Here is a 55802-nt window from a genome sequence, read left to right as displayed (position 1 = left end):
TCGTCGAAGAAGTTGACGTCGAGCACTATGCGTCAATCCCTCTCAGGGTTGTAAGGCTTTGGGGTCTGATACGGGGGTCCTGGGGCCGGCGGGGGGACCATCACTGGTCCCCCTGCCGGACTCCCGTCAGACCTCTTCGACGCTGCTCGGCTCGCGCCGGGACAGGTCGATGCCGAGCTCCTCCGCTGCGCGGAAGACGTCCTCGTCGGTGTCGCGCATCTCGATGGACATGCCGTCCGAGGACAGCACCTCCACGTTGAGGCACAGGGACTGCATCTCCTTGATGAGCACCTTGAAGGACTCGGGGATGCCGGGCTCAGGGATGTTCTCGCCCTTGACGATGGCCTCGTAGACCTTCACGCGGCCGGTCACGTCGTCGGACTTGATCGTCAGCAGCTCCTGGAGGGCGTACGCGGCGCCGTATGCCTCCAGCGCCCACACCTCCATCTCACCGAAGCGCTGGCCACCGAACTGGGCCTTACCACCCAGCGGCTGCTGGGTGATCATCGAGTACGGGCCGGTCGAACGCGCGTGGAGCTTGTCGTCGACCAGGTGGTGGAGCTTGAGGATGTACATGTACCCGACGGAGATCGGGTCCGGGAACGGCTCGCCGGAGCGGCCGTCGAACAGCCTCGCCTTACCGGTCGGGAGCACCATGCGCTCGCCGTCGCGGTTCGGGATGGTGTGGTTCAGCAGACCCGCGAGCTCGTCCTCACGCGCACCGTCGAAGACGGGGGTGGCAACGTTGGTGCCCGGGGCGACCTGGTCGGCGCCGATGGCCTGGAGGCGCTGCGCCCACTCGTCCGCGAGGCCGGAGACGTCCCAGCCGCGGCTGGCGAGCCAGCCGAGGTGGATCTCCAGGACCTGTCCCGGGTTCATTCGGGACGGGACACCCAGCGGGTTGAGGATGATGTCGACCGGGGTGCCGTCCTCAAGGAACGGCATGTCCTCGATCGGGAGGATCTTCGAGATGACGCCCTTGTTGCCGTGACGGCCGGCGAGCTTGTCACCGTCGGTGATCTTGCGCTTCTGGGCGACGTAGACGCGGACCAGCTGGTTCACGCCCGGGGGAAGCTCGTCGCCCTCCTCGCGGTCGAAGACGCGGACGCCGATGATCTTGCCGATCTCGCCGTGCGGCACCTTCAGCGAGGTGTCACGGACCTCACGCGCCTTCTCACCGAAGATCGCGCGGAGCAGACGCTCCTCCGGGGTCAGCTCGGTCTCACCCTTGGGCGTGACCTTGCCGACGAGGATGTCGCCGGCGACGACCTCGGCACCGATGCGGATGATGCCGCGCTCGTCGAGGTCCGCGAGGACCTCCTCGGAGACGTTCGGGATGTCCCGGGTGATCTCCTCGGGGCCGAGCTTCGTGTCACGGGCGTCGACCTCGTGCTCCTCGATGTGGATCGAGGAGAGGACGTCGTCCTGCACGAGGCGCTGCGACAGGATGATCGCGTCCTCGTAGTTGTGGCCCTCCCACGGCATGAACGCCACGAGGAGGTTCTTGCCGAGCGCCATCTCGCCGTCTTCGGTGGCGGGACCGTCGGCGAGGACCTGGCCCTCGATGACGCGGTCGCCCTCGTCCACGACGACCTTCTGGTTCACAGAGGTGCCCTGGTTGGAGCGGGAGAACTTGTGCAGGCGGTACGTGATGTACGTGCCGTCGTCGTTGGCGACCGTGACGTAGTCGGCCGACAGCTCCTGGACGACACCGTCCTTCTCGGCCTTGAGCACGTCGCCGGCGTCGGTGGCGCAGCGGTACTCCATGCCGGTGCCGACGAGCGGGGCCTCGGACTTGATCAGCGGCACCGCCTGACGCATCATGTTCGCGCCCATGAGGGCACGGTTGGCGTCGTCGTGCTCGAGGAACGGGATCATGGCGGTCGCGACCGACACCATCTGGCGCGGCGAGACGTCCATGTAGTCCACCTCGGACGGCAGGACGTAGTCGACCTCGCCGCCACGCTTACGCACCAGGACGCGGTTCTCGGTGAGCTGCATGTCGTCGTTGAGCGCGGCGTTGGCCTGCGCGATGACGAAGCGGTCCTCCTCGTCGGCGGTGACGTAGTCGACCTCGTCGGTGACCTGACCGTCGACGACCTTGCGGTACGGCGTCTCGATGAAGCCGAACGCGTTGACGCGGCCGTACGAGGCGAGCGAACCGATCAGACCGATGTTCGGGCCTTCGGGGGTCTCGATCGGGCACATGCGTCCGTAGTGGGACGGGTGCACGTCTCGGACCTCGAAGCCGGCCCGCTCACGGGACAGACCACCGGGACCCAGCGCCGAGAGACGACGCTTGTGCGTCAGACCCGACAGCGGGTTGTTCTGGTCCATGAACTGCGACAGCTGGCTGGTGCCGAAGAACTCCTTGATGGAGGCGACGACCGGCCGGATGTTGATCAGGGTCTGCGGCGTGATCGCCTCGACGTCCTGGGTGGTCATGCGCTCACGCACGACGCGCTCCATACGAGCCAGACCCGTGCGGACCTGGTTCTGGATGAGCTCGCCGACGTTGCGCAGACGACGGTTGCCGAAGTGGTCGATGTCGTCGGTCTCGACGACGATCTCGTTGCCGTTCTCGCCGATCGTCTCGGTCTCGCCCGCGTGGAGCTTGACCAGGTACTTGATCGTGGCGATGACGTCGTCGGTGGTGAGCACGCCGGCGTCCAGCGGCTCGTCGGCGCCGAGCTTCTTGTTCACCTTGTAGCGGCCGACCTTCGCGAGGTCGTAGCGCTTCGGGTTGAAGTAGAGGTTCTCGAGCAGCGTCTGAGCGGCCTCACGGGTCGGCGGCTCGCCCGGGCGCAGCTTGCGGTAGATGTCGAGCAGCGCGTCGTCCTGGCCCTGGGTGTGGTCCTTCTCCAGGGTGGCGCGCATGGACTCGTACTCGCCGAACTCCTGGAGGATCTGCTCGGTGGTCCAGCCGAGAGCCTTGAGGAGGACGGTGACGGACTGCTTGCGCTTGCGGTCGATGCGGACACCGACCAGGTCGCGCTTGTCGATCTCCATCTCCAGCCAGGCACCCCGGGACGGGATGATCTTGGCGGAGAAGATGTCCTTGTCGGACGTCTTGTCGATGGAGGAGTCGAAGTAGACGCCCGGCGAGCGGACGAGCTGCGACACGACGACACGCTCGGTGCCGTTGATGACGAAGGTGCCCTTGTTGGTCATGAGCGGGAAGTCGCCCATGAAGACCGTCTGGGACTTGATCTCGCCGGTCTCGTTGTTCGTGAACTCGGCGGTGACGAAGAGCGGGGCGCCGTACGTGAAGTCACGGTCCTTGCACTCGTCGATCGAGTTCTTCGGCGGCTCGAAGCGGTGGTCGCGGAAGGTCAGCGACATCGACCCGGAGAAGTCCTCGATCGGGGAGATCTCCTCGAAGATCTCCTCCAGACCGGACTTCCTGGGGACGTCCTGGCCCGACTCAAGGGCAGCCTCGACGCGAGCCTTCCATGCGGCGTTGCCGAGCAGCCAGTCAAAGCTCTCGGTCTGCAGCGCGAGGAGGTTCGGAACCTCGAGGGGCTCCCTGATCTTTGCAAAAGAGATGCGCAGCGGGGCGGTGCTTGCGCCGTTGTTCGTATTGGTCGAGGCGTTGCGCGAGGCGGCCAAGAGGGGGTCCTTCCGAGGGCTCGGACTCACTACGCGCGTACCGGTCCCCTGCATCGCTTCACGGCAGACGTTTCCTGAGATGGCCGAAAGGCCAGGTCAGACGGGGTCGGTCCGAGTAGCGGATGCGAAGGTATGCCCCTGGTGACGGGCAGGAGGCAGCTAACAGGCAGCGCAAAGGGTCAGTGTAGCCACTTGGCTCACTGATGTCCAGGGCGACCTCTTCGCGACCCTCGTTGCTCTCAACTCCGCGGTACCTCGCGCCGTGCGGCGCACCTCGATACTGCCCGTTCAGTCGTCGATCCATGCCTCGGAAACGGATCGTTGTGACGACGCGTCCTGAGAATTGCGCGCTGCGTGCGGTTCGTCAAGACCCGCCGGTCCGCGGGGCGCACGGCGAAGATCACCATACTCCGCCGGCGGCGGCCCTCAGGCCCCCCGCCACGCCCTTCCCGGGAACGCCGAAAGGCGACCACCCATAGGGGTGATCGCCTTTCGATGCCCCCGCGTTACACGGGGGCAGGAGTCAGCTACAGCGACTCGAAACGGTCTTACTTGACCGTGACGGAGGCGCCGGCGGCCTTGAGGGACTCGGCAGCCTTCTCGGCGGCCTCCTTCGCGACCTTCTCGAGGACCGGCTTCGGGGTGCCGTCGACGAGGTCCTTGGCCTCCTTGAGGCCCAGGGAGGTGAGCTCACGCACGACCTTGATGACCTGGATCTTCTTGTCGCCGGCACCCTCGAGGATGACGTCGAACTCGTCCTGCTCGGCCTCGGCCTCGGCCGGGCCACCGGTGGCGGCCGGGCCGGCAACGGCGACGGCAGCGGCGGCGGTGACGTCGAACTTCTCCTCGAAGGCCTTCACGAACTCGGAGAGCTCGATGAGGGTCATCTCCTCGAACTGGGCGAGGAGGTCGTCCTGAGAGAGCTTCGCCATGATGGGCGATCCTTCCACTAATTCGGCAGGTGCCGATGTGTCTATAGAGGCGGGCGTAACGGCCCGCTACGACCCGCGCACTAGGCGGCGCGGATCAATGCGCGAGCCGAATTACTCGGCACCGCCCTGCTCGGCGAGCTTGACGCGAAGCGCTTCCGCGGTGCGGACGAACTTCGACGGCAGCGCCTGGAAGAGCGAGGCAGCCTGAGACTGCTTGCCCTTGAAGGCACCGGCCAGCTTGCTGAGCAGAACCTCGCGGGACTCGAGGTCCGCAAGCTTCTTGATGTCGTCGGCGGAGAGAGCCTTACCGTCAAGGACACCAGCCTTGATGATGAGGTTCGGGTTCTCCTTGGCGAAGTCACGCAGGGCCTTCGCCGACTCCACCGGGTCACCGGTGACGAAGGCGACCGCGGTCGGACCAGCGAAGTGCTCGTCCAGTGCGGTGATCCCGGCCTCGTTGGCCGCAATCTTGGTCAGCGTGTTCTTCACCACGGCGTACTGGGCGTTCTCACCGAGAGAGCGACGCAGCGTCTTGAGCTGCGCGACGGTGAGACCCCGGTACTCGGTCAGCACGGCGGCGTTGGAGCTCTGGAACGCGTCCTTGAGCTCGGCCACCGATGCAGCCTTGTTGGGCGTCGGCATAGTGCGTCGGCCTCCTTCCGGGTGATGAGGACCGCTCAGAAGGGGGCTGGACAAAACAAAACGCCCCGGCGCAGGCGCACGGGGCTGAGCTCGACCGGACGAGTCCGGGAACTTTCCACAGTCACCTGCGCGGGTCGTCCGTTGTCAGCGGATCCTTCGGCCACCGCACCCGGTAGGGGCACAGCAACGACCAGCGGTCTTTGGCTTCTGTGGAAGCGTACGTGATGGCCGGGTCGAGGAGCAAATCAGCCCTGGCCGAGGCGCTCCAGGAGATCCAGGAGGCCGACGGTGTCCCTGGCGGGCGGGGCCTGGAAGGAGGCCTTGGCACCGTAGTCGGAGTACTTCGTGGTGAGTGAGGTCATGCCTCCGTCGGCCTCGGTGTGGACGATCGTCTTCACCGGGTAGCCGTCCGCACCGATCCAGACCTGCACGAGCGCGGCCCCGGGGATCTCGCCCTCGTACACCTCCGCCTTGACGTCGCCGCCCTTCACGGGGCCGACGTGCTTGACCGTCGACGAACCGGCGAGGAGGCCGAGCTCCTTGGGCAGGTCCATGTTCACGGCGGCCAGGCCGCCGGTCAGCTGGAGCGTCAGCTCGTCCCCGGCGGCGGCGCCCCCGGCCTCCACCTTCAGCCAGCGCTTGGCGCCCGTCTGGGCGGACAGGCCCGCCCCCAGGTCCACGTAGGTGGCCCCGTCGGCCGCGACCACGCGCGTCTCCACGGGAGCACCGGGAATGTCGGCCAGATACGACGAGTCGAAGACCTTCAGGTCTGCGGCCGCGGGGCCCCATGCCTGGACACCGGTGAACGTGCTGCCGCCGGGCGCCTTGTCACTGTCCACGTTGAGGCGCATCTCGACCCTGGCGCTCTTCGCCGCCGTGGTCTTGGCGTACGCGGCCCGGACGGCCTTCGCGGCCTCCTCCGGGCTCTGTGTCTGCGGCTGTGCCGTGGCGGAGGCGCCTGCGGCCTCCGTCCCGCCGTCGCCGTCCTGACACCCCGCGGCACCCGCCACGACGGCCGCGGCCACCAGAACCACGGCGGCGCGCTTCCACGCGGACCTGCTCATACGTCTTCCCCACCCTTGATCGACGTCCGACGTCCCCCGGACGGTAACAAGAAGCCGGCCCCGCACCTCCGGGGAGGTGCGGGGCCGGCTCGACCACTCAGTGAACCGGTGAGGTTCAGACCGCGGCCGGGTCCTCCTCGACGAGGAGGTTACGGGTGCGGTTGGAGTCCAGCGGGATGCCGGGGCCCATCGTCGTGGTGAGGGTCGCCTTCTTGATGTAGCGGCCCTTGGCGGCGGACGGCTTCAGACGGAGGATCTCCTCCAGCGCCGCGGCGTAGTTCTCGACCAGCTTCGTCTCGTCGAAGGAGACCTTGCCGATGATGAAGTGCAGGTTCGAGTGCTTGTCGACGCGGAACTCGATCTTGCCGCCCTTGATGTCGTTGACAGCCTTCGCGACATCGGGGGTGACGGTGCCGACCTTGGGGTTCGGCATGAGACCACGCGGGCCGAGGACGCGGCCGAGGCGGCCGACCTTGCCCATGAGGTCCGGGGTGGCCACCACGGCGTCGAACTCGTTCAGGCGGTTGCCCTTGGAGATCTCGTCGATGAGCTCGTCGGAGCCGACGATGTCGGCGCCAGCGGCGATCGCGGCCTCGGCACGGTCACCGGTCGCGAAGACCAGGACCCGGGCGGTCTTGCCGGTGCCGTGCGGAAGGTTCACGGTGCCACGGACCATCTGGTCGGCCTTGCGCGGGTCGACGCCCAGGCGGAAGGCGACCTCGACGGTGCCGTCGAACTTCGTGGTGGCGGTGTCCTTGGCGAGACGGACGGCCTCGAGGGGCGCGTAGTTCCGCTCGCGGTCGATCTTGGCGTCCGCGGAGCGGAGAGCCTTGCTGCGCTTCACTGCTTCTCCTGTTGGTTCAGGTATGGAGTCGTGGTGCGGGCCGCGCAGGCCCTACCACTGAGGTCACGAAGGGGGTGATCAGCCCTCGACCGTGATGCCCATGGAGCGGGCGGTGCCGGCGATGATCTTGGACGCGGCGTCCAGGTCGTTGGCGTTGAGGTCGGGGAGCTTGACCGTGGCGATCTCGCGGACCTGGGCGGCCGTGAGCTTGGCGACCTTGGTCTTGTGCGGCTCGCCGGAGCCCTTCTCCACACCCGCGGCCTTGAGGATCAGCTTGGCGGCCGGCGGAGTCTTCGTGATGAAGGTGAAGGTGCGGTCTTCGTAGACCGTGATCTCCACCGGCACGACCATGCCACGCTGCGACTCGGTCGCGGCGTTGTAGGCCTTGCAGAACTCCATGATGTTGACGCCGTGCTGACCGAGCGCGGGGCCGACCGGCGGGGCCGGGTTGGCCGCACCGGCGTTGATCTGGAGCTTGATAAGCCCCGTGACCTTCTTCTTCTTGGGAGGCATTGCTCTCTCCGGGTCCTAGTGAGAGTGTTCAGCCCGCCATCCGGTCATCCGGATGGAGGCATACCGCACAACGATAACGGGTATAGACGTGCGGCTAAAAACCGAGCAGGTCAGAGCGGCTGCGAGAGCCACTCTGACCTGGTCGGAAGACGGTGAGATCAGTTCTTCTGGATCTGGTCGAAGCTCAGCTCGACCGGGGTCTCGCGACCGAAGATCTCGACGAGGCCCTTGACCTTCTTCGAGTCGGGGTTGATCTCGTTGATCGTGGCCTGGAGGGTCGCGAACGGGCCGTCGGTGACGGTGACCGAGTCGCCGACCTCGAAGTCCAGGACCTGGACCTCCAGCTTGCGGGCGGGAGCAGGCTTGCCCTCGGCCTCGGCGGCCTCGCGGGCGGCCTTCTCCTCGGCCTCCGGGGCGAGCATCTTGACGATCTCGTCCAGGGTCAGCGGGTACGGGTCGTAGGCGTTGCCCACGAAGCCGGTGACGCCGGGGGTGTTGCGGACGACGCCCCAGGACTCGTTCGTCAGGTCCATGCGGACGAGGACGTAGCCGGGAAGCTTGTTCTGCTTGACGTTCTTCCGCTCGCCGCCCTTGATCTGGACGATCTCTTCCTCGGGGACCTCGGCCTGGTAGATGAAGTCCTCGACGTTGAGCGAGACGGCACGCTGCTCGAGGTTGGCCTTCACGCGCTTCTCGTAGCCCGCGTAGGTGTGGATGACGTACCACTCGCCGGGGAGGGTGCGGAGCTCCTCGCGGAGCGCGGCGACCGGGTCGACCGGGGCGGCCGGCTCGGCCTCCTCCTCGGTCTCTTCCTCGGCGTCCTCGTCCTCGTCGTCCTCGTCGGCCTCGTCCTCGTCGATCTCGTCGACCTCGACGTCCTCGTCCGCAGCGTCCTCAGCAGCGTCGACCTCGACGTCCTCGACGTCCTCGTCGGCGGCCTCGACGGTGTCCAGCTCGTCCTCGACGGACTCGGACTCGAAGGCGTCGTTCAGGTTCGCGTCAGACACGGTGGCTGCTTCTTCCTGCGATACAGATGGGTGGAACAAAAAGTCAGCCGAAGACGTACTTGACTGCTTCCTGGAAGCCATAGTCAATCACGGTGACAAGGCCGATCATGATGACGACGAAGACAATCACCACGGAGGTGTACGACGTCAGCTGGTTCCGCGTGGGCCAGACGACCTTGCGGAGCTCGGCGATGATCTGGCGGTAGAAGAGCGCGAGACGGCCCAGGGGGCCCTTCTTTCCGCGCTTCCCGCCCTTGCGGGACTTCTTCTTCGACTCTGCGGTCTCGTCGTCGGCATCAGGCATGTCGATGGAGCCTACGGCGTCCGTCACGATCTCTCACCTGATTCCGGGTCGGCCGTGCCGCGCCCGGGTGGAGCCGCACGGCGGTGCAATGAAGTACGTACATGCGCACAACACCTGGCGGTGTGTGTAGCAGGGCCGGAGGGACTTGAACCCCCAACCGCCGGTTTTGGAGACCGGTGCTCTACCAATTGAGCTACGACCCTTTGTCGGTGTCCCCCAACGTACCGCATCGTGAGATGTGGTTGCTGCGGGCCAACGAGGAGTGAGCATACGTGGTCATGGGGCCCTACGTCGAACAGAAAGCGCGCCGACCTGCCGTCGGATGCGCGTACGACCGGGAATGACCGTTCCTGTCCGGTCCGTGAAACCTGAGTGCCGGGGCCGGAGAGGGTCTGGGACGATGGGCCGCATGAGCGCTGCTACCCCTCCCACCGAGCGTCGGGTCTCCGCCCGGATCGGTGCGATCTCCGAGTCCGCCACCCTCGCCGTCGACGCCAAGGCCAAGGCCCTCAAGGCCGCCGGGCGCCCGGTGATCGGTTTCGGCGCGGGTGAGCCCGACTTCCCGACCCCGGACTACATCGTCGACGCGGCCGTCGAGGCCTGCAAGAACCCCAAGTACCACCGCTACACGCCGGCCGGCGGTCTGCCCGAGCTGAAGGCCGCGATCGCCGCCAAGACGCTGCGCGACTCCGGTTACGAGGTCGACGCCTCCCAGGTCCTGGTGACCAACGGCGGCAAGCAGGCGATCTACGAGGCCTTCGCCGCGATCCTCGACCCGGGTGACGAGGTCATCGTCCCGGCGCCGTACTGGACGACGTACCCCGAGTCGATCCGTCTCGCGGGCGGTGTCCCGGTGGACGTCGTCGCCGACGAGACCACCGGCTACCGGGTCTCGGTGGAGCAGCTGGAGGCGGCCCGCACGGAGAAGACCAAGGTCGTCCTCTTCGTGTCGCCCTCGAACCCGACCGGCGCGGTGTACAGCGAGGCGGAGACCGAGGCGATCGGCCGCTGGGCCGTCGAGCACGGCCTGTGGGTCCTGACGGACGAGATCTACGAGCACCTGGTCTACGGCGGCGCCTCGGCGGTCTCCCTGCCGGCGGTCATGCCGGAGCTCCGCGACAAGTGCATCGTCGTCAACGGCGTCGCGAAGACGTACGCGATGACCGGCTGGCGCGTGGGGTGGATCATCGGCCCGAAGGACGTCGTGAAGGCCGCGACGAACCTGCAGTCGCACGCCACGTCCAACGTGAGCAACGTGGCGCAGGTGGCCGCGCTGGCCGCCGTCTCGGGCAACCTGGACGCGGTCGCCGAGATGGGGCGCGCCTTCGACCGCCGCCGCCAGACGATCGTCCGCATGCTCAACGAGATCGAGGGCGTGCTCTGCCCGACCCCGGAGGGCGCGTTCTACGTGTACCCGTCGGTGAAGGGCCTGCTCGGCAAGGAGATCCGCGGCAAGCGCCCGCAGACCTCGGTCGAGCTCGCCGCCCTGATCCTGGACGAGGCCGAGGTCGCGGTCGTCCCGGGCGAGGCCTTCGGCACCCCGGGCTACCTGCGCCTGTCGTACGCGCTCGGTGACGAGGACCTGGTGGAGGGCGTGTCCCGGATCCAGAAGCTGCTCGCCGAGGCGACGGAGTAGCCGGCGACGTTTGCTGGCGGGCCCCCGGTTCTCCGGAACCGGGGGCCCGTTTCTGCGTTCTAGCAAGGTCCCGATCGGGGAAAGGGACTGCACTCGTCCATTCGAGTGCGGCAGTATCGGCCAATGGAGCATGTTCGCGATCTCACCCTGCTGCCCAAGGCCCATCTGCACCTGCACTTCACCGGTTCGATGCGGCCCACGACGCTGATCGAGCTGGCCGACAAGTACGGCGTGCATCTCCCCGAGGCCCTCAAGAGCGGTACACCTCCCCGGCTGCGGGCGACCGACGAGCGCGGCTGGTTCCGGTTCCAGCGGCTCTACGACATCGCCCGCTCCTGCCTGCGCTCCCCCGAGGACATCCAGCGGCTCGTCCGGGAGGCGGCCCAGGAGGACGTCAGGGACGGCTCGGGGTGGCTGGAGATCCAGGTCGACCCGACCTCGTACGCCCCCCACCTCGGCGGTCTGATCCCGGCCCTGGAGATCATCCTCGACGCGGTCGACGCGGCCTCGCGGGAGACCGGGCTCGGGATGCGGGTGCTGGTCGCGGCGAACCGGATGAAGCATCCGCTGGAGGCGCGGACGCTGGCCCGGCTCGCGGTGCGCTTCGCGGACCGGGGCGTGGTCGGCTTCGGGCTCTCCAACGACGAGCGCCGGGGCATGGCCCGGGACTTCGACCGCGCCTTCGCGATCGCGCGGGAGGGCGGCCTGCTGGCGGCCCCGCACGGCGGCGAGCTGACGGGTCCCTCGTCCGTACGGGACTGCCTGGACGATCTGCGGGCGGCCCGGGTCGGGCACGGGGTGCGGTCGGCGGAGGACCCGCGGCTGCTGCGGAAGCTCGCCGAGAGGGGCGTGACCTGCGAGGTGTGCCCGGCGTCCAACGTGGCTCTCGGGGTGTACGAGAAGCACGAGGACGTGCCGCTGCGGACGCTCTTCGAGGCCGGGGTGCCGATGGCGCTCGGCGCGGACGACCCGCTGCTGTTCGGGTCGCGGCTGGCCGCGCAGTACGAGATCGCCCGCCGGCACCACGGGTTCACGGACGCGGAGCTGGCCGAGCTGGCCCGTCAGTCGGTGCGGGGTTCGGCGGCGCCCGAGGACGTGCGGGCGAAGCTGCTGGCGGGGATCGACGACTGGATCAGCTGATGCCCCGGAGAAGGGTGCGGGCGAGTGTGCGGGCGAAGTCGTCGAGGGAGTCCGGCGGCCGGCGGTCCGGGCTCATCTCCCAGGCGAACGAGCGCTGGACACAGGCTCCGAGGAGCAGGGACGCGGCGGCGACCGGGTCGGCGTCGGCGCTGAGGCGCCCGTGCCGCTGCTCGGCGCGGAGGTAGGCGGCGAGGCCTTCGATGGGCTTGTGGGGGCCCATGCCGTACGCGCGCATGGCCTCCTCGTGGCGCCGTTTGAGCTGCGGTTCCGCGTAGAGGGAGGCGACCACCGGGAAGGTCTGCTCGTAGAAGAGCGCGGCCTGCCGGGCGACCTCGACGAGGTTCTCCTCGACGGTGCGGCCGCCGGGGTCGGCGGCGAGCGTGCCCAGGAGGCCGCCGAGCTGGGGCAGGCGCTCGTTCAGGACGGTCAGGAAGAGCTCTTCCTTGCTGCTGAAGTACTTGTAGAGCGCGGCCTCCGAGCAGCCCGCCGCCTTGGCGATCTCCTTGGTGGTGGTGCGGGCGAGCCCCGCCGTCCGCATGAGGTCGCGGGCGGCGTCGACGATCCGGGTCCGGGTCGGCCTCTGTTCCATGCATCCTCCAGCCACGCTTGACGTCAGAGTGAGTATCCACTCACCCTGGGGGTGAGTGAATACTTACCCACCCCGGGAGGGTGCGACATGAAGCTCACAGTCTTCGGTGCGACCGGTGGCATCGGCCAGGAGATCGTCCGGCAGGCACTGGCCTCCGGACACGAGGTGACGGCCGTGGTGCGGGACCCGGCGCGGCTCACGGTGACCGGCACACGCCTGACGGTCCTGCGGGCCGACCTGACCGACCCCGAGGCCCTGCGCGGGGCCGTCGCTGGCCGTGACGCGGTGCTCTCGGGCCTCGGGGCCCGGACCCGCGCGGACGCGGGCGTGGCCGCCCGCCTGACCCGCTCGGTGGTCACCGCGATGGACGCCGAGAGGACCCGCCGGCTCCTGGTGGTCAGCGCGGCCCCGCTGGGCCCGGTCCCGGAGGGTCAGGCCCTCGTCGACCGGGCGGTGCTCTCGCTCGTCAACTCCGTCCTGAAGGACGTCTACGCCGACCTGCGGGTCATGGAGTCCGACCTCGCCGCGAGCAGCACCGACTGGACCTCCGTGCGCCCGCCCAAGCTGACGGACAGGCGGGGCACCGGGCAGTACCGCAGGGTCGTCGGCGGCACCCCGCCCCGGGGCCGCTCCCTGGCCCGCGCGGACGTGGCGCACGCGATGCTGGCGATGATCGACGACCCCGCGACGGTCAGGCAGGGCGTGGGCGTCGCCTACTAGAGCGTGACGCCCACGGTGACGGGCTCGTTGACCAGGGTGATCCCGAAGGCGTCCCGTACGCCGGCGACGACCTCGCGGGCGAGGGCGAGGAGGTCCTCGGTGGTCGCCTCGCCGCGGTTGGTGAGGGCGAGCGTGTGCTTGGTGGAGATCCGGGCGGGCCCGGAGCCGTATCCCTTGGTGAATCCGGCCCTGTCGATCAGCCAGGCCGCCGAGGTCTTCACGGCGCCGTCCTCGCCCGCGGGGAAGGCCGGCGGGGCGACGTCCGGGCCGAGCCGCTCCACCACGCGCGCGAGGAAGGCCTCGTACTCCCCGGCCGTGAGGATCGGGTTGGTGAAGAAGGAGCCGGCGGACCAGGTGTCGTGGTCCGCCGGGTCCAGGACCATGCCCTTGCCGGCCCGCAGCCGCAGCACGGTCTCGTGGGCGGCCGCGAGGGGCACCCGGTCCCCCGCCTCCACGCCGAGGGCGCGGGCGGTCTCGGCGTACTTGACCGGCGCGGACATCCCGTCCGCGTCCTCCAGCTCGAATCGGACCCGCAGCACCACGTACCGGTCGGGCCGGTCCTTGAAGAGGCTGTGCCGGTACGAGAAGGCGCACTCGGCGTTCGTGAGGGTGACGGTCTCCTCGGTGCGCCGGTCGTAGGCGACGACCTCGGTGACGGTGGCGGAGACGTCCTGCCCGTAGGCGCCGACGTTCTGGATCGGGGTCGCGCCGGCCGAGCCGGGGATGCCGGCCAGGCACTCGATCCCGGCGAGTCCGGCCTCGACGGACCGTGCCACGGCGTCCGTCCAGACCTCGCCGGCGGCGAGCTCCAGGCGGGTGCCGTCCAGGACGAAGCCGGTGGTGGCGATGCGCAGTGCCGTGCCGTCGAAGCCCTTGTCCCCGATGACCAGGTTGGAACCGCCGCCGATGATCAGCAGCGGGGTCCCGGCGGCGTCGGCCTCACGGACCGCCGCGACCACCTCGTCGTCGGTGGTGGCGGTGACGAGCCGGCCGGCGGGGCCGCCGAGCCGGAAGGTGGTCAGGGGCGCGAGGGGGGCGTCTGCGATCTGCTGCACGGGCTCAAGGGTACGGGCCCGCCGCTTCCGCGACGGGCCCGTGACGTACGTACGGCGACTCGTGCGGTCAGGCGAGGCGGACCACGGCCCGGGACATGCCCAGGACCTTCTGCCCGGCGCTCGTCGCCGTGATGTCGACCCGCACCCGCTGGTCCTCCAGCTTGGCGGCGACCTTGGCGGAGACCTCGATCAGCGCACCGGTCCCGTCGTTGGGGACCACGACCGGCTTGGTGAAGCGGACGCCGTACTCGACGACGGCTGCGGGGTCGCCGGCCCAGTCGGTGACGACGCGGATCGCCTCGGCCATGGTGAACATGCCGTGGGCGATGACGTCCGGGAGGCCGACCTCGACCGCGAACTTCTCGTTCCAGTGGATCGGGTTGAAGTCCCCGGAGGCGCCGGCGTACTGCACGAGCGTGGCGCGGGTCACGGGGAAGGTCTGCGCGGGCAGCTCGGTGCCGACCTCGACCTCGTCGTAGGCGATCTTCGCGGTCATGGTCAGGCCCCCTCGGGTGCGCGGGAGACGAGCTTGGTCCAGGCGGTGACGACGTGCTCGCCGGAGGCGTCGTGGACCTCGCCGCGGATGTCCACGATGTCGTTGCCCGCCATGGACTTGATCGCCTCGATGGTGGAGGTGACCGCGAGCCGGTCCCCGGCGCGTACGGGCCGGGTGTAGGCGAACTTCTGGTCGCCGTGGACGACGCGGCTGTAGTCGAGGCCCAGCTGGGGGTCCTCGATGACGGCGCCGGCCGCCTTGAACGTGATGGCGAACACGAAAGTGGGCGGGGCGATCACATCGGAATGCCCGAGCGCCTTGGCCGCCTCGGTGTCGGTGTACGCGGGATTGGCGTCACCGATCGCCTCGGCGAACTCGCGGATCTTCTCGCGGCCGACCTCGTAGGGCGCGGTGGGCGGATAGGTCCGGCCCACGAAGGACTGGTCGAGCGCCATGGACTCGATACCTCCTGCTGGATTTGTTGCCGTTGTTGCGGACGGTGCCGGGAAACGACACGAGGCCGCCCCCGAGTGGGGACGGCCTCGTGTACGAGCCTGATTAGCGCGTCTCGCGGTGCGCCGTGTGCGAGTTGCAGCGAGGGCAGTGCTTCTTCATCTCAAGTCGGTCCGGGTTGTTACGCCGGTTCTTCTTGGTGATGTAGTTCCGCTCCTTGCACTCCACGCAGGCCAGCGTGATCTTCGGGCGGACGTCGGTGGCAGCCACGTGAGTGCTCCTTGACGGACGGATGGACGGATGAACGCATAGAAGAGTAGCCGATCGAAGGACCGACCCCACAATCGGCTACTGTCTGTAGCGGTGACCGGACTTGAACCGGTGACACAGCGATTATGAGCCGCTTGCTCTACCGACTGAGCTACACCGCTTTGATGATCCGGAACCCGTCCGAAGACGGGATCCTTCTCACCAGAGCCCCAATACGGAATCGAACCGTAGACCTTCTCCTTACCATGGAGACGCTCTACCGACTGAGCTATTGGGGCGAGCGAGGAAGACATTACACGGTCTCCGGCCCATCACCCAAATCCGTTTCCCCGCGGGCTCGCGACGGCCCTCACCAGGCGTCCCGTACGCCACTCGTGGCCTCATCGGTACGACTATTGCGCTCCTCCTCGAAGGTCGCTCCGAGCGCCCCTAGGCTCGGCCCCACGCTGCGTGATCTTGATCTTGAGGAGCCTTGAGGAGCCCGATGTCAGCCGACAGCAAGCAGCCCCAGCCCCCCGAGGACGGGGCCGCCACCACCGCCGACTCGACCTCGCTCCTGCTGTCCCACGCACGCCTCACCGACGGCCGGACCGTCGACGTGCGGCTCGCCGGCGGCCGGATCGAGGCCGTCGGCACCGCCGGCAGCCTCGCCGCCGTGGGCGCGCGGGTCGACCTCACCGGCTACCTGCTGCTGCCCGCCGCCGCCGAACCCCACGCCCACGGCGACACCGCGCTCTCCGCCGACACCCCCGGCCCCGTCTCGTACGCCCCCGACGAGGTGCAGCGGCGGGCCACCGAGGCGGCGCTGCTCCAGCTCGGCCACGGCGCGACGGCGCTCCGCGCGCACGTGCGCATCGGCGACGTCCACGGACTCGGCCCGCTCGAAGCGGTGCTCCAGGCCCGGCGCTCGCTGCGCGGCCTCGCCGACCTGACGGCCGTGGCGGTGCCCCGGCTGCTCACGGGCGTCGCGGGCGCGGACGGGCTCGCGATGCTGCGGGACGCCGTGAAGATGGGCGCCGGCGTGGCCGGCGGCTGCCCGGACCTCGACCCGGACCCGGCGGGGTACGTGGAGGCGGTGCTCGACGTCGCGGCCGAGCACGGCGTCCCGGTCGACCTGCACACCGACGGCGACGACCCGGCCCGGCTCGCCCGGCTCGCGGCGATGGCCGGCGGGCTGCGGCCCGGGGTGACGATCGGGCCCTGCGCCGGGCTCGCCCGGCTCCCCGCCGACGCGGCGCGGCGGGCGGCGGACCGGCTGGCGGCGGCCGGAGTGACGGTGGTGTGCCTGCCGCAGGGCGGCTGCGGAGCGACGGAACAGCGCGGGGCGGCGCCGGTGCGGCTGCTGCGGGCGGCCGGGGTGCGGGTCGCGGCGGGCAGCGGGGCGCTGCGGGACGTGGCCAACCCGGTGGGACGCGGGGATCCGCTGGAGGCGGCCTACCTGCTGGCCTCGCTCGGCGGGCTGCCGCCCCAGGAGGCGTACGGGGCGGTGAGCGCGGAGGCGCGGGCGGTGATGGGCCTCCCGGAGGTGCGGGTGGAGGCCGGCTTCCCGGCGGAGCTGCTCGCGGTGCGCGGCGAGCGCCTGGCGGGGGTGCTGTCCCTGGCGTACAGCCGGATCGTGGTGCACCGGGGGCGGGTGGTGGCGCGCACGAGCGCGGTGCGGGAGTACTGCGACTCGGCTGCGGCCCTGGACCTGCCGCGTCAGGCGCGCCCGGAACGGCCGCCCGAGCCGGGAAGCCCTCCGGCCGGACCCGTCGTACGGTCGTGAGTATGCGCATCGTCATCGCTGGAGGACACGGACAGATCGCCCTGCGCCTGGAGAGGCTGCTCTCGGCGCGCGGGCACGAACCGGTGGGGATCATCCGCCGGCCGGAACAGGGCGCCGACCTGCGGGAGGCGGGCGCCGAGCCCGTCGTACTGGACCTGGAGTCGGCGTCGGTCGAGATGGTCGCCGCGGTGCTGCAGGGCGCGGACGCGGCCGTCTTCGCGGCGGGGGCGGGCCCCGGCAGCGGAGCCGACCGCAAGGACACGGTGGACCGGGCGGCGGCGGTCCTGTTCGCCGACGCGGCGGAACGCGCGGGCGTGCGCCGCTACCTCGTCGTCTCCTCGATGGGCGCGGACGCGAACCACCCGGGCGACGGGATCTTCGACGCCTACCTGCGCGCGAAGGGCGCGGCCGACGACGAGGTCCGCTCGCGCACGGCCCTGGACTGGACGATCCTGCGGCCCGGCTCCCTGACGAACGACGCGGGCACGGGCATGGTCCGCCTGGAGGCCCGCACGGGCCGGGGGTCGGTCCCCCGGGACGACGTGGCCGCGGTCCTCGCCGAGCTCCTGGAGACCCCGGCGACCGCCGGGCTCACCCTGGAACTGATCGCGGGCTCGGTCCCGCTCACGGTGGCGGTGAAGGACGTGGCCGGCAACTGACGCCGGCACCCCGGAAAACGAGTGAAGGTCCCCGGTGCAAGCACCGGGGACCTTCTTCACGTGGCGACGCCAGGATTCGAACCTGGGTAGGCTAAGCCGACGGATTTACAGTCCGCTCCCATTGGCCACTCGGGCACATCGCCATGGGTTCGCTGCCTTGGTTCCCCGCTGTTCTGCGGTGTTCCCCGGCAACGACGTAAACAATACCTGATCCCCGGGGGTGGTTCGCCACCGGATTGATCGGCGGCCGATCGACGGCTGATCAGCGGTTGGGGCCGTGGCTCACCCCCTAGGCTTTGGGGGTACCCCACAGCATCCGAGCAAGGAGCCACGAGTCATGGCCGACTCCAGTTTCGACATCGTGTCCAAGGTCGAGCGGCAGGAGGTCGACAACGCCCTCAACCAGGCCGTGAAGGAGATCTCCCAGCGCTACGACTTCAAGGGAACCAACGCCAAGATCGAGTGGTCGGGCGAGAAGATCCTCATGCAGGCGAGCGGCGACGAGCGCGTCAAGGCGATCCTCGACATCTTCCAGACCAAGCTGGTCAAGCGCGGGATCTCGCTCAAGTGCCTGAAGGTCGAGGGCGAGCCGCAGCTGTCCGGCAAGGAGTACAAGCTCTTCGCCTCGGTCGAGGAGGGCATCTCCCAGGAGAACGCCAAGAAGGTCGCGAAGGCCATCCGTGACGAGGGCCCCAAGGGCGTCAAGGCGCAGGTCCAGGGCGACGAGCTGCGCGTCAGCTCGAAGAGCCGTGACGACCTGCAGGCCGTGCAGGCGCTGCTCAAGGGCAAGGACTTCGACTTCGCGATCCAGTTCGTGAACTACCGCTGACGGTCGCGTCCGAATACCGCCAGCCCCGCGCTCGGCGGTCCCCGCACACTGGGTCCCAGGAAGACCCGTGCGGGGAGAGGAACCAGTCATGACCGTGTACGCGTACGTCGACGGCCCCCTGGGCGAGATGCTGCTCGTCGGGCAGCTCGCCGAAGGGGGCCGGGCCGCGCTGCGCTCACTGTCCCTGCCGGGGCAGAAGGGCGCCGTCGAGGTCGAGGCCGGCTGGACGCTCGCACCCGAGGCCTTCACGGAGGCCGCCCGGCAGCTGGGCGAGTACTTCGACGGGCGGCGCGACCGGTTCGACCTGCCGCTCGACGGTGACGCCGGGACCGCGTTCCAGCGGCGCGTCTGGCGGGCCCTGGAGGAGATCCCGTACGGGACGACCGTCTCGTACGGGGAGATCGCCCGCCGGGTCGGCTCGGCCGGTGCCGGGGTACGGGCCGTGGGCACCGCGATCGGGCGCAATCCGCTGCTCGTGGTGCGGCCCTGCCACCGGGTGATCGGAGCCGACGGGAACCTGCGCGGGTACGCCGCCGGGCTCGACCGCAAGGAACGGCTCCTCGGCCTCGAAGGGGCCCTCGTGTGAGCGAGGGGCTCTTCCCCCGCGAGCGGGTCACGGTGGCGCCCGGGGCGGTGCACGTGCCCGCGTGGCTCCCGTTCGCGCGGCAGCGCGAGCTCGTGGACGCCTGCCGCGCGTGGGGGCGCGGGCCCGTCCCGTACCGGCAGACGGTGCTCCCCGGCGGCGGCGTGATGTCCGTGCGGTCGCTGTGCCTGGGCCGGCAGTGGGTGCCATACCGCTACCTCGACTCCGTCGGGGTCCCCCTGCCCGGTCGGCTGGTCGCGCTGGGCCGCGCGGCGCTCGTCGAGGCGTACGGGGACCACGGGGGCTTCACACCCGACACGGCGCTCGTGAACTTCTACGCGCCCGGGGCGCGGATGGGCATGCACCAGGACCGGGAGGAGCGATCCGGGGCGCCGGTGGTGTCGCTGAGCCTCGGGGACCGGTGCGTGTTCCGCTTCGGGAACGAGGAGAACCGCGGCCGGCCGTACCAGGACGTCGATCTGGCCTCCGGGGACCTCTTCGTCTTCGGTGGGGCTTCGCGGTGGGTCCACCACGGCGTTCCCAAGGTGTTCCCGGGCACGGCCGAGCCCGCGCTCGGCCTGGCGGGACGCCTGAACATCACGCTCAGGGAGACCGGCCTCAGCGTCTAATGTGCGGAGCATGACACCGGAACTGCGTCGCTCCCTGGGCCTCTTCGACGCGGTCGTGATCGGGCTCGCATCGATGGTCGGCGCCGGGATCTTCGTCGCCCTCGGGCCCGCTGCGGAAGCGGCCGGATCCGGCGCGGGACTGCTCTGGGCGCTCGGGGCCGCCGCCGTCGTCGCCTACTGCAACGCCATGTCCTCGGCGCGGCTCGCCGCCCGCCACCCCGCGTCCGGCGGCACCTACGTGTACGGTCGCGAACGCCTCGGATCCTTCTGGGGCTACCTGGCTGGCTGGGCCTTCGTCGCCGGCAAGACGGCCTCCTGCGCGGCGATGGCGCTGACGGTCGGGGCATACCTGTGGCCCGGGCACGCGCACGCGGTGGCGGTCGCCGCCGTGGTCGCCCTGACGGCCCTCGACTACCTGGGGCTTCAGAAGTCCGCCCTGCTCACCCGGGTGATCGTGGCGCTCGTCCTCGCGGTGCTCGCCTGTGTCGTGACGGTGTCCTTCGGGGCCGGCGGGAAGGGGCCGGCCGCCCTCGGCGGGGAGTTCACGACGGACGGGGTGCTCCAGGCCGCGGGTTTGCTCTTCTTCGCATTCGCGGGGTACGCGCGGATCGCCACGCTCGGCGAGGAGGTCCGCGATCCGGCCCGCACGATCCCCCGGGCGGTGCCGCTCGCGCTCGGCCTCGCGCTCGCCGTCTACGGCCTCGTCACGGTCAGCGTGCTCACCGTCCTCGGCCCCACGGCCCTCGCCGCCTCCCCCGCGCCGCTCGCCGACGCGGCGCGCGCGGCGGACGCCGCCTGGCTCGTGCCGCTGGTCACGGCCGGCGCGGCCGTCGCGGCCCTGGGCTCGCTGCTCTCGCTGATCCTCGGGGTGTCCCGTACGACGTTGGCGATGGCCCGGGACGCGTACCTGCCGACGGCCCTCGCGGCCGTCCACCCCCGCTTCCGGGTGCCGCACCGGGCGGAGCTCGCGGTGGGCGCGGTGGTGGCCGTGGTGGCGGCGACGGTGGACGTGCGGGGTGCGATCGGCTTCTCGTCGTTCGGCGTCCTCGTCTACTACGGGATCGCGAACGCCTCCGCCTGGACGCTGGGCGGCCGCCACCGGCCCCTGGCCGCGCTCGGCCTCGCCGGCTGCGCCGCCCTCGCCTTCGCCCTCCCCGCGGGCGCGGTCCTGGCAGGGTCGGGGGTCCTGGCGGCGGGCGTGGTGGCCTGGTCCATAAGCCGAGGCCGAGCCGTCCCGTAGCCCCCGTCGTGAGCCCGCACGCGGGGTCGTGTCAGCGTGCGGCGCCGTAGCCGTACGCCTGGTCCGTCGGGACGATCTCCTTGCCCAGGGGCAGCAGCGACACCGGGATCAACTTGAAGTTCGCGATGCCCAGTGGGATGCCGATGATCGTGATGCAGAGGGCGATCCCCGTGGTGATGTGGCCCAGCGCGAGCCACCAGCCCGCCAGGATCAGCCACAGCACGTTGCCGACGCAGGACGGGGCTCCCGCGTCGCGCCGGTCGACGACCGTGTGGCCGAAGGGCCAGAGCGCGTAGACGCCGATGCGGAACGCGGCGAGTCCGAAGGGGATGCCGATGATCGTGATGCAGAGCAGGACGCCTGCGAGCATGTAGCCCAGGAACATCCAGAACCCGCACAGAACCAGCCAGATGATGTTGAGGATCGTCTTCACGGGCGTCGACCTGCCATCTGTTCGAGCCGGGCGATCCGCTCGGCCATCGGCGGATGGGTGGAGAACATCTTGGAGAGGCCCTGTCCGGGCCGGAACGGGTTCGCGATCATCATGTGGCTCGCGGTCTCGATCCTCGGCTCGGGCGGCAGCGGCAGCTGCTTGGTCCCGGCCTCCAGCTTCCGCAGGGCGCTGGCGAGGGCCAGCGGATCCCCGGTGAGCTGGGCTCCGGAGGCGTCGGCCTCGTACTCCCGGGACCGGGAGATGGCGAGCTGGATGATCGAGGCGGCGATCGGGCCGAGGATGAGGATCAGCAGGTAGCCGAGGATGCCGGGGCCGTCGTCGTCGTTGGAGCGGCCGACCGGGATCAGCCAGGCGAAGTTGACCAGGAACATGATCACGGAGGCGAGCGCTCCGGCGACCGAGGAGATGAGGATGTCCCGGTTGTAGACGTGGCTCAGCTCGTGGCCGATGACCCCGCGCAGCTCGCGCTCGTCGAGGATCGCCAGGATGCCCTCGGTGCAGCAGACGGCGGCGTTGCGCGGGTTGCGGCCGGTCGCGAAGGCGTTGGGAGCCTGCGTCGGTGAGATGTAGAGCCGGGGCATGGGCTGACGCGCCTGCGTGGAGAGCTCGCGCACCATCCGGTAGAGCGCGGGTGCCTCGAACTCGCTCACCGGCCGGGCGCGCATGGCCCGCAGCGCCAGCTTGTCGCTGTTCCAGTACGCGTACGCGTTGGTGCCGAGCGCCACGAGCAGCGCGACGATCAGCCCCGTACGCCCGAAGAAGCTGCCGATGACGATGATGAGGGCCGAGAGCCCTCCGAGGAGGACCGCGGTCCTCAGCCCGTTGTGCCGGCGGTGCACGGTACGCCCTCCAAGTGGTGCGGCAGGGGAACCCTTTTCCTCGCGGTGTTCCTGGTGGTCCACTCGTCCAGTGGACCCTCCCGTACTGGTCAACGCCAGGCGGGAGGTTCGGGTTCCCCGGCGCGCGGGGGGGTGCCGTGTGGGCCGTACGGGTGATCAGCGAGCGGCCGGGATCTTCTCCAGGAAGAGGGCGGTGGGCTCGACCTCGCTGGTGCAGTGGGCGCAGCGGGAGGCGATGGCCGGGATCTCGGTGAAGCAGCGGGGGCAGTCGCGCTTCTCGGCCTTCGGGTCGGCGGCCTCCTCCTTGGCGAACTTCGCCTGGATCTTCGTCATCGGGACGACGATGAGGAAGTAGAGGACGGCGGCCGTGATGACGAACGCTATGACGGCGGCGATGGCCAGGCCGTACGGGAAGACCGTGCCCTGGATCGAGAAGCTGGCCTCGCTGAAGTCGCCGACCGAGCCGGTCGCCAGACCGATGAGCGGGGTGATGAACGCCTTGCTGAAGCCGGTGACGACGGCCGTGAACGCGGAGCCGACGGCCAGACCGATGGCCATCGAGACGACGTTCCCGCGAAGTATGAAGTCCTTGAATCCGTTCAGCACGGGGTGTTGCTCCTCGGTTCTTCTCTTGTGGGGGGGTCAGAACAGCGCCGTCGCCGCGAAGCGGAGGGCGAACTGCGGGTAGACCGACAGCACGACCCCGGCGGCGGCGGTCAGCACGATCGCCAGGGTGACCGGCGCGGGGGCCTTGTGCGGGGCGGGTGCGCCCTCCGGCGTGCGGAAGAGCAGGGCCGTCCAGCGCAGGTAGTAGTACAGCGCGATCACGACGTTGACGCCCATGATCACGGCCAGCCACCCGAGGCCCGCGTCGACGGCCGCCGAGAAGACGGTCACCTTGGCGAAGAGGCCGATGATACCCGGGGGCAAACCGGCCAGATTCAGGAGGAAGAACCCGAGCGTGAGGGCCGCCGCGGGGCTGGCCGCGTACAGGCCCCGGTAGTCCGCGATCCGGTTCTCGGGGTGGGTGCGGGCGACGAGCGCGACGACCGCGAAGGCGCCGAGGTTCACCACGGCGTACATCAGGGCGTACGCGACGGTGGCGCCGATCTGGTCGTCGCCGGAGTACGCGGCGGCCGCGATCGGCACCAGGAGGTAGCCGGCCTGGGCGACGGAGGACCAGGCGAGCAGCCGTACCGCGCTCCACGCGCGCGTGGACACCTGGCGGAGCGCCGCGACGTTCCCGGCGGTCATGGTGAGCGCGGCGAGGACGGCGAGCGCCGGGCCCCACACGTCCGCGTACGAGGGGAAGGCGACGACGGTCACCAGGATGAGGCCGGTGAAGCCGACGGCCTTGCCGACGACGGAGAGGTAGGCGGCGACGGGCAGCGGGGCGCCGACGTAGGTGTCGGGCACCCAGAAGTGGAAGGGGACGGCGGCCGTCTTGAAGGCGAAGCCGACGAGGGTGAGGGCGACTCCGGCCTCGGCGAGCGTCTGGAGCTGCCCGGGGACGTCGTCGAGGCGCTGGGCGATCTCCGTGAGGTGGAGGGTGCCGGTGGCCGCGTACACGAAGCTGACGCCGAGCAGGGTGACGGCGGTCGCGGTGACGGAGGAGAGGAAGAACTTGAGGGCGGCCTCGCCGGACATGCGGTCGCCGCGCTTGAGGCCGACGAGCGCGAAGGCGGGCAGCGAGGCCACTTCGAGGGCGACGACGAGGGTGGCGAGGTCGCGGGAGGCGGGCAGCAGGGCGGCGCCGGCGGCCGAGGACAGCAGCAGGAACCAGTACTCGCCGGCCGGGAGCCTCTCCCGGGTCTCGTCCAGGGAGAGGAGCGCGGTGACCAGCGCGCCGGCGAGGACGAGCAGCTGGATGACGAGGGTGAAGTGGTCGGCGGTGTAGCTGCACGCGTCCGCGTGGCCCGCGGCCTGGGCCTTGGCGGTCAGGCAGAAGGTGGAGCGGTCGCCGGCCCGCAGCGGCAGGAGGAGGGCGAGCGCGGCGGTGAGGCCGCCGACCGCCGTCCAGCCGAGGAGCTGTTTGCGCTCCGGCGGCACGAAGAGGTCCGCGACGAGGACGACGAGGGCGACCAGGGCCGTGAGGGTGGGCGGCGCGATCGTGAGCCAGTCGACGGACTGGACGAGGGACGTCATCGGGGTCCTCCCGCGAGGAGCTGCTGGACGGCCGGGTCGGTGAGGCCGAGGAGGACGGCGGGCCAGAGTCCGGCGAGGACGGTGAGGGCGACGAGCGGGGTCCAGGCGGCGAACTCGTACCCCTGGACGTCGGCGATCGCCGTCTCCCCCGCGGGTCGCGGGCCACCCATGCAGACGCGGCGGACGACGAGGAGGAGGTAGGCGGCGGTGAGGAGGGTGCCGAAGGCGCCGATCGCCATGAAGGTGAGGAAGGCGGGGCGGCTGAGGCCCTCGGCCGGGTCGAAGGCGCCGAACAGGGCGAGCATCTCGCCCCAGAAGCCGGCGAGGCCGGGCAGGCCGAGGGAGGCGACGGCGGCGAAGGCGAGGAGGGCGCCGAGGCGGGGGGCGCGGCCGTAGAGGGCGGCGCCGGTGGCTCCTGCGAGGGTGTCGAGGTCGGCGGTGCCGTACCGGTCCTTGACGGCGCCGACCAGGAAGAACAGCAGGCCGGTGACGAGGCCGTGGGCGATGTTGGCGAAGAGGGCGCCGTTGACCCCGGTGGGGGTCATGGTGGCGATCCCGAGGAGCACGAAGCCCATGTGGCCGACGGAGGAGTACGCGATGAGGCGCTTGAGGTCGCCCTTGTTGCCGGGCCTCACGAGGGCGAGGCAGGCCAGCGATCCGTAGATGATCCCGGCGACGGCGAAGGCCGCGAGGTACGGGGCGAAGGTCCGCATGCCGTCGGGGGCGATCGGCAGGACGATCCGCACGAACCCGTACGTGCCCATCTTCAGGAGGACGCCGGCGAGGAGGACGGAGCCGACGGTCGGGGCGGCGGTGTGGGCGTCCGGGAGCCAGCTGTGGAGCGGCCACATCGGGGTCTTCACGGCGAGCCCGAGACCGATCGCGAGAACGGCGATGACCTGCACCGACGTGGTCAGTCCGCGGCCGTTGTCAGTGGCGAGTGCCACCATGTCGAACGTGCCCGCCTTCACGCCGATGAGGAGCAGGCCGAGCAGCATGACGACGGAGCCGAGCAGCGTGTAGAGGATGAACTTCCAGGCGGCGGCGCGCCTGCCCTCGCCGCCCCAGCGGGCGATGAGGAAGTACATCGGGATGAGGACCGTCTCGAAGGCCAGGAAGAACAGCACGAGGTCGAGGACGGCGAAGGTGGCGAGGGTGCCGGACTCCAGGACGAGGAGGAGCGCGACGAAGGCCTTCGGGGACCCGCCCGCGGGCAGCTTGAAGTAGCTGTACAGCGCGCAGAGGAAGGTCAGCAGCGCGGTCAGGACCAGGAGGGGGAGGGAGATGCCGTCGACACCGAGGTGGATGCGCACGTCGAGTGCCCTGATCCAGCTGATGTCCGTCGTGGCCTGCATCTTCGACGGGTGGTCGTGGTCGAAGCCGAGCGCGAGGACGATCGCAGCCAGCAGGATGACGCCGGTGACGGTGACGCCGTGGCGGAGCACTGCCTGGTCGGGTGACTTCCCCTTCAGCCCGGGCGGGGCGGGGAGGAGAGCGGCGGCGGCGCCGAGGAGCGGGCCGGCGACGATCAACGCCAGAAGGAACTGCATCACGGATTCGCTGATATCGATCACGGCTCACGCTCCGGCGGCGGCGTTGGCGAGGGCGACGGCGACGATCGCCAGGACGACGGAGCCGGCGAGCAGGGCGCTCAGGTAGGTCTGCACGTTGCCGGTCTGGGCGCGGCGGACGAGCCAGCCGAGGCCCTTGGCGCTGTCTCCCGCGGCGCGGACGTAGGTGTCGACGACCTCGCGGTCCAGGAAGCGGACCAGGGAGGCGGCGGCGAGCACGGGGCGGACGAAGGCGGTCCGGTAGACGGCGTCCAGGTGGAAACCGTCGGCGGCGGGTCCGTGCAGCGGTCCGAGCAGGGCGCGGCCGGGGTCGGCCGGGTCCTCGGCGGGGTGCGGCAGGTGCAGTGCCTCGGCCTCGACCTGACCCGCCTCGGCGTCCGGGTGGGCGACGTGCGGGACGGGGACCGTGACCGGGGTGCGGGCGGCGAGGGTGCGCCAGACCGCGTAGGTGACGGCGGCTCCGGCGGCGGCGAGGCCCGTGCCGAGGACGGCCGTGGTCAGGGTCGGGGTGAGGGGGTGCCCGTCGAACCAGTCGTCCAGGTAGGTGACGGTCAGACCGAAACCGAGGGAGGGGATCGCGAGGACCCACAGGACGCTCGTCATGGCGATCGGCTGACGGATGGGGGTCCCCCCTGCTCGAACGGAGTCGAGAGCTTGGGGGAGGTCGGGGGCTTCGGCGCCGCGGCCGCGGAAGGTCCGCAGCCAGAGGCGGAGCGCGTACGCGGCGGTCAGCAGGGCGGTGAGGAGTCCGGCGACGAGGACGATCCAGCCGGCCCCGGCGGGGGCGACGTCCCGCTCGCCGAGCGCGGTGTGCTCGGCGGCCACGAGAACGGCCTCCTTGGAGAAGAAGCCGGCGAAGGGCGGGATCGCGGCGAGCGCGAGGAGGGCGACGGTCATCGTCCAGTACGCGTCGGGGATGCGCCGGGCGAGGCCGCTCATGCGGGACATGGCGGTCAGCGAGTTCGTGCCGGCGGCGTGGATGACCACGCCGGCGGCGAGGAACAGCAGCGCCTTGAACGCGCCGTGCGAGACGAGGTGGAAGACGGCGGCCCCGCGGTCGCCGACGGCGAGGGCACCGGCCATGTAGCCGAGCTGGCCGATCGTCGAGTAGGCGAGGACCCGCTTGATGTCGTCCTGGGCGAGCGCGGCGAGCGCCGAGCCGACCATCGTGACGGCGGCCATCACGGCGAGCACGGTCATCGCGGCGGCTGAGGCGGCGAAGACGGGGAGGAGACGGGCCAGGAAGTAGATGCCGGCGGCGACCATCGTCGCCGCGTGGATGAGCGCGGAGACGGGGGTGGGGCCGGCCATGGCGTCGGGGAGCCAGGTGTGGAGCGGGAACTGCGCGGACTTGCCGGCGACACCGGCGAGCAGCAGCAGTGCGATCAGGGTGGGGTGGTCGAGGCCGCCGTGCGCGACGGCGCCGAGGACGCCCGTGATCTGGAAGGTGCCCGCGTCGGTGGCGAGCGCGAAGAGACCGATGAGGAAGGGGACGTCACCGAGCTTGGTGACGAGGAAGGCCTTCAGGGAGGCGGACCGCGCCTCGGGGGTCTCCCAGTAGTGGCCGACGAGGAAGTACGAGCAGATGCCCATGACCTCCCAGCCGACCAGCAGCACCATCAGGTCGCCGGAGTAGACGACGACCAGCATCGCGGAAGTGAAGAGGGAGACGAGCGCGGCGTACGAGGGGTAGCGCGGGTCCTCGCGGAGGTAGCCGGTCGAGTAGATCTGCACGCAGGTCGCGACGACGCCGACGAGGACGGCCGCGAGCGCCGCGAAGCCGTCGATGTGGAGGCTGAGGTCGATGGGGACCGAGCCGGTCGGGGTGAGCTGCGTGGACGCGTCGATCGCCTTCCCTCCGCCCTGGCGGGCGGCGACGAGCACGGCGAGGACCGCGGCGGCGAGCGTCGGCAGCACGGCCAGCGGGCGGACGAAGCCGGGCGCGGTACGGCCGAGCAGGAGGCCGGCGGCGGAGCCGAGGAAGGGCAGGAGGGGGACGAGGACGGCGAGGGTGGTCGTGGTCACGCGGCGGCCTCGGCCTTCTCCTCGGCGGACGGCTGTTCCTTGGTGTCGCGGAGACGGTCGACGTCCGCGGTGCCGCGGTTGCGGTGGACCATCAGGACGATGGCGAGGCCGATGCCGATCTCCGCGGCGGCGACGGCGATGGTGAAGAGGGTGAGGGCCTGGCCGGCGTGGAGGGTGTCACGGAGCCACACGTCGAACGCGACGAGGTTGAGGTTGACGGCGTTGAGCATCAGCTCGACGGACATCAGGACCAGGATCGCGTTGCGGCGGGCGAGGACGCCGTACAGGCCGACGGCGAAGAGGAGGACGGCGAGGACGGCCGGGTAGGCGAGGTGCATCAGCTCTCGTCCTCCTTCTTCTTCCGGGAGAGGACGATCGCGCCGACCAGGGCGGCGAGGAGCAGCACCGACAACGCCTCGAAGGGCAGCACCCAGTGCTGGAAGAGGATCTCGCCGGTGACGGCGGTGGAGCCCCGGGCGGGTCCGTCCAGGTCGATCCAGGTCGTGCGGAAGGCGTCGACGACGACCCAGACGAGGGCGGCCGCGGCGGCCAGCGCGACGGCGAGGGCGACCGGCCGGTTGCCGGAGTCGGCGTCCGGGGAGCGGCCGATGGGGGCCTTGGTGAGCATGAGGCCGAAGAGGAGGAGGACGACGACGGAACCGACGTAGATCAGGACCTGGACCCAGGCGATGAACTCGGCGGTCAGGAGGAGGTACTCGACGGCGAGCCCGCCGAGCGCCACGACCAGCCAGAGGGCGGCGTGCACCAGCTGGCGGGTGGTGACGGTGACGAGGGCGGCGCCGAGGGTGACGAGGCCGACGAGGACGAAGGCGATCTCGACGCCGGTGGGCGAGAGGAAGCCGGCGCTCTGTGCTGCGAGGGTCACTGCTGGTCCTCCTGGGCGTCGCCCTGTGCCTCGCCCTGGGCTTCGGCGGCGGCCTGGGCGGCGGCCTCGGCCTCGGCGGCGGCCTGGGCGGCGGCCTTGTCCGCCGCCTTGCGGGCCGCGGCGATCTCCTTCGGCTCCTCCGCGTGCGGGTCGAGCGCGGGCGGCTCGGGGACCGTCCACATCCACTCGCGGAGCTTGTCGCGCTCGTGGGTGAGCTCGTGGATGTCGGTCTCCGCGTACTCGAACTCGGGCGACCAGAACAGCGCGTCGAAGGGGCAGACCTCGATGCAGATCCCGCAGTACATGCAGAGCGAGAAGTCGATGGCGAAGCGGTCGAGGACGTTCCGGCTGCGCTCGCGGCCGCCGGGGGCGGCGGCCGGCACGGTCTCCTTGTGGGAGTCGATGTAGATGCACCAGTCGGGGCACTCACGGGCGCAGAGCATGCAGACCGTGCAGTTCTCCTCGAACAGGCCGATGACCCCGCGGGTGCGGGGCGGCAGCTCGGGCTGCACGTCCGGGTACTGCGCGGTGACGGTCTTCTTCGTCATCGTGCGGAGGGTGACGGCGAGGCCCTTGGCCAGGCCGGAACCGGGGATGGGAGGCATGGTTACTGGATCGCCACCTTCACGATGCCGGTGAGTGCGATCTGCGCGAGCGCGAGCGGGACGAGGGTCGTCCAGGCGAGCTTCTGCAGCTGGTCCTCGCGGAGGCGGGGATACGTGACCCGCAGCCAGATCACGACGAAGGCGAGGACGGCCGTCTTGAGGAGGGTCCAGACCCAGCCGAGGCCGTCGGCGCCGAAGGGTCCGTGCCAGCCGCCGAGGAAGAGGACGGTGGTGAGACCGCAGAGGACGACGATGCCCGCGTACTCGGCGAGCAGGAACAGTGCGAAGCGGAGCCCGGTGTACTCGGTGTACGCGCCGAAGATGATCTCCGAGTCGGCGACCGGCATGTCGAACGGGGGCCGCTGGAGCTCTGCGAGGCCGGCGACGAAGAACACCAGCGCGCCGATGATCTGCCAGGGCAGCCACCACCACTCGAAGGCGTTCAGGATGCCGGGCAGCGAGACGGTGCCGGCGGCCATCGCCACGGAGGCGGCGGCGAGCAGCATCGGGAGCTCGTACGCGAGGAGCTGGGCGGCGGTACGGAGGCCGCCGAGCAGCGAGAACTTGTTCGCGGAGGCCCAGCCGGCCATGAGCGAGCCGAGGACGCCGACGCCCATGACGGCGAGCACGAAGAAGATGCCCGCGTCGACGACCTGACCGACGGCTCCCTCGCTGGGCCCGATGGGGATGGCGACGAGGACGAGCAGGTACGGGAGGAGGGCGACGGCCGGCGCGAGCTGGAAGATCCGCCGGTCCGCGTCCTTCGGGACCACGTCCTCCTTCTGCGCGAACTTCACGCCGTCGGCGACGAGCTGGGCCCAGCCGTGGAAGCCGCCCGCGTACATGGGGCCGAGGCGGCCCTGCATGTGGGCCATGACCTTGTGCTCGGTCTGCCCGACGACCAGCGGCAGCACGAGGAAGACGCCGAAGACGATGAGCAGGCGGACGGCGACGTCGAGTGCGTCGTTCACGCGGGATCGCCTCCGGCGGGGGGTTCGGTGGGGTTGTCGTCGCCGTCACGGCCGCCTCGGGGGGCGGGCCGCCGGACTTCGGTCTCGGCTCCGTCCGCCGGGGCGTCGGCGTCCGCCGGGACGTCGGATCCGGGGGCCGGGTCGTCCTGCCCGGGGGCCGGCTCCTGGGCGGGGGCGTCCTGCCCGGGGGCGGGCTCCTGGGCGGGGCCGTTCGCGGGGGAGACCGGCTCTTGGGCCGGGACGGCGGGTGCCGCAGGGGACCCGGACTCAGCCGCGACGGCAGGCGCGTCCGTGGCGGCGGGTGCCGCCGGGGACTCGGGCTCGGCCGGGGACTCGGGCTCGGCCAGCGGCTCGGGCTCGGCCGGGGGCTCCGGGGTTGTCGGGTCCTCGAAGGCCGGGCGGGCGTGGTGCCAGGGGGCGTCCGAGCTGCGGGTACGCGGGGTGGCGGCCGCCGCGCGGGGCGCGGGGCCGTCCACGTCCGGGGCCGCCTGGCCGTCCGCCGTGGCCGCCTGGCTCGCCGAGCCCTCGGAAACCGAGCGGGAACGCCGCGGCGGGCGGGCCGTGGAGGCCGGGGCCTCCGTCGTACCCTCCGCCTCCGCGGCCGCCTGGCTCGCCGAGCCCTCGGAAACCGAGCGGGAACGCCGCGGCGGGCGGGCCGTGGAGGCCGGGGCCTCCGTCGTACCCTCCGCCTCCGCGGCCGCCTGGCTCGCCGAGCCCTCGGAAGCCGAGCGGGAACGGCGCGGCGGACGGGCCGTGGAGGCCGGGGCCTCCGTCGTACCCTCCGGCTCCGCGGCCGCCTGGCTCGCCGAGCCCTCGGAAACCGAGCGGGCACGGCGGGCCGGAGCGGCGCTCGGTTCCTGGCCCGCCGAGCCCTCCGCGGTCGTGCGGGCGCGGCGAACCGGGCGGTCGCCCGCCGCCGCTCGGGCCGGGCGGGTCGGGGCCGGGGGGGAGCTGGCCCTTCAGGGGGCCCCATTCGTTCGGGTCCGGGACGCCCGGCGGGAGCATCTGGCGGCGCTTCGGGCCGCCGCCGTCGTGCGCCTCGCCCGGCTCCTTCGCGCCCGGCCACGCCTTGGCGACCCGGGCCGCGAGGACGAAGTCCTTGCGGAGCGGATGGCCCTCGAAGTTCTCGGGGAGGAGGAGGGGGACGAGGTGCGGGTGGCCCTCGAAGGCCACGCCGAACATCTCGTGCGTCTCGCGCTCGTGCCAGCCCGCGCCCGCGTACACCCCGATCGCCGTCGGAAGGACGGGGGCGTCGTGCGGGACGGTCGTGCGCAGCAGGAGCCGGCGCGGCCGGCCCTCGCCGAGCGCCACCACGTGGGCGCAGACGCGGAAGCCGGTGCCCGGCTCGTCGACCGCGCTCAGCCAGTCGAAGTACGTGCAGCCCAGCTCGTCACGGGCCGTGGTGAGCGCCGTGAGCCAGGATGCCGGCGGGACGTCGACGGTCAGCAGGTCGTAGGCCTGCTCCGCCGTCGCCTCCTCGCCGAAGATCTCCGTCACGGCGTCGGGCAGGGAGTCGTAGGCGGTCATGCCGTGCCTCCCGGCGCTGTGGGCTCCGGGCGCTCGACCAGGGGGCTCGTCAGCTGCGTCACCGACGGAGTCGTCGCGTACCGCTCCGCCAGGCTCTCCCGGGCGATCTTCTCCTGGAGCTTGAGGATGCCCTGGAGCAGCGCTTCCGGGCGCGGCGGGCAGCCCGGTACGTACACGTCGACGGGGATGATCTGGTCGACGCCCTTGGTGACCGAGTACGAGTCCCAGTACGGGCCGCCGCAGTTCGAGCAGGCGCCGAAGGAGATGACGTACTTCGGCTCCGGCATCTGCTCGTACAGGCGCTTCACCGCCGGCGCCATCTTGTCCGTCACCGTGCCGGAGACGATCATCAGGTCGGCCTGGCGCGGGCCCGGCGCGAAGGGGATCACGCCGAGGCGGATGAAGTCGTGCCGGGCCATCGACGCGGCGATGAACTCGATCGCGCAGCAGGCGAGCCCGAAGTTGAAGACCCACAGGCTGTAGCGGCGGCCCCAGTTCAGGACCACCTTCATCGGCTCGGGGGCCAGGCGGGCGAGCGGCCCCAGCTTCGGAGCGGGCAGGGGTGTTACGTCCATGCCAGGACGCCCTTCTTGTACGCGTAGAGCAGCCCCACGGCCAGGAAGCCGAGGAAGACGAACATCTCGACCAGGGTCGTGGCGCCGTATCCGGGCGCGGCGAAGACCGTCGCCCAGGGGAAGAGGAAGATCGAGTCGACGGCGAAGACGACGTAGAGGAAGGCGTACACGTAGTAGCGGACCTGGGTGTGGGCCCAGCCCTCCCCCACGGGGTCGACACCGCACTCGTAGGTGAGGAGTTTCTCGGGCGTCGGCACGACGGGCCGCAGCAGCCGGCCCGCGCCGAACGCCACGGCGACGAACAGCACGCCGATGACGGCGAGCAGCCCGACGACGGAGTACGTCTGGAAGTAGTCCGCCGCGTCGGCCGCGACAACGGTCGGTTCCCGCACGTCCGCCCCTCGGTCTCGGTGTCTCATGAGTCACTTCTGTACGGACGCGAGTCTAGGCCCTGCTAAAGGGACCGTAAGCAGTCGCGGGTGCCTTCTCGCGTACCTGCCGGTACGTTCGCGCGTGCCCGCGCCGGTGGGGATATCCCCCCTCCTTCTCACCCACCTCCCCCATGGCGTCGCGCCCTCCCCGACCGGCAGTCTGGGGACCATGAGCGCCGATCTTGATCCCGTCGAGTCCTCCGAGTCGTCCGGCTCCGCCGACTCCCCCGGGTCCGCCGAGAACCCCCGTCCGCCGCTGCGGCTCGCCTACGGGAAGGAGACCTGGAAGGAGATCGCCTTCCTCCTCTCCAACCTCTTCACCGCGCTGGCCGGTTTCGTCTACGCGGTCGTCAGCATCGCCCTCGGCGTGGGCCTCGCGGTCACCGTGATCGGTCTGCCGCTGCTCGCCCTCGGCCTCGGCGGCGCCCGCCTCATCGGCCGGTCGGAACGGGCGCGGGCCCGCGCGCTGCTCGGGGTGAAGGTCACCGAGCCCTCCCCGCTGCCCTCGCGCGGCGGCTTCTTCGGCTGGCTGTGGTCCCGGCTGAAGGACCCGGTGGCCTGGCGGACCCAGCTGTACGGGCTGATCCGGCTGCCCTGGGGGATCGTGACGTTCACCGTCGGTCTCGTCTCGCTCCTGGTGCTGTGGCCCGTCCTCCCCTTCCTGGCCCGCGGCCTGGCCAACGGCGACCGGGGCATGGTCCGGGGGCTTCTCTCGCCCTCCGACGAGCTGGAGCGGCGGATCGCCGAGCTGGAGTCCGACCGGGGCGTGGTCGTCGACACCGCCGCGGCCGACCTGCGGCGGATCGAACGCGACCTGCACGACGGCGCCCAGGCCCGGCTCGTGGCCCTGGCGATGGGGCTCGGCCTGGCGAAGGAGAAGCTCCTGGAGGACCCGGAGGCCGCCGCGGTGATGGTCGACGAGGCGCACGGCGAGGTGAAGCTGGCCCTCCAGGAGCTGCGGGACCTCGCCCGGGGCATCCACCCGGCGGTGCTCACCGACCGGGGGCTCAGCGCGGCGCTCTCCTCCGTCTCCGCGCGCTGCACGGTGCCGGTGAAGGTGGACGTGGACCTGGCGGAGCGGCCCGCGGAGGCGATCGAGGGCATCGCGTACTTCACGGTCTCGGAGCTCCTCCAGAACGTCTCCAAGCACGCGCGCGCCCGGTCCGCCTCCGTGGAGGTGCGGCGGTCGGGCGACCGGCTGATGCTCCAGGTGGGGGACGACGGGGCCGGCGGGGCGCGCTTCGACGGCGGCACGGGGCTCGCGGGGCTCGCGGAGCGGCTCGGCGCGGTCGACGGGCTGCTGGTCCTCGACTCCCCCGAGGGCGGTCCGACGACGGTCACGGCGGAGCTGCCGTGGCGCTCCCGCCCGGCGTCCTGACCCTTCCCGCGGCGCCCGGGTAGGGAAAACCCCCGCCCGCAGACGCCCACCCGCCTCATGGTCCGGCGGGGCGCGGGACGGAACCCTGGAACTCGTACCGCCCACACCCCCGGAAACGCTCCGAGCAGAGAAGGAACACCGTGATGGCCGCCTCCCACCGACTTCCCGCCGCGATCCGCGCGCCGTTCGAGGCCCGCACCTGGCGCGCCTTCGGGTACGTGCTGATCGGGCTGCCGCTGAGCGTCCTCTGGTTCGCGCTCTCCGTCTCCTTCGTCTCGGCCGGCGCCGGGCTGCTCATCACCTTCCTCGGGGTGCCGATCCTGGCCGGGGCGCTCGCGATGTGCCGGGGCTTCGGCGCGGTGGAGCGGGCCAGGGCCCGGGGACTGCTCGACCTCGACGTGGCCGCGCCGGAGCCGGTGCGCGGGCGGACGGGCGGGGCGTTCTCGTGGATGGGGGCCATGCTGAAGAGCGGTGCGTCGTGGCGGCACCTGCTGTACGCGATCCTGCACATGCCGTGGGCGGTGTTCTCGTTCTCGGTGACCGTGGCGCTGTGGGCCTGGGGCTGGAGCCTCTTCACGTACCCGCTGTGGCAGTGGGTCTTCCCGGCGTGGGTCGGGCAGGACGGGATCCAGCTGTACGGCGACGCCACCCACGCCTTCTACCTCGACGCGCCGTTCGAGATCGCCGTGACCAGCCTGATCGGACTCGTGTTCGTCCTCATCGGGCCGTGGGTGCTGCGCGGGCTCGTCTCCGTCGACCGGCTCCTCGTCTCCGGTCTCCTCGGCCCGTCCCGGCTCGCCTCGCGCGTCACGGAGCTGGAGTCGGACCGGGGCGTGGTCGTCGACACCGCCGCGGCGGACCTGCGGCGCATCGAGCGCGACCTGCACGACGGCGCGCAGGCCCGGCTCGCCGCGCTCGCCATGGACCTGGGGCTCGCGAAGGAGAAGCTGGCGCGGGACCCGCAGGCGGCGGCGGTCCTCGTCGACGAGGCGCACGGCGAGGTGAAGCTGGCCCTCCAGGAGCTGCGGGACCTCGCCCGGGGCATCCACCCGGCGGTCCTCACCGACCGGGGGCTCGACGCGGCGCTCTCCGCGGTGGCCTCGCGGTGCGCGGTCCCGGTGTCCGTGGACGTGGACCTGCCGGCGCGGCCGGTGCCGGCGATCGAGGGCATCGCGTACTTCACGGTCTCGGAGCTCCTCCAGAACGTCACCCGGCACTCGCGCGCGCGGCGTGCCTGGGTGGACGTGTGGCGGACCGGTGACCGGCTGATGCTCCAGGTGCGGGACGACGGGGTCGGCGGCGCGGGCATCGGGGGCGGCTCGGGTCTGGCCGGTCTCTCGGAGCGGGTGGGGGCGGTGGACGGGGTGCTGGCGGTGGACTCGCCGGCGGGCGGCCCGACGGCGGTGACGGTGGAGCTGCCCTGGCGCTCGTAGCCCTCCGTCGTGGGCCGTCGTTCCCGCCGGGGCGGGACGACGGCCCGCACGACAGTGGGGCGCGGGCCCCCACCGGGCACGGGTGGAGTGCCATGCTGAGGGTTCGAACGGATGGACCGGAGCATGGGGGCTGCAGGGCGTGAGTGTGCAAGACGTGACGGCGCGGGTACGGGTGGTCATCGCCGAGGATTCCGTGCTGCTCAGGGAGGGTCTGACCCGGCTCCTGACCGATCTGGGGCACGAGGTGGTCGCCGGCGTCGGCGACGGCGAGGCTTTGGTGGAGACGGTGGCGGGCCTCGCGCGTGAGGGCGCGCTGCCGGACGTGGTGGTGGCGGACGTGCGGATGCCGCCGACGCACACCGACGAGGGCGTGCGCGCGGCGGTGCGGCTGCGCAAGGAGCACCCGGGTCTGGGGGTGCTCGTGCTGTCGCAGTACGTGGAGGAGCAGTACGCCACCGAACTTCTGGCCGGTTCCAGCCGGGGTGTGGGGTATCTGCTGAAGGACCGGGTCGCGGAGGTCCGTGAGTTCGTGGACGCGGTCGTGCGGGTCGCCGGGGGCGGTACGGCCCTGGATCCGGAGGTCGTGCAGCAGCTCCTGGGCCGGAGCCGTCAGCAGGACGTGCTGGCGAATCTGACCCCGCGCGAGCGGGAGGTCCTAGGTCTGATGGCGGAGGGCCGGACGAACTCGGCGATCGCGAAAGCGCTGGTCGTGAGCGACGGCGCGGTGGAGAAGCACATCAGCAACATCTTCCTGAAGCTGGGGCTCTCCCCGAGCGACGGTGATCACCGCCGGGTGCTCGCGGTGTTGACGTACCTGAAGTCCTGATCATCTGACACTCTGTCAGATATCCTGGTCCTCATCCCAAAGGATGAGGCGGAATCAGACTTTCCGGAACACTCCGGGTGGCGACAGAACGTGACGATTCAGGGCAAGAGGGCATCTCAAAAAGAGGTCCGCGATGTGAGAAGTCCCGGGAAGGCCCCCCTTACCGTCGTAGGGTGGGCCTCGGGACGGTAAGTGATCTCCCCAGGGAGGCCACCCGCCGCGCCCCGAGCCTTCTCCCCGCCTCCGGCGGAGAGTCCCCTTGCCGCGAGGGAGGTCCAGTTCAGTGACCAGCCAGGTCAGTAGCGAGGCCGGTGAGGCCCTGGTCGGGGAGCAGCGCAGCGCCCCGGCGACGCCCCACCACGGCACCGAGAAGGAAGTACGCCGGCTCGACCGGGTGATCATCCGCTTCGCGGGTGACTCGGGTGACGGCATGCAGCTGACAGGTGACCGCTTCACCTCGGAGACGGCGTCCTTCGGGAACGACCTCTCCACGCTGCCGAACTTCCCGGCCGAGATCCGGGCACCCGCCGGAACCCTGCCGGGCGTGTCGTCCTTCCAGCTCCACTTCGCCGACCACGACATCCTGACCCCGGGCGACGCCCCGAACGTGCTGGTCGCAATGAACCCCGCCGCCCTCAAGGCGAACATCGGGGACGTGCCGAGCGGCGGCGAGATCATCGTCAACACCGACGAGTTCGCGAAGCGCGCCATGGCCAAGGTCGGGTACGCGACCTCGCCCCTGGAGGACGGCTCGCTCGACGGCTACCGGGTCCACCCGGTGCCGCTGACGACGCTGACCCTGGAGGCGCTCAAGGAGTTCGGCCTGTCCCGGAAGGAGGCCGAGCGGAGCAAGAACATGTTCGCGCTCGGGCTGCTCTCCTGGATGTACCACCGCCCGACCGAGGGCACCGAGGCCTTCCTGCGCCAGAAGTTCGCGAAGAAGCCGGAGATCGCCGAGGCCAACGTGGCCGCGTTCCGGGCCGGCTGGAACTTCGGCGAGACCACCGAGGACTTCGCCGTCTCGTACGAGGTCGCCCCGGCGACCCGGGCCTTCCCCACCGGCACGTACCGGAACATCTCCGGGAACCTGGCCCTCTCGTACGGCCTGGTCGCCGCCGCCCGCCAGGCGGACCTGCCGCTCTACCTCGGCTCGTACCCGATCACCCCCGCCTCGGACATCCTGCACGAGCTGTCCCGGCACAAGAACTTCGGTGTGCGGACCTTCCAGGCCGAGGACGAGATCGCCGGCATCGGCGCGGCGCTCGGCGCGGCCTTCGGCGGCTCGCTCGCCGTGACGACCACCTCCGGCCCCGGCGTGGCGCTGAAGTCCGAGACCATCGGACTGGCCGTCTCGCTCGAACTGCCGCTGCTGATCGTCGACATCCAGCGCGGCGGCCCGTCCACCGGTCTGCCCACCAAGACCGAGCAGGCCGACCTCCTCCAGGCCATGTACGGCCGCAACGGCGAGGCACCGGTCCCGGTCGTGGCCCCGAGGACGCCCGCCGACTGCTTCGACGCGGCCCTCGACGCCGCCCGGATCGCGCTCACGTACCGCACACCGGTCTTCCTGCTCTCCGACGGCTACCTGGCCAACGGCTCCGAGCCCTGGCGGATCCCGGACGTGGAGGAACTCCCGGACCTGCGGACGCAGTTCGCCACCGGGCCGAACCACACCCTCGCCGACGGCACCGAGGTCTTCTGGCCGTACAAGCGCGACCCGGAGACCCTCGCCCGCCCCTGGGCCGTGCCCGGCACCCCCGGGCTCGAACACCGCATCGGCGGCATCGAGAAGCAGGACGGCACCGGCAACATCTCGTACGACCCCGCCAACCACGAGTTCATGGTCCGCACCCGGCAGGCCAAGATCGACGGCATCGAGGTCCCGGACATCGAGGTCGACGACCCGGACGGCGCGAGCACCCTGGTCCTCGGCTGGGGCTCCACCTACGGACCGATCACCGCCGCCGTGCGCCGCATCCGGCGCGAGGGCGGCGCCGTCGCCCAGGCCCACCTGCGCCACCTCAACCCCTTCCCGAAGAACCTCGGCGAGGTCCTGAAGCGGTACGAGAAGGTCGTGGTCCCCGAGATGAACCTCGGCCAGCTCGCCACCCTCGTCCGGGCGAAGTACCTCGTCGACGCCCGCAGCCACACCCAGGTCAACGGCATGCCGTTCAAGGCCGAGCAGCTCGCCGCCGTCCTCAAGGAGGCCATCGATGCCTGAGCCCACGGAGACCCTGCTCAGCCTGGTGCCGAAGGCCGAGGCCCAGCAGTCGATGAAGGACTTCAAGTCGGACCAGGAGGTCCGGTGGTGTCCCGGCTGCGGCGACTACGCCGTCCTCGCCGCCGTGCAGGGCTTCATGCCCGAACTCGGCCTGGCGAAGGAGAACATCGTCTTCGTCTCCGGCATCGGCTGCTCCTCCCGCTTCCCGTACTACATGAACACCTACGGGATGCACTCCATCCACGGCCGCGCCCCGGCCATCGCGACCGGCCTCGCGACCTCCCGCCGCGACCTGTCCGTCTGGGTCGTCACGGGCGACGGCGACGCGCTCTCCATCGGCGGCAACCACCTGATCCACGCCCTGCGCCGCAACGTGAACCTGAAGATCCTGCTCTTCAACAACCGGATCTACGGCCTCACCAAGGGCCAGTACAGCCCCACCTCGGAGCTCGGCAAGATCACCAAGTCGACCCCGATGGGCTCCCTGGACGCGCCCTTCAACCCGGTGTCGCTGGCGCTCGGCGCCGAGGCGAGCTTCGTGGCCCGGACGGTCGACTCCGACCGCAAGCACCTCACCGAGGTGCTGCGGCAGGCCTCCGAGCACAACGGCACGGCGCTCGTCGAGATCTACCAGAACTGCAACATCTTCAACGACGGCGCCTTCGAGGTCCTCAAGGACAAGGACCAGGCGAAGGAGGCGGTGATCCGCCTCGAACACGGGCAGCAGATCCGGTTCGGCGCCGAGAACGAGAAGGGCGTCGTCCGCGACCCGGCCACCGGCGACCTCCAGGTCGTCACGGTGACCCCGGAGAACGAGGCCCGGATCCTCGTCCACGACGCCCACGCGGCCACCCCGACGACCGCCTTCGCCCTGTCCCGCCTGGCCGACCCGGACACCCTGCACCAGACACCGATCGGCGTCTTCCGGTCGGTGGACCGCCCGGTGTACGACACGCTGATGGCGGAGCAGCTGGAGAAGGCGGTGGAACAGCAGGGCAAGGGCGACCTGGCCCAGCTGCTGGCGGGCAGGGACACCTGGACGGTGGTGGGGTAGCGCACGCGCGAGGGCCCGGTCCGCGGTGCGGGCCGGGCCCTTCTCATGTGCGCCGCCCCGCGTCCCTGGCGGCCTTCTCGTCCTTGGTGGCCTTCATGTAGTCCCCGAGGAAGCGGGGCGCTCCCCGCTCGATCCGGTGGACGTACACCCGGTCCACGAAGCGGTAGTTGTTGTTCTTGTCGAAGGCGTACGACTTCACCACGCCCTGGTACGTGAGCTCCCGGAGCCTCCGTTTCAGCGCGCCGCGCTCCGGGGCGATCCCGTCCTTCGCCAGGCGCCGCATCGCCTCGGCGACGGCGAGCGCCACGTCGTACGCCTCGGCCGCGTACCGGTCGACCGGTGCCGTGGCGGACAGCCCCCACCGCGTGCGGTACGCGGCGGTGAAGGCCTTCGCGGTGGGCGTCTGAGCCGGGTCGACATAGCTGGTGCCGATGATCCAGCCCTCGGCCGCGGAACCCGCGACCTTCAGGAACTCCGGTTCGAGCACGTCCTCGACACCGCCGCAGGGGCCGTTGAAGCCCTGGGCCCGCAGTTCCCGGGCGCACAGACCGGCGCGGCGCGGTGACAGGCCCGCGTAGAGCACGCCCTCGGCGCCCGCGGCCAGCGCGGCGCGGACGGCGGGGCCGAAGTCCTCGGTGTCGGCCGCCACCCGGTGGCGGGTGGCGGTGATCTGTGCGTCGCCGCTGAAGGTGTCTTGGGCGGACTTGGCGGCGGACCAGGCGTAGGAGCCCGAGGCCTGGTCCTCGACGACCGCGACCGTGCGCTGCTTGCGGACGATGGCCATGGTCGAGAAGCCCAGCTGGAGCAGGTCGCGCATCGGACGCATCTCGAAGTAGGAGGGCTGGTTCTGGAAGCTCGGCACCTGCTCGAAGCCGATGGCCGTGGCCACGCTCGCGTACACCAGCATGTTCCGCTGGTAGGTCTCGGCGGCGGCCAGGACGACCTCCGGGGTGGTCGGGCCGAGGACAGCGAGAACCGAGCGGTCCTTGCCGAAGACCTCGGCCGCGGCGGCGGCCCGGCGCGGGTCCCCGGCATCGTCACGGACCTTGACCGCGAGGTCGAACGGCCGGTCGGGGCGGGCGTTGAACGTCTCCACGGCGAGGCGGGCGCCCCGCTCCTGCGCCCGGCCCGCGTCCTTCCGGGTTCCGCTCAGATCGGTCTGGACGCCGATGGTGTACGTGGTGAGCGGCCCGGACGGTCCGCCCGTGCCGGCCCCCGGGTTCCGGGTCATCAGCCAGGCGGTCAGGCCGCCCACGCCGGTGACGGCCGCCGCCGAACCGCCGATCAGCAGCCGCCGTCGCGAAGGGCCCTTCGGCGGCGTGGTGTCCACGAGCATCGTCGGCTCGGCGACGGGCAGGTCGAGCACCCCCGAGGAACGCTGCGCGATCAGGGTGGGCAGGCCGGCCGGCAGCCAGTCCCCCGCCGGTTCCTCGGCCTCCCCGAGGGCGGCCCGCACGTCCGCAGCCGTGGGCCGGGCCTCCGGATCCTTCGCCAGGCAGGCCGTGACCAGGGGCAGGATCGTGTCCGGCACCTCGGCGAGGTCGGGTTCCTCGTGGACGGTGCGGTAGACGACGGCCGCCACGCCGCCCGTCCCGAAGGGGCGTTCGCCGGTGAGCGCGTACGCGAGGACGCACCCGAGCGAGAAGACGTCGGCGGCCGGGCCGATCTCGCCGTAGCCGGTGGCCCGGGCCTGTTCAGGGGCGAGGAAGCCCGGGGTGCCGATCATCGCGTCGGTGGCCGTCAGGGCGGTCGCTCCGGCGGTCCTCGCGATGCCGAAGTCGATGAGCCGTGGTCCGTCGAGGGCGAGGAGGACGTTCCCGGGCTTGACGTCCCGGTGCACGAGCCCTGATTCGTGCATGCCGGCGAGCGCGGACGCGAGCCGGGCGCCCAGGGCGCGGACGGTCGGTTCGGGCAGGGCGCCGTGCAGGGCGACGGCCTCGGCGAGCGAGGGGCCGGGCACGTACTCGGTCGCCAGCCACGGTTCCCGGGCCTCCGGGTCGGCGCCGAGGACACGGACGACCCAGCGGCCCGTGATGCGCTCGGCGGCACGGGCCTCCCGGCGGAAGCGCTCCCGGAAGCCGGGGTCGGCGGCGTGCTCGGCACGGATCAGCTTGAGCGCGGCGAGCACGCCGCCGGTGGTCCGGGCGAGGTAGACCACGCCCATGCCGCCTGCGCCGAGGCGGCCGAGGAGGCGGTAGCCGGCGATCGTCGACGGGTCGGCCCTGCGCAGGGGTTGCACGGGTCAGGTCCCCTCTGCCTTCGCCGGAGGCCCGGCGGGTGCGAACTCCAGGGGCTTGAAGCGGCCCTTCTCGACGGCGTACACGAAGGTGCCGACGGCGCTGAGGTTGCCGTCCTTGTCGAACGTGTAACCACCCATGACACCTTTGGACTTGGCGGCGCGCAGCAGGGGCGCGAGGGTGGTGCGGTCGGGGCGCCCGCCGCCCTTGACGGCCTTCTCCACCTGCTCGACGAGGAGATGGGTGACGTCGTACGTCTCGCCCGTGTAGAAGGCCGGGTCCGTGCCGTACGCCTTCCGGTGGGCGGCCATGAGGGCCGCGGCCTCCTTCCGGGTGGCGGGGTCGACGACCGGTGAGCCGACGATCCAGCCCTCGGCTGCCTCCCCCGCCCCAGTGAGGAACTCCTGCCCGAAGACGTGCTGGCCCGCGGCGCGCATGCCGGTGAAGCCCAGCGCGTCGAGCTCCTTCGCCGCCCGGATCGCGCTCGGCGCGGTGCCGGCGTGGAGGTAGGTGTCCATGCCGGCGTCGACCATCTCGCCGAGGACCTTCTCCAGCCGCTTGGCGCCGGCGGGGATCACGCGCGGCAGCACGTCGATGCCCGCCTGCCCGAAGGCGAACTTCATGGAGACGGCGCACTGCCACGAGTACGAGTCGTCGGTGCGCTCCTGGAGGATGCCGGGCCGGACGGTGCGGGACTTGGCCTCGACGTAGTAGGTCAGGAACATGCTGGCGTAGGAGTGCGTGGGGCAGGCCCGCACCATACTCAGGCCTCGTGACGCCAGGGGGTTGATCAGCAGGTTCAGGCCCGCGGAGGTGGTGATGACGGGGAGCCGGGCCTCGTCGTAGGCGGGCAGCGAGGCGTACCCCGTGTAGTCGGAGGTGGGGCCGATGATGCCGAGGACGTCGGGGTCGCCGGTCAGGGCGCGGGCGGCGGCGAGCGCGCGGCTCCTGACCCCGCCGTCGTCGGAGACCTTCACGTCGAGCGTGAAGGGCTTGTCCTTGCGGGCGTTGAACCGCGCGACGGCGAGGCGGACGCCCCGCTCCTGCGCCCGGCCGATGTCCTTGCCGGGGCCCGTCAGGTCGGCCTGGACGCCGATGGTCCACCGGCGGGCCCTGGGCGTCGGAGGGGTCTTCTTCCCGCCCCCGTCCCCGCCCAGGGCGGCCCAGGCGGTCACGCCGCCGCCCGCGGCGAGCGCGGCGCCGCCCGCGAGGAGCAGGAAGCCGCGCCGGCTCCTGGGGAGCGCGGCGGGTGCCGCGCCGGTCTCGGTGACGTCGATCTCGGGGAGGGCGAGCATCCGGGCGGAGCGTTCGGCGATGGTCCGGACGACGGGGGCGGGGAGCCATTCGGCGCCGTCGCGCGGGGTGTCCTCGACGAGCCGTACGCCGATCCCAGCCGCGGTGGGCCGGGCGGCCGGGTCCTTGGTGAGACAGTCGCGGACGAGGTCGAGCAGCCCTTCGGGTACACCGGTGAGGTCGGGCTCGTCGTGGACGGTCCGGTACATCAGGGCGTCGACTGCGCCGGTGCCGAAGGGCGGGCGGCCGGTCGCCGCGTACGCGAGGAGGCAGCCGAGGGCGAAGACGTCGGCGGGCGGGCCGATGACGTCGGCGCGGGCCTCGGCCTGCTCGGGGGCGAGGAAGCCGGGGGTGCCGACGACCATGTCGGTCGCGGTCAGCCCGGTCTCCCCGGTCGCGCGGGCGATGCCGAAGTCGATGAGCCGGGGGCCGTCGACGGCGAGCAGGACGTTGCCGGGCTTGACGTCCCGGTGGACGAGCCCGGCCGCGTGGACGGCGGCGAGCGCGCGGGCGACGGACCAGCCGAGGAGTCGGACGCTCCGCTCGGGCAGCGGGCCGTGCGCGGTGACGGCCTCGCCGAGGGAGGGTCCGGCGACGAAGGCGGTGGCCATCCACGGTTCGGGGGCGTCCGGGTCGGCGCCGGTGACGGGCACGGCCCAGGGGCTGGAGACCCGGCGGGCGGCCTCGACCTCGCGGCGGAAGCGGGCGCGGAAGTCGGGCTGGTCGGCCTGGTCGCCGTGGGTGACCTTGACGGCGGCGAGCTCGCCGATGGCGGTGCGGCCGAGGTAGACGACGCCCATGCCGCCCGCGCCGAGGCGGCCGAGGAGGCGGTACCCGGCGATCGTCGACGGGTCGGAGGGGAGCAGCGGCTGGAGCGCGCCGGGCTCGGGAGGGGTGGTGGCGTTCACTTGGCCCCCAGCTGCGACTCGATACGGTTGATCATGGTGACCGAGGCCTTGGCCATGCTCGTACTGAGGTCGTCGTCGGTGTGGCCGGGTCCGCCCCTGGCTGAGACCGCGACCGTCACCTGGCCCACACGGGCCTGGGTCCAGCCGTAGAAGTACTGGCCCTTGACCGTGTCGTCGATGAACTTGCCGCGCTCGTTGATGGAGTCCTCCGAGAAGAGGTTCCCGGCGTCGCCAAGGTCGCCGATGGACATCAGGCCGGAGATCCGCTCGCCCTCCCGCAGGGTCTGCCCGGGGCAGCGCAGTGCCTCTTCCAGGGTCTGGGCCATCTCCCAGTCCGCGTCGTCGGCCGTGCGGTGGACGGTGACGGTGGCGGTGACCCGTACGCGTCCCTTGCCGCCGGCGGCCGGCATCTCGCTGTGGGTGGTCGTGCTGTAGAGGACGGTGGCGGGCAGGGTCCCGGCCTCCCAGACACAGGTGTCGGGGAGGACCGGCCAGGAGCCCTCGGTGCTCAGGTACGGCTTGCCCTCGACGTAGTCCGGCCCCCACGCGTCCGGGCCCGCGGCGACGGCCAGGGCGAGGCGTTTGGCGTCGGCCGGGGTCTTCGGCACTCGGGCGGGGTCGGGGCTGAAGGTGTAGGCGGTCGGCGTCGGCGCGGCCGTCGACGGCGCGGAGGCCGAGGCGGAGGGTGTCGTGCCGCCGCTCGCCCCGCGGTCCGGTTTCCCGTCGCCGCCTCCGCCTCCCGAGCAGCCCGCGAGAACCAGTCCGGCCGCCAGTGCAGCGCCACAGGCGCGCAAGGATCTTCCGTACGCCACGAGTCCCCCACCCCACGTCCACAGAATCCCCGAGATGAGGGAGATCGTACGCACGCGTGAGCCAACTCGCCCCGACTACAACATCATTGGGACGCTTCCCGCGCTGTGTCGTAACGCACGCGCGCCTCCTCCACCGCGTCGAGGCTGCTCGCCGTCCAGTGGGCGAGCTCCGAGACGCGGCGGGCGGCCTCCGTGCCGAGCGCGGTGAGGCTGTAGTCGACGCGGGGCGGGATGACGGGTTTGGCGTCGCGGTGGACGAAGCCGTCGCGCTCCAGGGTCTGGAGCGTCTGCGTGAGCATCTTCTCGCTGACGCCGCCGATCGCGCGGCGCAGCTCGCTGAAGCGGTACGAGCGCTCCCCCAGCGCGATCAGGATCAGGACGCCCCAGCGGCTGGTGACGTGCTCCAGGACGCGGCGCTCGGGGCACATGGCGTCCACCACGACGGACTGCGGCAGGCCGAGCGGCGCCTTCTCACTTACTCCCATACCAGTACCTTACTTCAAAGTGGGTACTTACGAAAGGTTAGCGCCCGCCGTATGGTGAGTGCATCGCCCAGCGCACACCCCACGGGAAGAAGGAAGCACCATGAGCATCGTCGTCACCGGAGCCACCGGCCAGCTCGGCCGTCTCGTCCTCGACGCCCTCCTCACCGGCGACTCCGCCGTCCCCGCCGAGTCCGTCGCCGCCGTCGTCCGCGACAAGGAGAAGGCCGCCGACCTCGCGGAGCGGGGGATCGAGCTGCGCATCGCCGACTACAGCCGTCCGGAGACCCTGGCGGAGGCCTTCGAGGCCGGCGACCGGGTGCTCCTGATCTCGGGCAGCGAGGTCGGCCGGCGAGTGGCGCAGCACGGCGCCGTGATCGACGCGGCCAAGGCGGCGGGCGTGGCCCAGCTGGCGTACACCGGCATCCTCGGCGGCCCGGAGGCCGACTTCACGCTCGCCGACGAGCACAAGGCGACCGAGGAGCTGATCCTCGCGTCCGGCCTGCCGTACACCTTCCTCCGCAACGGCTGGTACTCCGAGAACTACACCGCGAACCTCGCCCCCGTCCTGGCCCACGGCGCCGTCGTCGCCAGCGCCGGCGAGGGCCGGATCGCCTCCGCCTCCCGCGCCGACTACGCCGCCGCCGCGGCCGCCGTCCTGACCGGCCCGGCGGAGGAGCACCGGAACAAGGCGTACGAGCTGAGCGGCGACACCGCCTGGTCCCTCGCCGAGTACGCGGCCGAGATCGCCGGACAGACCGGCCGGGAGATCGCGTACAGCGACGTCCCCGCCGCCGCCCACCTGGAGATCCTCACCGGCGCCGGGGTCCCGGGGCCCTTCGCCGAGATCCTGGTCGACGTCGACCGGGCCGTGGCGCTCGGCGCGCTCGCCCTGCGGACGGGCGACCTGGCGCGGCTGATCGGCCGCCCGACCACCCCGGTCGCCGAGTCGATCAAGGAAGCGCTGGCCGCCTCGTAACGTTGTCATGACCGTATAGCGGTACGGGCATGACAAGCCGCCCCGTGCGGCGCTACCTTCGACAGGACAGCGCGGCACAGGGCGGGAGGTTCGGGTGAAGACCGAGAAGAACGAGGGACGAGCAGGACTGCTCTACGGGATCGGCGCCTACGGCATGTGGGGACTGGTCCCGCTCTTCTGGCCCCTCCTCAAGCCCGCCGGCGCGGTCGAGATCCTCGCCCACCGGATGGTGTGGTCCCTGGCCTTCGTCGGCATCGCGCTGCTCGCGCTGCGCCGCTGGAGCTGGATACCCGAGCTCGCGCGCAGCCCGCGCAAGCTCGGCATGATCACCCTCGCCGCCACCGTGATCACCGTGAACTGGGGCCTGTACATCTGGTCCGTGAACACGGGCCACGTCGTCGAGGCCTCCCTCGGCTACTTCATCAACCCGCTCGTCACCATCGCCCTCGGCGTTCTCGTCCTGAAGGAGCGGCTGCGCCCCGCGCAGTGGGCGGCGGTCGGCGTCGGCTTCTCGGCGGTGCTCGTCCTGGCCATCGGGTACGGGCAGCCGCCGTGGATCTCGCTCACGCTCGCGTTCTCCTTCGCCGTCTACGGCCTGGTGAAGAAGAAGGTCAACATCGGCGGCCTGGAGTCGCTCGCCGCCGAGACCGCCGTGCAGTTCCTGCCCGCCCTCGGCTACCTCGTCTGGCTGGGCACCCAGGGCACCCTGGCCTTCGGCTCCCACGGCGCCGGCCACACGGCGCTGCTCGCCGCCACGGGCATCGTCACGGCGGTGCCGCTGGTCTGCTTCGGTGCGGCGGCCATCCGCGTCCCGCTGTCGACGCTCGGCCTCCTCCAGTACCTGGCGCCGACCTTCCAGTTCGCGCTCGGCGTCGTGTACTTCCACGAGGAGATGCCGCCGGAGCGCTGGGCGGGCTTCGCCCTCGTCTGGCTGGCCCTGACGATCCTCACCTGGGACGCGCTCCGGACGGCCCGGAAGAGCCGCGCGGCGGTCGAGGCGGCCGCCACCGCGTCCCGGACGGAGGCCGCTCCCGCGGAGACCGCTCCCGTGGGCCCCGTGGTCACGTCTCCCTGACCGCGGCCGTCACGCGTCCAGCAGGTCGTGCTCCTGGATCAGCCAGCAGACCGCCGTCAGGCGCAGGGTCGCGAAGTCGTGACCGGCGGGCTCGGTCCACTCGACCTCGGCGAGCCGGTCGGTGAACCCGAGGACGTAGTCGGCGAGCTCCTCCCGGCGGACGGTCCGGCCCTCCGGGCCCCGCCGGGCCGGGAGCAGCGCGTCGCACACGGCCGCCGCGTGCTGGTCGACGGCGGCCACGAGCCCCGGCTCGACGGAGAACTCCGAGAGCCGGGGCATGTACGTGGCGGCGACGTCGGCCAGCGGGCAGACGGGCGATTCGTTCATCCCTCCACATTAGGTGCGTACCGGGGCGTTCAGACCGTGACATCGGTCGCAGCCGCCGGTCGTTCAGAACCTGACGTCGGTCCCGGCCTCCGGTCGTTCAGACCCTGACGTCCGTCGCAGCCGCCGGGATCTCCGTCCGCCGTCCGGTCCGTACCCCCGTCGCCGTGATCACGGCGCCCAGCGCGACCATCACCACGGGGACGACGAGCGCCGCCCGGAAGCCGCCGAGGCCGCCGCCCGCGGTGCCGTACACCGCCGTGACCGCCGCGATGCCGACCGCCGAGCCGAACTGGGTGGCCGTGTGGAGCAACCCGCTCGCGAGCCCCTGCTCGCCCTCCGCGATCCCCTCGGTGGCGGCGATCGTGAGCGGTCCGTACGCGAGGGCGAAGGCGACCCCGGTGAGCAGCAGCGTCGGGAACATCGCCGCGTACGACCAGTCCGGCCCGACCGGAAGGAACAGCGCGTACGACACGACGGCGAGGACGAAGCCGCCGAGGATCACCCGCGCGTTGCCGAAGCGGGCCACGAGCCGGGGGGTCAGGGTCGGCGCGAGGACCGCGTCGCAGCCCATGACGAGCAGGGCGAGCGCCGTCTCCAGGGACGACCAGCCGCGCAGCTCCTGGAGGTAGAGCGTGGCCACGAACTGGAAGCCGAAGAAGGAGCCGACGAAGAGCAGGGCGCCCAGGTCGGCGCGGAGCAGCGAGGCCTCCCGCAGGATGCCGAGGCGGACGAGCGGGACGGCGGCCCGGCGCTCGACGGCGACGAAGAGCCCGGTGAGGAGGATCCCGGCGGCGAGCGCGGCGGCCGTGACCGTCCAGCCGTCGAGCCCGTGCTCCAGGCGGACGAGGCCGTAGGCGAGGAGCAGCATCGCCCCGGCGGCGGTGAGTGCCCCTCCGAGGTCGAAGCCGCCCTTCGCGCGGGCCGGGCGGGGCTCCTTCGGGATGAGCCGCAGTGCGGCGAGGAGGATCGCGGCGGCGAGGAGGACGGGGGCGAAGAAGACCCAGCGCCAGCCGAGCTGGGTGAGGAGTCCGCCGATGACGAGGCCGAGGGAGAAGCCGCCGGCGGCGGTGCCGGCGAAGACGAGGAGCGCCTGGTTGCGCTGGTGTCCCTCCTCGTACGAGGTGGTGATGATCGACAGGGCTGCGGGAGTCATGAAGGCGGCGGCGACGCCGGTGACGAAGCGGGCCAGGATCAGGGTCCAGCCCTCGTCGGCGAGGCCGCCGAGACCGGAGAAGACGAGGAAGACGGCGAGCCAGCCGAGGAACATCCGGCGCCGTCCGAGCAGGTCGGCGGCTCTGCCGCCGAGGAGGGTGAAGCCGGCGTAGCCGAGGACGTAGGCGGACATGACCCAGGCCGCGGTGCCGGTGGTGAGGCCGAGGTCGGCGCGGACGGTGGGGACGGCGACGGCGAGCATGGCGACGTCGATGCCTTCGAGGAAGATCGTCCCGCAGAGGACGAGGAGCAGACTCCAGGCGCGTAGGGACACAACTGTCTCCAGGGCGGGGCGGGTTGGGGCGGCCGGTTACGGACGAGAGGGTCGGTTCCCTCTTGTAACCACCTGCATCCTGCGGGAGCATCGGGTGCCATGGAAGAAGGCACTTCGAAGTACCCGAGTCACTGCGAGGGAACCCACGGAGGCGCGGGGGACCCCGACCCCTTCCAGTGGGACACGCGCGAGGACTGCGAGGTGCGGCAGATCCTCGACCGGGTCGCCGACAAGTGGTCCCTGCTCGTCATCGCCCTGCTCGACCGCCGCGTCCTGCGGTTCACCGAGCTCAAGCGGGAGATCGACGGCGTCAGCCAGCGCATGCTGACCGTGACGCTGCGCCAGCTGGAGCGCGACGGCCTCGTGAAGCGGACCGTCCACCCGGTGGTCCCGCCACGCGTGGAGTACGAACTGACGCCCCTGGGCGGCACGTTGCACACCACGATCCGTTCCCTGGTGACCTGGACCGAGCGGCACCAGAACGAGATCGCGGCGGCACGGGAGGCGTACGACGCGCGGGAGGCGGCGGGGGTGTCCTGAGAAATCCGGTGGCCGCGCCCGGCGGTCGCCCCGCACCCTGAGGCGCATGGAAGAACCGAAGTACGGGATCCGCGCGCTCCACACCGGCCGCACGGTCACCGTCTACCAGGCGTACCGGCCCGCCATCGGGCTGCCGGCGGCCCGCGACGGCCGCTTCCCGGCCGCCTGGAAGCGGGACCGGATGACGTGGATCAAGCCGTCGTTCCTGTGGATGATGTACCGCTGCGGCTGGGGGACGAAGGAGGGCCAGGAGACCGTCCTCGCCGTGGAGATCACCCGCGAGGGCTTCGAATGGGCCCTGCGGAACGCCTGCCTCTCCCACTACGAGCGCGGCTTCCACGCCGACCAGGCCTCCTGGAAGCGGCAGTTGAGGGAGGCGCCGGCCCGGGTCCAGTGGGACCCGGAGCGCGACGCGCACCTGCGCCCGCTCCCGTACCGCTCGCTCCAGCTCGGCCTGTCGGGCGAGGCCTCCCGGCGGTACGCGGACGAGTGGACGGTCTCCGTCACCGACGTGACCGCACTCGCCCACGAGGTCCACGGCCTGGTCCGGGGCGGCGACGTCGAGGCGGCCGCCCGACTCCTCCCCCGGGAGACGCCCTACCCGGAGCCGGAGGGCCTCCTGGACCACCTGCGGGTTCAGCCGCCCGCGACGCCGAAGTTGAAGTCCCCGGTGCCGAGCAGACCGTAGAGCCGCAGCCACAGGGGCATCAGCTGCTCGGTGGCGCGGGCGCTCGACAGGTCGCCGAGGTCGATGATCCGGTCGGCCTCCCACCCGAAGGAGGCGAGCAGCTCCGCGACCACGGCCTTCGCGTCCGCGTCGTCGCCGCTCAGGAAGACGTTGTGGTGCCCGGGGACCCGGCCGGGCTCGACCATGACGGTGTTGGTCATGGTGTTGAGCGTCTTGACGACCCGCGCCTCCGGGAACGCGCCCTGCAGGTGCTCGGCGACGCTCCTGCCGTCGGGCAGACCGACCTTGGGCGGGAAGCCCTCCGAGAAGTCGAGCGCGTTGGACACGTCGATCAGGACCTTGCCGCGCAGGTTCGCGGCGCCCACGGCCTCCAGGACGGCCAGGGACACGAGCCCGCCGGTCGCGTTGACGACCAGCTCGGCGGGGCCGGCCGCGTCGGCGAAGGTCCCGTGCGTCCCGCCGTGCTCCCCGGCCCACTTGGCGGCGTCGGCGTTGTCCGCGGTACGGGACCCCAGGGCCACCTCGTGTCCCAGCGAGACCAGCTTGGTGGCGAGCCTGCGGCCGACCTCGCCCGTTCCCAGTACGGCGATCCTCATGTGCGTGCGCTCCTTCGGGGCGGCGAGTCGGAAGAGCCCGACCCTAGTGCCTGAGGCCCCCCACCGCCCGTCCCACACCGTCCCGCGGCGTCCCCGGGTCACGCCACCGGCGGAAAATCCGGATGCGGCCCGCCCGCCGGACCACCAGACTCCCCACCACACCACCCCCTAGGAGCGATCACCCCGTGGCGACCTTCGTCCACCTCACCCCCGGCGCGCACGCGGGCCGTGTCCGGCGGTCCGGGGTCCGTGCCGTCGGGCGCGGCGAGTGGCGCGGGGTGTTCCTCTTTCCCGTCCTGCCCTCGTACACCCTCACCCACCAGTGGCTGCGCGAGCTGTCCCGACGACCGGGGCCGCGCGGGTTCGTCGCCGTGCACGTGCGGCTCCCGGACGGGGAGCGGGTGAGCGTCGGCCGGTACAGCGACCGCGAGCCGGCCCGGGTGACGGCGGCCGAGGCGGTGCGGCGTGTGGCCGGGGCCGCGGACGCCCGGGGCTGGGAGGTGTTCCTGCCGCGGTCCGTCGCCCCCGCCGAGGTACGGCACATCCGGGCGGTGCGGCAGGTCAACGGCTGGCGCTACCGGCCCGGCGCCCACGGCACCGCCCCCTGCCTCTGCTTCGGCTGCCGGGAGCGCGGGGGCTACGGCTCACGGCGGCTCGCGGAGCGCCGGCCGCACCCCCTGGACGGGCCGCCGCCCCCGCCCCGGGTGCTCCTCGCGCGCGTGGAGGCGGCCGAGGCGCAGGGAGACACGGCGGCGCTGCGCGAAGCCCTGAACGGGTACGGAATGCGGCGGCGCGGCCCGCTGGCGCGTCTCTCCGCGCTCGCACGGCACCCCGACCCTGCGGTGCGGATCGCGCTGGTCGAGGCGGTGGCGTACTGGTCGACGCCCGGAGTCCCGGACCTGCTGCGGGAGTTGGGGCGCGACCCCGATCCGGGGGTCCGGGAGGCGGCGGCGGATGCCCTCGTTCGGTGAGCGAACACACCTGACCGGTTTCCGCTCTTGACGTGGAGTCAAACTCTCACTGAACATTCAGCACGCACGACCGAACGACCGCACAACTGAACCACCGCACGTCCGTACAGCTCCAGCGCCTCGTGGCACCCACGCCCGAGGCGTCTCGCACGTTCCGTCCCATCCCCGTTCGGAATCCGGAGCCCCCACATGAACATCTCCGTACCCAGACGCGTCACCGCGGCCGCCGCACTCGCGGCGCTCGCCCTCGGCGGACTGACCGGTACCGCATCCGCCGGGTCGCAGGCGGCCGTCGCCGCGCCCGACATCCCACTGGCCAACGTCAAGCAGCACCTGGCGGACCTCCAGTCGATCGCCACCGCCAACGGCGGCAACCGCGCCCACGGCCGCACCGGCTACAAGGCCTCCATCGACTTCGTGAAGGCGAAGCTGGACGCCGCCGGCTACACGACCACCCTGCAGACCTTCACCTCCAGCGGCGCCACCGGCTACAACCTGATAGCCGACTGGCCGGGCGGCGACCCGAACCAGGTCCTCATGGCCGGCTCGCACCTCGACTCGGTCACCGCGGGCCCCGGCATCAACGACAACGGCTCCGGGTCCGCCGCGACCCTGGAGACCGCGCTCGCCGTCTCCCGCGCCCAGCTCCAGCCGACGAAGCACCTGCGCTTCGGCTGGTGGGGCGCCGAGGAGCTCGGGCTCGTCGGGTCGAAGTACTACGTCAACAACCTGCCCGCCGCCGAGCGTTCGAAGATCAGCGGCTACCTGAACTTCGACATGATCGGCTCGCCGAACCCGGGCTACTTCGTCTACGACGACGACCCGACGATCGAGCAGACCTTCAAGACCTACTTCGCCGGGCTCGGCATCCCCACCGAGATCGAGACCGAGGGCGACGGCCGCTCCGACCACGCGCCCTTCAAGAACGTGGGCATCCCCGTCGGCGGGCTCTTCTCCGGCGCCGACTACACCAAGACCTCGGCGCAGGCGCAGAAGTGGGGCGGCACGGCCGGCCAGGCCTTCGACCGCTGCTACCACTCGTCCTGCGACACCACGGCGAACATCAACGACACCGCCCTGGACCGCAACGCCGACGCGATCGCGTACGCGATCTGGAACCTGTCCACCGGCACGACGACCCCGCCGACCGGCACGGTCTTCGAGAACACCGCCGACGTCTCCATCCCGGACAACGGCGCCGCGGTCACCTCGACGGTCAACGTCACGGGCATCACCGGCAACGCGCCCTCGACGCTCAAGGTCGGCGTGGACATCGTCCACACCTACATCGGTGACCTGGTCGTCGACCTGATCGCCCCCGACGGCTCGGTCTACAGCCTCAGCAACCGGGCCGGCGGCAGCGCCGACAACATCAACCAGACCTACACCGTGAACGCCTCCTCGGAGGTCGCCAACGGTGCCTGGAAGCTCCGCGTCCAGGACAAGGCCTCGGTCGACACGGGATACATCAGCGGCTTCAAGCTGACCTTCCCGTAACGCTTCCCGCGAGAAGCACAGCAACTCCCGGGTGGGTCGGTGAATTTCGCCCCCGACCCGCCCGGGGTCCCAACCGCGCCGCTACTTGGCGGCGTTCGCCGCGTCCACCAGCGCGTCCTTCGTCACCGCGCCGACGTAGACCTTGCCGTCGTCGGTGAGGAGCGCGTTCACCAGCTTCGTCTTGAAGACGGTGCCGGAGCCGAACTTCCCGGTGACCTTGTCGCCGAAGGAGTCCAGGAAGCCCTGGATCTCCTTCGGCGCCTCGTCGGTCCCGGGGGCCGGTGCGCCCGTGTCGAACGTCGCGATCGTCGTCCAGCCCTCGCCGATGACGTTGAAGCCGCCGTCCTTCCCGAAGTCCTCCCCGAAGCCCTTCCCGAGGCCCTTCCCGAGGCCGGGGAAGCCCTCCTCGAAGCCCTCGGGCAGGTCGTCGCCGGACTCCGCCGCCTTCTCCGCCGCGCCCTCCGTCACCTTCGCGCCCTCCGGCGCCTCGAAGGTGAACTCCGAGGCGGCCGGCTTGCCGAAGTCGACCTTCGTGAAGCCCGCGTCGACGACCGGCTTGCCGCCCTCGACCGAGGAGAGGGTGAACTTCAGCGGGGTGCCGTTCGCCGCGTCCACCGCGATCTTCACGGACTCGACCGTCGAACCGGCCTGCTTCGGCTTGATCACCAGCTGGTACGCGTCCCGGCCGGCCACCTTCGCCGTCCCGCCGACCGTGATCGACGTGGTGTCGCCCGCGGCCTTCAGGACCTCGTCGGCGAGCTCCTTGGGCGTGCCGGGGAGCTTCCGGTCCTCCTCGGAAGCACCGGGGGCGCCGGACGACGCGTCCTTCTCGTGGAAGGCCTCGTTGGACTTGCTGTCGTAGGCCCAGACGTCGTCGCCGTTGTGGATCAGGCTGTACTCGTCGGAGCCGTCGAGCAGGGTGAGCCGCTGACGCTCGGGGCCGTCCGCCGCCACGCGCAGCGTGTGGCTGCCCGAGACGAGCTCGGTGAGCTTCTCGGACGGGTCGGCCGACGAGGAGCCGCCGTCGCCGCCCAGGCCCCCGAGGCCGGACGCCAGGCCGCCGAGGGACGGCAGGCCCAGGTCGGTGGAGATCTTGAAGGTGCCGGACAGCGTCTGGGTGTCCGAGGCGGCGATCTTCTCGATGAGCTGCTGAGCCGTGATGTCCGGCAGGTCCGGGTCGCCGGACGCCGCCAGCGCCGGGACGAGCCCGATGGTCGCCGCGGCCACTCCTGCCACCGCGACCGGGACGATGAACCGGCTCGCCTTACGGGTCTCTGCCATGGTCTCCGCTACCTCCGTGCCGTGCTGCCCCTGTGGATGATGTCTCCATCTCACCAAGGCGGCGGCGCGGAATCGTCAGACCCCGGGATCAACCTCACGTACTGCTTCGGGATGACCCGACCCTGAGAAGGGCTACCCCGCGCGGTGGACCACGGCGTCGCACATCTCGGCCAGGGCGGCCTTCGCGTACCCCTCGGGCAGCGGCGCCAGCATCGCGCGCGCCTCCTCGGCGTACCGCACGGTGTCCCGGCGGGCCTGCTCCAGGGCGGGGTGGGCGCGCAGCCGGCGCAGGACCTCGGCGTGCCGCTCGTCGTCGCTGAGGTCGCCGTCGATCAGGGCGACGAGCTCCAGGTCCTCCGGGCGCCCGTGGGCGGCCGCGGCGGCCCGCAGGTGGAGGACGGGGAGGGTCGGGATGCCCTCGCGGAGGTCGGTGCCCGGGGTCTTGCCGGACTCGTGGGAGTCGGAGGCGATGTCGAGGACGTCGTCGGCGAGCTGGAAGGCGACGCCGAGCCGCTCGCCGTACTGGGTGAGGGTGTCGACGACGCTGTCGTCGGCGCCGGACATCATGGCGCCGAAGCGGCAGGAGACGGCGACGAGGGAGCCGGTCTTGCCGCCGAGGACGTCGAGGTAGTGGTCGACGGGGTCGCGGCCGTCCGTCGGACCGGCGGTCTCGAGGATCTGACCGGTGACGAGCCGTTCGAACGCCTCGG

Annotated in this window: 54 protein-coding genes, 4 tRNA genes and 2 pseudogenes (2 of these 60 only partly in view); 20 read left to right on the top strand and 40 right to left on the bottom strand. The window is 71.5% G+C overall.

Annotated elements, in window-relative coordinates:
* The 10 genes from ACN9MM_RS23355 to ACN9MM_RS23310 form a co-directional block, all read right to left on the bottom strand.
* Positions 1-26, bottom strand: partial view of a DNA-directed RNA polymerase subunit beta' gene (locus ACN9MM_RS23355; protein WP_382864790.1) — the beginning only. Its footprint begins 3874 nt before the window's first position; the window shows 26 of its 3900 coding nt (coding positions 1-26); the start codon lies at positions 24-26; its stop codon lies off the left edge, out of view.
* Between the two features lie 100 nt (positions 27-126).
* Positions 127-3609, bottom strand: coding sequence for a DNA-directed RNA polymerase subunit beta (gene rpoB / locus ACN9MM_RS23350; RefSeq protein WP_366036454.1), 3483 nt, complete (start codon positions 3607-3609; stop codon positions 127-129).
* A gap of 548 nt (positions 3610-4157) precedes the next feature.
* Complete coding sequence (gene rplL, locus ACN9MM_RS23345) at positions 4158-4541, bottom strand: 50S ribosomal protein L7/L12 (protein ID WP_426365525.1); 384 nt, start codon at positions 4539-4541, stop codon at positions 4158-4160.
* 111 nt (positions 4542-4652) lie between these two features.
* Positions 4653-5183: a 50S ribosomal protein L10 gene (gene rplJ, locus ACN9MM_RS23340; protein ID WP_030687887.1), complete on the bottom strand. Its 531-nt coding sequence runs from the start codon at positions 5181-5183 to the stop codon at positions 4653-4655.
* A gap of 245 nt (positions 5184-5428) precedes the next feature.
* Positions 5429-6247 carry a hypothetical protein gene (locus ACN9MM_RS23335; RefSeq protein ID WP_426365523.1) on the bottom strand — a complete coding sequence of 273 codons (819 nt, stop codon included), beginning with the start codon at positions 6245-6247 and terminating at the stop codon, positions 5429-5431.
* 115 nt (positions 6248-6362) lie between these two features.
* Complete coding sequence (rplA, locus tag ACN9MM_RS23330; RefSeq protein WP_073810254.1) at positions 6363-7091, bottom strand: 50S ribosomal protein L1; 729 nt, start codon at positions 7089-7091, stop codon at positions 6363-6365.
* A gap of 78 nt (positions 7092-7169) precedes the next feature.
* The gene (rplK, locus tag ACN9MM_RS23325) at positions 7170-7604 is read right to left on the bottom strand and encodes a 50S ribosomal protein L11 (RefSeq protein WP_030687894.1); all 435 of its coding nucleotides are present in this window, start codon (positions 7602-7604) and stop codon (positions 7170-7172) included.
* A gap of 158 nt (positions 7605-7762) precedes the next feature.
* Positions 7763-8611, bottom strand: coding sequence for a transcription termination/antitermination protein NusG (gene nusG / locus ACN9MM_RS23320; RefSeq protein ID WP_426365522.1), 849 nt, complete (start codon positions 8609-8611; stop codon positions 7763-7765).
* 43 nt (positions 8612-8654) lie between these two features.
* Positions 8655-8942, bottom strand: coding sequence for a preprotein translocase subunit SecE (gene secE / locus ACN9MM_RS23315; protein WP_359507751.1), 288 nt, complete (start codon positions 8940-8942; stop codon positions 8655-8657).
* 103 nt (positions 8943-9045) lie between these two features.
* A tRNA-Trp gene (locus tag ACN9MM_RS23310) sits at positions 9046-9118 on the bottom strand.
* A 206-nt stretch (positions 9119-9324) separates the two neighbouring features.
* Here ACN9MM_RS23310 and ACN9MM_RS23305 point away from each other — a divergent pair.
* Together ACN9MM_RS23305 and ACN9MM_RS23300 are read left to right on the top strand one after the other, a co-directional pair.
* On the top strand, positions 9325-10551 hold the full coding sequence (locus ACN9MM_RS23305; protein WP_426365521.1) for a pyridoxal phosphate-dependent aminotransferase: 1227 nt from the start codon (positions 9325-9327) through the stop codon (positions 10549-10551).
* Positions 10552-10674: 123 nt separating this feature from the next.
* The gene (locus ACN9MM_RS23300; RefSeq protein WP_426365519.1) at positions 10675-11691 is read left to right on the top strand and encodes an adenosine deaminase; all 1017 of its coding nucleotides are present in this window, start codon (positions 10675-10677) and stop codon (positions 11689-11691) included.
* Here ACN9MM_RS23300 and ACN9MM_RS23295 read toward each other — a convergent pair.
* Positions 11684-12280, bottom strand: coding sequence for a TetR/AcrR family transcriptional regulator (locus ACN9MM_RS23295; protein ID WP_426365517.1), 597 nt, complete (start codon positions 12278-12280; stop codon positions 11684-11686). The two genes, ACN9MM_RS23300 and ACN9MM_RS23295, sit on opposite strands and share 8 nt — an antisense overlap.
* 87 nt (positions 12281-12367) lie before the next feature.
* Between ACN9MM_RS23295 and ACN9MM_RS23290 the strand changes: the two genes are divergently transcribed.
* Positions 12368-13000 carry an NAD(P)-dependent oxidoreductase gene (locus tag ACN9MM_RS23290; RefSeq protein ID WP_426365515.1) on the top strand — a complete coding sequence of 211 codons (633 nt, stop codon included), beginning with the start codon at positions 12368-12370 and terminating at the stop codon, positions 12998-13000.
* Here ACN9MM_RS23290 and ACN9MM_RS23285 read toward each other — a convergent pair.
* The 6 genes and pseudogenes from ACN9MM_RS23285 to ACN9MM_RS23260 form a co-directional block, all read right to left on the bottom strand.
* Positions 12997-14073 (bottom strand): annotated as a pseudogene (locus ACN9MM_RS23285) (UDP-N-acetylmuramate dehydrogenase); the annotation flags it as partial. The gene ACN9MM_RS23290 and the pseudogene ACN9MM_RS23285 overlap by 4 nt on opposite strands.
* 49 nt (positions 14074-14122) lie before the next feature.
* Complete coding sequence (locus ACN9MM_RS23280) at positions 14123-14551, bottom strand: MaoC family dehydratase (RefSeq protein ID WP_382864818.1); 429 nt, start codon at positions 14549-14551, stop codon at positions 14123-14125.
* Positions 14552-14553: 2 nt separating this feature from the next.
* Entirely contained in the window at positions 14554-15006 is a 453-nt protein-coding gene (locus ACN9MM_RS23275) for an FAS1-like dehydratase domain-containing protein (protein ID WP_426365513.1), read from the bottom strand.
* Positions 15007-15109: 103 nt separating this feature from the next.
* Positions 15110-15274 (bottom strand): 50S ribosomal protein L33, encoded by a 165-nt coding sequence (rpmG, locus tag ACN9MM_RS23270; RefSeq protein WP_003956487.1) that lies wholly within the window; start codon positions 15272-15274, stop codon positions 15110-15112.
* An 88-nt stretch (positions 15275-15362) separates the two neighbouring features.
* Positions 15363-15435, bottom strand: a tRNA-Met gene (locus ACN9MM_RS23265).
* A 44-nt stretch (positions 15436-15479) separates the two neighbouring features.
* Positions 15480-15552, bottom strand: a tRNA-Thr gene (locus ACN9MM_RS23260).
* 206 nt (positions 15553-15758) lie between these two features.
* Between ACN9MM_RS23260 and ACN9MM_RS23255 the strand changes: the two genes are divergently transcribed.
* The gene (locus tag ACN9MM_RS23255; RefSeq protein ID WP_426365510.1) at positions 15759-17039 is read left to right on the top strand and encodes an amidohydrolase family protein; all 1281 of its coding nucleotides are present in this window, start codon (positions 15759-15761) and stop codon (positions 17037-17039) included.
* 2 nt (positions 17040-17041) lie between these two features.
* On the top strand, positions 17042-17698 hold the full coding sequence (locus ACN9MM_RS23250) for an NAD(P)H-binding protein (RefSeq protein ID WP_426365509.1): 657 nt from the start codon (positions 17042-17044) through the stop codon (positions 17696-17698).
* 61 nt (positions 17699-17759) lie between these two features.
* Here ACN9MM_RS23250 and ACN9MM_RS23245 read toward each other — a convergent pair.
* A tRNA-Tyr gene (locus ACN9MM_RS23245) sits at positions 17760-17841 on the bottom strand.
* A 194-nt stretch (positions 17842-18035) separates the two neighbouring features.
* Here ACN9MM_RS23245 and ACN9MM_RS23240 point away from each other — a divergent pair.
* The 4 genes from ACN9MM_RS23240 to ACN9MM_RS23225 all read left to right on the top strand — a co-directional run bounded on the left by ACN9MM_RS23240 (position 18036) and on the right by ACN9MM_RS23225 (position 20979).
* Positions 18036-18527: a YajQ family cyclic di-GMP-binding protein gene (locus ACN9MM_RS23240; RefSeq protein ID WP_361739607.1), complete on the top strand. Its 492-nt coding sequence runs from the start codon at positions 18036-18038 to the stop codon at positions 18525-18527.
* Positions 18528-18615: 88 nt separating this feature from the next.
* Positions 18616-19113: a methylated-DNA--[protein]-cysteine S-methyltransferase gene (locus ACN9MM_RS23235; RefSeq protein WP_426365506.1), complete on the top strand. Its 498-nt coding sequence runs from the start codon at positions 18616-18618 to the stop codon at positions 19111-19113.
* A complete protein-coding gene (locus ACN9MM_RS23230) occupies positions 19110-19739 on the top strand; it encodes an alpha-ketoglutarate-dependent dioxygenase AlkB family protein (RefSeq protein WP_426365504.1) in 630 nt (209 codons plus the stop codon). The genes ACN9MM_RS23235 and ACN9MM_RS23230 overlap by 4 nt, the downstream gene beginning before the upstream one ends.
* A 10-nt stretch (positions 19740-19749) precedes the next feature.
* Positions 19750-20979 (top strand): APC family permease, encoded by a 1230-nt coding sequence (locus tag ACN9MM_RS23225; protein ID WP_426365502.1) that lies wholly within the window; start codon positions 19750-19752, stop codon positions 20977-20979.
* A 31-nt stretch (positions 20980-21010) separates the two neighbouring features.
* Here the strand turns inward: ACN9MM_RS23225 and ACN9MM_RS23220 are convergent, their stop codons facing one another.
* From ACN9MM_RS23220 to ACN9MM_RS23160, 13 genes and pseudogenes are all read right to left on the bottom strand, one after another.
* Positions 21011-21412: a YccF domain-containing protein gene (locus ACN9MM_RS23220; protein WP_426365501.1), complete on the bottom strand. Its 402-nt coding sequence runs from the start codon at positions 21410-21412 to the stop codon at positions 21011-21013.
* Positions 21409-22272: a zinc metalloprotease HtpX gene (htpX, locus tag ACN9MM_RS23215; RefSeq protein WP_426365499.1), complete on the bottom strand. Its 864-nt coding sequence runs from the start codon at positions 22270-22272 to the stop codon at positions 21409-21411. Before htpX ends, ACN9MM_RS23220 begins: the two co-directional genes overlap by 4 nt.
* A gap of 156 nt (positions 22273-22428) precedes the next feature.
* Positions 22429-22878 carry a large conductance mechanosensitive channel protein MscL gene (gene mscL, locus ACN9MM_RS23210; RefSeq protein WP_426365497.1) on the bottom strand — a complete coding sequence of 150 codons (450 nt, stop codon included), beginning with the start codon at positions 22876-22878 and terminating at the stop codon, positions 22429-22431.
* Between the two features lie 36 nt (positions 22879-22914).
* Entirely contained in the window at positions 22915-24417 is a 1503-nt protein-coding gene (locus ACN9MM_RS23205; protein ID WP_426365495.1) for an NADH-quinone oxidoreductase subunit N, read from the bottom strand.
* Positions 24414-25967, bottom strand: a complete 1554-nt coding sequence (locus ACN9MM_RS23200; RefSeq protein WP_426368808.1) for a complex I subunit 4 family protein — start codon at positions 25965-25967, stop codon at positions 24414-24416. The genes ACN9MM_RS23205 and ACN9MM_RS23200 overlap by 4 nt, the downstream gene beginning before the upstream one ends.
* A 27-nt stretch (positions 25968-25994) precedes the next feature.
* Positions 25995-28013, bottom strand: a complete 2019-nt coding sequence (locus ACN9MM_RS23195) for an NADH-quinone oxidoreductase subunit L (RefSeq protein ID WP_426365493.1) — start codon at positions 28011-28013, stop codon at positions 25995-25997.
* The gene (gene nuoK, locus ACN9MM_RS23190; RefSeq protein WP_382864850.1) at positions 28010-28351 is read right to left on the bottom strand and encodes an NADH-quinone oxidoreductase subunit NuoK; all 342 of its coding nucleotides are present in this window, start codon (positions 28349-28351) and stop codon (positions 28010-28012) included. Before nuoK ends, ACN9MM_RS23195 begins: the two co-directional genes overlap by 4 nt.
* A complete protein-coding gene (locus ACN9MM_RS23185) occupies positions 28351-28899 on the bottom strand; it encodes an NADH-quinone oxidoreductase subunit J family protein (RefSeq protein ID WP_426365490.1) in 549 nt (182 codons plus the stop codon). The genes nuoK and ACN9MM_RS23185 overlap by 1 nt, the downstream gene beginning before the upstream one ends.
* Positions 28896-29504 carry a NuoI/complex I 23 kDa subunit family protein gene (locus ACN9MM_RS23180; protein WP_426365488.1) on the bottom strand — a complete coding sequence of 203 codons (609 nt, stop codon included), beginning with the start codon at positions 29502-29504 and terminating at the stop codon, positions 28896-28898. The genes ACN9MM_RS23185 and ACN9MM_RS23180 overlap by 4 nt, the downstream gene beginning before the upstream one ends.
* A gap of 2 nt (positions 29505-29506) precedes the next feature.
* Positions 29507-30475: a complex I subunit 1/NuoH family protein gene (locus ACN9MM_RS23175; protein ID WP_382864859.1), complete on the bottom strand. Its 969-nt coding sequence runs from the start codon at positions 30473-30475 to the stop codon at positions 29507-29509.
* A pseudogene (locus tag ACN9MM_RS23170) lies at positions 30472-32002 on the bottom strand (NADH-quinone oxidoreductase subunit C). Before ACN9MM_RS23170 ends, ACN9MM_RS23175 begins: the two are co-directional and overlap by 4 nt.
* Entirely contained in the window at positions 31999-32577 is a 579-nt protein-coding gene (locus ACN9MM_RS23165; RefSeq protein ID WP_426365486.1) for an NADH-quinone oxidoreductase subunit B, read from the bottom strand. The pseudogene ACN9MM_RS23170 and the gene ACN9MM_RS23165 overlap by 4 nt, the downstream one beginning before the upstream one ends.
* The gene (locus ACN9MM_RS23160; RefSeq protein ID WP_382864867.1) at positions 32568-32996 is read right to left on the bottom strand and encodes an NADH-quinone oxidoreductase subunit A; all 429 of its coding nucleotides are present in this window, start codon (positions 32994-32996) and stop codon (positions 32568-32570) included. The genes ACN9MM_RS23165 and ACN9MM_RS23160 overlap by 10 nt, the downstream gene beginning before the upstream one ends.
* Before the next feature lie 181 nt (positions 32997-33177).
* On the opposite strand from ACN9MM_RS23160, the gene ACN9MM_RS23155 reads away from it, so the two are divergent.
* The 5 genes from ACN9MM_RS23155 (at position 33178) to ACN9MM_RS23135 (ending at position 39920) form a co-directional block, all read left to right on the top strand.
* The gene (locus tag ACN9MM_RS23155; protein WP_426365484.1) at positions 33178-34386 is read left to right on the top strand and encodes a sensor histidine kinase; all 1209 of its coding nucleotides are present in this window, start codon (positions 33178-33180) and stop codon (positions 34384-34386) included.
* A 143-nt stretch (positions 34387-34529) separates the two neighbouring features.
* The gene (locus tag ACN9MM_RS23150; protein ID WP_426365482.1) at positions 34530-35819 is read left to right on the top strand and encodes a sensor histidine kinase; all 1290 of its coding nucleotides are present in this window, start codon (positions 34530-34532) and stop codon (positions 35817-35819) included.
* A 154-nt stretch (positions 35820-35973) separates the two neighbouring features.
* Entirely contained in the window at positions 35974-36645 is a 672-nt protein-coding gene (locus ACN9MM_RS23145) for a LuxR C-terminal-related transcriptional regulator (protein WP_426368807.1), read from the top strand.
* A gap of 283 nt (positions 36646-36928) precedes the next feature.
* Positions 36929-38866, top strand: coding sequence for a 2-oxoacid:acceptor oxidoreductase subunit alpha (locus tag ACN9MM_RS23140; RefSeq protein WP_426365480.1), 1938 nt, complete (start codon positions 36929-36931; stop codon positions 38864-38866).
* On the top strand, positions 38859-39920 hold the full coding sequence (locus ACN9MM_RS23135; RefSeq protein WP_426365478.1) for a 2-oxoacid:ferredoxin oxidoreductase subunit beta: 1062 nt from the start codon (positions 38859-38861) through the stop codon (positions 39918-39920). The genes ACN9MM_RS23140 and ACN9MM_RS23135 overlap by 8 nt, the downstream gene beginning before the upstream one ends.
* Positions 39921-39963: 43 nt before the next feature.
* Here ACN9MM_RS23135 and ACN9MM_RS23130 read toward each other — a convergent pair whose 3' ends face one another.
* The 4 genes from ACN9MM_RS23130 to ACN9MM_RS23115 form a co-directional block, all read right to left on the bottom strand.
* Positions 39964-42159 (bottom strand): protein kinase domain-containing protein, encoded by a 2196-nt coding sequence (locus ACN9MM_RS23130; RefSeq protein WP_426365476.1) that lies wholly within the window; start codon positions 42157-42159, stop codon positions 39964-39966.
* A 3-nt stretch (positions 42160-42162) separates the two neighbouring features.
* On the bottom strand, positions 42163-44358 hold the full coding sequence (locus ACN9MM_RS23125) for a bifunctional serine/threonine-protein kinase/ABC transporter substrate-binding protein (protein WP_426365475.1): 2196 nt from the start codon (positions 44356-44358) through the stop codon (positions 42163-42165).
* Entirely contained in the window at positions 44355-45170 is an 816-nt protein-coding gene (locus ACN9MM_RS23120) for a hypothetical protein (RefSeq protein ID WP_426365473.1), read from the bottom strand. The genes ACN9MM_RS23125 and ACN9MM_RS23120 overlap by 4 nt, the downstream gene beginning before the upstream one ends.
* 83 nt (positions 45171-45253) lie before the next feature.
* Entirely contained in the window at positions 45254-45655 is a 402-nt protein-coding gene (locus ACN9MM_RS23115; RefSeq protein WP_426365472.1) for a winged helix-turn-helix transcriptional regulator, read from the bottom strand.
* Between the two features lie 100 nt (positions 45656-45755).
* Here ACN9MM_RS23115 and ACN9MM_RS23110 point away from each other — a divergent pair, with 100 nt between their 5' ends.
* Entirely contained in the window at positions 45756-46631 is an 876-nt protein-coding gene (locus ACN9MM_RS23110; protein ID WP_426365470.1) for an SDR family oxidoreductase, read from the top strand.
* 154 nt (positions 46632-46785) lie between these two features.
* A complete protein-coding gene (rarD, locus tag ACN9MM_RS23105; RefSeq protein WP_426368806.1) occupies positions 46786-47706 on the top strand; it encodes an EamA family transporter RarD in 921 nt (306 codons plus the stop codon).
* A 9-nt stretch (positions 47707-47715) separates the two neighbouring features.
* Here the strand turns inward: rarD and ACN9MM_RS23100 are convergent, their stop codons facing one another.
* Positions 47716-48033 carry a DUF6401 family natural product biosynthesis protein gene (locus ACN9MM_RS23100; RefSeq protein WP_426365469.1) on the bottom strand — a complete coding sequence of 106 codons (318 nt, stop codon included), beginning with the start codon at positions 48031-48033 and terminating at the stop codon, positions 47716-47718.
* 97 nt (positions 48034-48130) lie between these two features.
* On the bottom strand, positions 48131-49519 hold the full coding sequence (locus ACN9MM_RS23095; RefSeq protein WP_426365467.1) for an MFS transporter: 1389 nt from the start codon (positions 49517-49519) through the stop codon (positions 48131-48133).
* Between the two features lie 99 nt (positions 49520-49618).
* On the opposite strand from ACN9MM_RS23095, the gene ACN9MM_RS23090 reads away from it, so the two are divergent.
* Positions 49619-50059, top strand: coding sequence for a winged helix-turn-helix transcriptional regulator (locus tag ACN9MM_RS23090; RefSeq protein WP_426365466.1), 441 nt, complete (start codon positions 49619-49621; stop codon positions 50057-50059).
* A gap of 46 nt (positions 50060-50105) precedes the next feature.
* Complete coding sequence (locus tag ACN9MM_RS23085) at positions 50106-50747, top strand: DUF4291 domain-containing protein (RefSeq protein ID WP_426365464.1); 642 nt, start codon at positions 50106-50108, stop codon at positions 50745-50747.
* Here ACN9MM_RS23085 and ACN9MM_RS23080 read toward each other — a convergent pair.
* Positions 50696-51343 (bottom strand): NADPH-dependent F420 reductase, encoded by a 648-nt coding sequence (locus ACN9MM_RS23080; RefSeq protein WP_426365462.1) that lies wholly within the window; start codon positions 51341-51343, stop codon positions 50696-50698. The two genes, ACN9MM_RS23085 and ACN9MM_RS23080, sit on opposite strands and share 52 nt — an antisense overlap.
* 185 nt (positions 51344-51528) lie before the next feature.
* Here ACN9MM_RS23080 and ACN9MM_RS23075 point away from each other — a divergent pair, with 185 nt between their 5' ends.
* Together ACN9MM_RS23075 and ACN9MM_RS23070 are read left to right on the top strand one after the other, a co-directional pair.
* A complete protein-coding gene (locus ACN9MM_RS23075) occupies positions 51529-52314 on the top strand; it encodes a HEAT repeat domain-containing protein (protein ID WP_426365461.1) in 786 nt (261 codons plus the stop codon).
* 189 nt (positions 52315-52503) lie between these two features.
* The gene (locus ACN9MM_RS23070) at positions 52504-53811 is read left to right on the top strand and encodes a M28 family peptidase (RefSeq protein ID WP_426365460.1); all 1308 of its coding nucleotides are present in this window, start codon (positions 52504-52506) and stop codon (positions 53809-53811) included.
* Positions 53812-53892: 81 nt separating this feature from the next.
* On the opposite strand, the gene ACN9MM_RS23065 is transcribed toward ACN9MM_RS23070, so the two are convergent.
* Together ACN9MM_RS23065 and ACN9MM_RS23060 are read right to left on the bottom strand one after the other, a co-directional pair.
* Entirely contained in the window at positions 53893-55092 is a 1200-nt protein-coding gene (locus ACN9MM_RS23065; RefSeq protein WP_426365459.1) for a LolA family protein, read from the bottom strand.
* A gap of 132 nt (positions 55093-55224) precedes the next feature.
* On the bottom strand, positions 55225-55802 hold the 3' portion of the coding sequence (locus tag ACN9MM_RS23060) for a polyprenyl synthetase family protein (protein ID WP_426365457.1). 433 nt of this gene lie beyond the right edge of the window; only the last 578 of its 1011 coding nucleotides appear in the window; the start codon falls outside the window, past its right edge — the gene reads right to left on this strand; its stop codon occupies positions 55225-55227.

This window comes from Streptomyces sp. E-08 (assembly GCF_049913095.1).
In the GTDB taxonomy this organism is placed as follows: domain Bacteria; phylum Actinomycetota; class Actinomycetes; order Streptomycetales; family Streptomycetaceae; genus Streptomyces.
Note: the sequence above shows the minus strand (reverse complement) of the source record. Positions and strands in the feature narration are given on the sequence as shown.

Excerpts from the sequence above, each read along its gene's own strand:
- rplL (WP_426365525.1), bottom strand. The coding sequence starts at position 4,541 with ATGGCGAAGCTCTCTCAGGACGACCTCCTCGCCCAGTTCGAGGAGATG.
- rplJ (WP_030687887.1), bottom strand. The coding sequence starts at position 5,183 with ATGCCGACGCCCAACAAGGCTGCATCGGTGGCCGAGCTCAAGGACGCG.
- ACN9MM_RS23335 (WP_426365523.1), bottom strand. The coding sequence starts at position 6,247 with ATGAGCAGGTCCGCGTGGAAGCGCGCCGCCGTGGTTCTGGTGGCCGCG.
- rplK (WP_030687894.1), bottom strand. The coding sequence starts at position 7,604 with ATGCCTCCCAAGAAGAAGAAGGTCACGGGGCTTATCAAGCTCCAGATC.
- ACN9MM_RS23305 (WP_426365521.1), top strand. The coding sequence starts at position 9,325 with ATGAGCGCTGCTACCCCTCCCACCGAGCGTCGGGTCTCCGCCCGGATC.
- ACN9MM_RS23300 (WP_426365519.1), top strand. The coding sequence starts at position 10,675 with ATGGAGCATGTTCGCGATCTCACCCTGCTGCCCAAGGCCCATCTGCAC.
- ACN9MM_RS23295 (WP_426365517.1), bottom strand. The coding sequence starts at position 12,280 with ATGGAACAGAGGCCGACCCGGACCCGGATCGTCGACGCCGCCCGCGAC.
- ACN9MM_RS23290 (WP_426365515.1), top strand. The coding sequence starts at position 12,368 with ATGAAGCTCACAGTCTTCGGTGCGACCGGTGGCATCGGCCAGGAGATC.
- ACN9MM_RS23280 (WP_382864818.1), bottom strand. The coding sequence starts at position 14,551 with ATGACCGCGAAGATCGCCTACGACGAGGTCGAGGTCGGCACCGAGCTG.
- ACN9MM_RS23275 (WP_426365513.1), bottom strand. The coding sequence starts at position 15,006 with ATGGCGCTCGACCAGTCCTTCGTGGGCCGGACCTATCCGCCCACCGCG.
- ACN9MM_RS23255 (WP_426365510.1), top strand. The coding sequence starts at position 15,759 with ATGTCAGCCGACAGCAAGCAGCCCCAGCCCCCCGAGGACGGGGCCGCC.
- ACN9MM_RS23250 (WP_426365509.1), top strand. The coding sequence starts at position 17,042 with ATGCGCATCGTCATCGCTGGAGGACACGGACAGATCGCCCTGCGCCTG.
- ACN9MM_RS23240 (WP_361739607.1), top strand. The coding sequence starts at position 18,036 with ATGGCCGACTCCAGTTTCGACATCGTGTCCAAGGTCGAGCGGCAGGAG.
- ACN9MM_RS23235 (WP_426365506.1), top strand. The coding sequence starts at position 18,616 with ATGACCGTGTACGCGTACGTCGACGGCCCCCTGGGCGAGATGCTGCTC.
- ACN9MM_RS23225 (WP_426365502.1), top strand. The coding sequence starts at position 19,750 with ATGACACCGGAACTGCGTCGCTCCCTGGGCCTCTTCGACGCGGTCGTG.
- ACN9MM_RS23205 (WP_426365495.1), bottom strand. The coding sequence starts at position 24,417 with ATGACGTCCCTCGTCCAGTCCGTCGACTGGCTCACGATCGCGCCGCCC.
- ACN9MM_RS23200 (WP_426368808.1), bottom strand. The coding sequence starts at position 25,967 with ATGCAGTTCCTTCTGGCGTTGATCGTCGCCGGCCCGCTCCTCGGCGCC.
- nuoK (WP_382864850.1), bottom strand. The coding sequence starts at position 28,351 with ATGCACCTCGCCTACCCGGCCGTCCTCGCCGTCCTCCTCTTCGCCGTC.
- ACN9MM_RS23180 (WP_426365488.1), bottom strand. The coding sequence starts at position 29,504 with ATGCCTCCCATCCCCGGTTCCGGCCTGGCCAAGGGCCTCGCCGTCACC.
- ACN9MM_RS23165 (WP_426365486.1), bottom strand. The coding sequence starts at position 32,577 with ATGGACGTAACACCCCTGCCCGCTCCGAAGCTGGGGCCGCTCGCCCGC.
- ACN9MM_RS23160 (WP_382864867.1), bottom strand. The coding sequence starts at position 32,996 with ATGAGACACCGAGACCGAGGGGCGGACGTGCGGGAACCGACCGTTGTC.
- ACN9MM_RS23155 (WP_426365484.1), top strand. The coding sequence starts at position 33,178 with ATGAGCGCCGATCTTGATCCCGTCGAGTCCTCCGAGTCGTCCGGCTCC.
- ACN9MM_RS23150 (WP_426365482.1), top strand. The coding sequence starts at position 34,530 with ATGGCCGCCTCCCACCGACTTCCCGCCGCGATCCGCGCGCCGTTCGAG.
- ACN9MM_RS23135 (WP_426365478.1), top strand. The coding sequence starts at position 38,859 with ATGCCTGAGCCCACGGAGACCCTGCTCAGCCTGGTGCCGAAGGCCGAG.
- ACN9MM_RS23115 (WP_426365472.1), bottom strand. The coding sequence starts at position 45,655 with ATGGGAGTAAGTGAGAAGGCGCCGCTCGGCCTGCCGCAGTCCGTCGTG.
- ACN9MM_RS23110 (WP_426365470.1), top strand. The coding sequence starts at position 45,756 with ATGAGCATCGTCGTCACCGGAGCCACCGGCCAGCTCGGCCGTCTCGTC.
- rarD (WP_426368806.1), top strand. The coding sequence starts at position 46,786 with ATGTGGGGACTGGTCCCGCTCTTCTGGCCCCTCCTCAAGCCCGCCGGC.
- ACN9MM_RS23100 (WP_426365469.1), bottom strand. The coding sequence starts at position 48,033 with ATGAACGAATCGCCCGTCTGCCCGCTGGCCGACGTCGCCGCCACGTAC.
- ACN9MM_RS23090 (WP_426365466.1), top strand. The coding sequence starts at position 49,619 with ATGGAAGAAGGCACTTCGAAGTACCCGAGTCACTGCGAGGGAACCCAC.
- ACN9MM_RS23085 (WP_426365464.1), top strand. The coding sequence starts at position 50,106 with ATGGAAGAACCGAAGTACGGGATCCGCGCGCTCCACACCGGCCGCACG.
- ACN9MM_RS23080 (WP_426365462.1), bottom strand. The coding sequence starts at position 51,343 with ATGAGGATCGCCGTACTGGGAACGGGCGAGGTCGGCCGCAGGCTCGCC.
- ACN9MM_RS23070 (WP_426365460.1), top strand. The coding sequence starts at position 52,504 with ATGAACATCTCCGTACCCAGACGCGTCACCGCGGCCGCCGCACTCGCG.
- ACN9MM_RS23065 (WP_426365459.1), bottom strand. The coding sequence starts at position 55,092 with ATGGCAGAGACCCGTAAGGCGAGCCGGTTCATCGTCCCGGTCGCGGTG.